Genomic DNA, 57,671 nt, shown 5'->3' on the forward strand with positions numbered 1-57,671 from the left:
TCACACAAAAGCGTCCCGTCTGGTGCTTTCTTTTCGTTACGTTGTTTAATTTACAAGGTACACGCCGCTTCCGGCGGAACATTGCTATTATACAGAACTTCATCCCGCTTGTCAAGAACTTTTTTCAAAAGTTTTTTGACGTTTATTGGTCCGCACTGTATTCGCAACGTTTTTAAAATATCATATTTATCCTTGCCTGTCAACCATTTTTTTGATTTTTTCAAAATTGATCTTTGCCGCAGCACTCGCCGCAGCGACAGCTTTGATAGAATACCAAATCATGTCTGATTTGTCAACACCTAATTTCGACTTTTTTCAAAAAATCAGCCGCATTCCAAACATGCGGCTGATTTGATGATTTTTTGATGATTTATTGATTTATCATGAAGGTATCACATCGACTTCACTTCGTCAAAGACCTTTTCGATCTCTGCATCAGGCTTACCGGTAGCCAGGCTCACCACTACGATGGCGACAGAGGCCACAATGAATGCAGGCAGCAGTTCGTAGATCGCCCAGGCACCGCCCATAGGGGCGACTTGATACTTCCAAACAAAGACCATGACGCCGCCTGCTACCATACCGGCCAGTGCGCCCCACTTATTGGACCGCTTCCAAAACAGGGCAAACAGCACCACCGGGCCAAAGGCCGCGCCGAAGCCGGCCCACGCAAAGGACACCACCCGGAATACAGAGCTGCTGGGGTCCCAGGCCAGGAACACGCCCACCAGCGCGATAGCGATAACCGTGCCGCGGGCGGCCAGCATGGCCGTCTTTGTGCTCATCTTGATGTGGAAAAAGTCCTGCATCAGATCCTGAGACACGCTGGAAGCCGCGGCCAGGAGCTGAGAATCCGCGGTGGACATGGTGGCCGCCAGAATACCTGCCAGGATAATGCCCGCCATCAGCGCCAGAAACACACCATGCTGGCTCATCAGGTCTGCCATTTGGATAATGATCGTCTCGGAGTCGGAGCTGGTGGTCAGGAAGGGCACCTTTCCCGCAACGGAGACACTGTACCCGATGACGCCAATAAACACCGCCACGCCCATGGCGATCACCACCCAGACTGTGGCGATACGACGGGACAAATTCAGCTTCTTTTCATCCTCAACAGCCATGAACCGCAGCAGGATATGGGGCATTCCAAAATAGCCGAGACCCCAGGCCAGTGTGGAAACAATGCTCAAAAAGCCATAGGAGGAGGCGGAACCGGAAACCGCGTCATATCCCTGTGTCAGGTTCAGATAACCGGGCAGGGCGCGGGCATTTTCCACCACCGCATCCAGACCGCCAGCCTGGCTGATGCCGAAGAAAACGATCACGACCAGCGCGATGCTCATAAAGACGCTTTGAATCAGGTCCGTGGTGGAGACCGCCATGAAGCCGCCCAGCACCGTATAGCCGATAATGACGATAGCGCCAAGGATCATTGCCACATGGTAATCCACGCCAAACAGACTGTTGAACAACGTCCCCACCGCTTTGAAGCCGGAAGCCGTGTAAGGAATGAAAAATACCAGGATCACCACTGCCGCGATGCAGGAGAGGATGTGCCGGTCATCCCGGTAGCGGCGGGAAAAGAAGTCCGGAATGGTGATGGCGCCCAGCCTCGCGGAGTACTGCCGAATGCGCTTCGCCACAATCAGCCAGTTCAGATAGGTGCCAATCGCCAAACCGATGGCCGTCCAGCCGACCTCGGCCACACCGCACAGGTAAGCCAGTCCCGGCAGGCCCATCAGCAGATAGCTGCTCATGTCCGAGGCCTCCGCGCTCATAGCGGTGACGATCGGGCCAAGCTTGCGGCCGCCCAGATAGAATTCGCTGGAGTTGTCGCCGCTTCCCTTGCGGCTGAAGTAAACGCCCACCAGGACCATGGCGATCAGGTAGACCGCGATGGTAAGAATGATCAAAATCGTCGCACTTGTCATATGTTCTCTCTCCTTAAGTATTCAATGACAGTCATCATACCACACCAGAAGCAAGAATGAAATACAGAACAGTGTATAGAATTTATTCTATACACTGTTCTGCGAAATTGTAATAATCCCCTTTAAAATCAATCGATTTAAATTAGACTTTTTTTAGAAATACACTTCATCTAAAAAGCAAAATAAATCCTTGTATTCACTCCCGTTTCGCCCGGTAGCTCTCCAAAAACATCGGCGTCACACTGTCGGTATACGCCACCAGGGAATAGTCCCCATTGGAAAGGCACCAGTCATACAGCAGCGCCCGCTCCCACAGGGCATAGGCCTTCACGATCTCATTGACCGTCCGGTCCGTCCGCAGCTGTCCTTTCTTCTGTCCCTCGCCGATGATCTGCCGCAGCAGCTTGAAATAGGTGCGGTTCCGGTCCAGCAGGTGTTTTTCCCCCCGGGCCAGCAGCTGGGTGGAGAGCAACCGCGTGAGAAGGTCGATGGACACACCGCCGTCGATCATGGCGAACAGCTCATGATTCAGGTAGATCAGCTTCTCCATGGCGTCCGCCGCCGGGTCCATGACCTCCATCAGCTGTTCATATTTTTCATCAAACACGTTTGCCAGCGTTCCCATCAGCGCGTCCTTGCCGTCAAAATAGTGGTAGAAGGAGCCCTTGGATGTCTCGGATTCAAATACGATATCCTCCACCGTCGTGTCCTCATAGCCCTGTTCGTAAAACAGCTTCCAGGCCGCGGAGATGATGCGCCCCTTGGTATTCCTGGTGTTTTTTCTCGGCATATGCGCGGCACCTCCCTTTCTGTCTCTTAGCATACCATATCCCCGCAGAATCTGCAAATCAAACGAATATTCCAGTCTCATTCGCAGGATTTGCATGATTTTCAGCACATTCTCCAATGTCCACCGCCGGTCCATGCTGTTATAATACAACTATTATAATAGAAAGGGGAATGGTCTTGAAATTCTGGAAAATGAACGGCGCCGGAAACGATTTCGTGGTGCTGAACAATCTGGAAGAGCGCCTGCCTGTCGAGTTCCTTCCGCAGGTCGCACGCACGCTGTGCGAACGCCACCTCTCCATCGGCGCCGACGGCCTGATGGTGGTGGACGCTCCCACCCAGGGCGGCGACTATAAAATGCTGTTCTTCAACTCCGACGGCAGCGTGGGCGAGATGTGCGGCAACGGCGCCCGCTGCATCTGCCGCTACGGCTATGAAAATGGACTCGCCGGAGACACCCAGACCGTGGAGACCACCGCGGGCATCGTGACGGGCCGCCGTATCGACAGCCGCCTGTACCGCATCCGCCTGAACGATCCCACCACCGTAAAGCTGGACGCTCCCATTGAGGTGGACGGCGTCCGGTATGCCTGCTCCTATGTGGAACTGGGCGATCCCGGTATCCCCCACGCGGTGGTGCCCTATCATGACCTGAAAAACGCCTGTGAGAATGAACTCCGGGAGCTGGGCCGGAAGATCCGCTGGCACAGCGCCTTCCCCAAGGGCGCCAATGTGAACTTTTACGAGATCATTGGCGAGGACCGCGTTTTTGAGCGGACCTTTGAGCGGGGCGTGGAGGATTTCACCTATGCCTGCGGCACCGGCACCGGCTCTCTGGTGACGGTCCTGACCCTCCAGGGCAAAGTCAGCGGCCAGGGCGTCCAGGTGGACATGACCGGCGGCACGCTGGTCATCGACACGGAGCGCCGGGGCTCCCGCATCACGGACCTGTATCTCACAGGCCCCACCAACATCGTTGCAAAGGGCGAGGTTACGGACGAGGACCTCTGTCTTGCAAAATAGTGTGTAGATTTTATAGGAGGAAACAAATATGGAAAAGAGATCCGTAGCCAAGAATTATGCGTTCCTGGCCATCATGCTGGGTTCCATGATCCTGGGCGCCATCGTGGGCTGGATCTTCCCAGTCACCGAGGAGAGCGCCGGCGCCACCGTGCTGAAACCCTTGGGCACGGTGTTCATCAACATGATGTTCTGCATCGTGGTCCCCATGGTGTTCGCGTCTATCGCCGGTGCCGTGGCCAATATGGAGAGCCGCAAGCGCGCCGGTAAGATCATGGGCACCACCGTGGCCACCTTCGTGATCACCGGCGCCATTGCCGCCGTCATCATGTTTGTGCTGATGAAGGTGTTCCCCCCCGTTCTGACGGCCTGGAATGAGATCCCCGCTGAAGAGATGGGCGAATATGCCTCCATGAGCGACATGATCGTCAACTTCTTCACCGCCTCTGACTTTGTGGGCCTGCTGACCCGCAGGGCCATGCTGCCCCTGATCGTCTTCTCCCTGCTGTTTGGCTTTGCTGTGAACCTGAACGGCGGCAAGGAGACTCTGGTGGGCAAATTTCTGGATGACCTGACCAATGTGATGATGAAATTCGTCCAGATCATCACCTACTACGCGCCCATCGCCTTTTTCGGCTTCTTTGCCGATCTGGTTGCCACCTATGGGCCCCAGATCACCGAGAGCTATGGCCGCGCCCTGATCGTATACTATCCCCTGTGCTTCATCTACATCTTCACCGCCTTCCCCCTGTTCGCCTGGTTCGGCGGCGGCAAGGGCGCTGTGAAGGTCATGTTCCAGCACATTGTCAAGCCCGCCGTGGTGTCTCTGGGCACCTGTTCCTCTGTTGCCACCATCCCCACCAATATGGAAGAAGCCCAGGCCACCGGCATCTCCAAGGACGTCTCTGATATGGTGCTGCCTCTGGGCGCCACCATGCATATGGATGGCTCCTGCTTCTCCTGCGTGCTGAAGATCGCCTTTGTGTTTGGTGTCTTCGGCCAGAAACTCAGCTTCTCCCAGTTGATCCCCATCGTCCTGGTGGCCGTGCTGTCCTCCGTGGGCATGAGCGGTGTCCCCGGCGGCGGCTATATCGGTGAGTATATCATCTGCTCCATCTTCTTCCCTGAGCAAATGGAGCTGGCCTTCCCCATTCTGGTGACCATCGGCAATCTGGTGGACCCCCCCGCCACTATGATCAACTCCGCCGGCGACTATGTGGTCTCCTACATCGTCTCCCGCTTTGTGGACGGCAAGGACTGGCTGCAGAAGGCCTTGGCTGCCAAAAACTGATTTTCACAAAAGAAAGCAATGCCTGGAATCTCGGATTCCAGGCATTGCTTTTTCTGCGCAAAGGACCATGGCGGAAGGCCCTGTTCGCTGTGCGATTTGACTCTGTGTAAATCAGCTCCGCTGGTTCATCTGCTCCTTGACGCTCTGTCCAAAGGGCGTCACAGCCAGGCCGCCCAGAGCGGTCTCCCGGAACTCCACCGGCATCCGGCGGCCCACATCGCCCATACAGTCGATGACCTGGTCCACCGGCACCCGGCTGGTGATGCCCGCCAGGGCCATGTCCGCGCAGCTGATGGCGTTCACCGCGCCCACGACGTTGCGCTTGACGCAGGGGACCTCCACCAGGCCCGCGATGGGATCACAGACCAGGCCCATCAGGTTTTTCAGGGCCATTGCCACCGCGTTGCCGATCTGTGCGGCGTCGCCGCCCCGCAGGGCGGTCAGGGCCCCCGCCGCCATGGCGGAGGCGGAGCCGATCTCCGCCTGGCAGCCGCCGGCTGCGCCCGCGATGCAGGCCCGGAAGGCGATGACCGCGCCGATGCCGGAGGCCACATACAGCGCCCGGAGGATCTCCTCCTCCGCTGCGCCGCCGTTCTTATAGAGGGGCACCATCACTGCGGGCAGAACGCCGCAGGCGCCTGCCGTGGGGGCCGCCACGATCTTGCACATGCAGGCGTTGGACTCCCCCACGCTCAGCGCCGTGGCGATGACCTCCTGCAGATACGGGCCGCAAAGGCTCTCCGTTCCGGCGGCGTAGTCCCGCATCTTCCTGCCGTCTCCGCCCACCAGACCGCTGACGGACCGGCGCTCGCTCTGATAGCTGTCCACGGATTCCAGCATGGCCTTCCAGGTATAGCGCATCCGCTCCATGGATTCCTCCGCGGTCACCTCCCGCTCGTCCATATCCGTGTCCAGGATCACCTGCCAAAAGGGCTTTTGGGTCTTTTCGATTTTGTCAAAAATCTCCTGCATAGATTCCAGTGCCATCTTATACGTCCTCCTTTTCGTAATAGGTGACGTCATGTACCGCGTAGAGCGTGCCGATCCGCTGCACCAAATCGGGCTGCAGCTTCTGGTCCGTCTCAATGATGGTCAGCACATCGCCGCCCCGCCGGCTCCGGCACAGACTCATGTTGGCGATATTCACGCCGCCCACCGCCAGCTCATTGGTGATGCGGGACAACTCTCCGGCCACGTCCTGGTGCCGGACCACCAATGTGTTGTATGTCCCCGTGAAATTCACGTCCACGCCGTTGATCTTGTCCACCCGGATGCGGCCGCCGCCGATAGAGGTCCCCTGCACCGTCAGCTGCTTGCCCGCGGCATCCTCCACCTTCAAAACAGCGGTATTGGGGTGGGCGTCCCGCAGCTGGACCGGATAGATCTTAAATTCCATTCCCCTCTCCGCCGCAATCTCAAAGCTGCGGGGAATGTCCAGATCGTCCGGGCGCATCCCCAGCAGGCCCGCCACCAGCGCCCGGTCCGTGCCGTGGCCCTGGCCGGTCTCCGCAAAGGAGCCGTGGAGCGCGATGTCCGCCTTCACCGGCTGTCCGCCCAAAAGCGCTCTGGCCATCGCGCCCAGGCGCACCGCGCCAGCCGTGTGGGAGCTGGAAGGTCCCACCATGACCGGTCCCAGGATATCAAAAATGTCCAGCATATTTTGTCTCCTCCTTATTCTGTCCACCTCATACAGACAATTCCATCCCTTCTTGTTAACCATATCACAGGACAACCTCTTCCGCAAGGGATTTTTGGCAAAAGTTGACCTTCCCTCCACTTTTTTATATACTGTATGGGAAAGGAGCGTGTTTTTCATGTCCACTCTGCTGCTGAAGAACATCCAGACCCTGGTCACCTGCGACGATGACGACCGGATCTTACAGGCTGTGGACCTCTTCTGTGAGGACGGCTTCATCCGCGCCATCGGCCCCCGGCTGCCCCAGTCCGCCGACACGGTCATCGACTGCGGTCATTACTGGTGCTATCCGGGCCTTATCAATACGCACCACCATCTGTATCAGGTATTCTCCCGGAATCTGCCCCAGGTGCAGAACATGGAGCTGTTCGACTGGCTCACCACCCTGTATGAGATCTGGAAGGGGCTGGACCGGAATGTCATCCGCCTCTCCTCCCTCACGGGCATGGGCGAGCTGATGAAGCATGGCTGCACCACCTGCTTTGACCACCACTATGTATTCCCCGCCGGGACCGGCGACCTGATCGGCGCCCAGTTCGCCGCCGCGGAGGAGCTTGGCATCCGCATGTTCGCCTCCCGGGGCAGCATGGATCTCAGCAAGAAAGACGGCGGCCTGCCGCCGGACAGTGTGGTCCAGACCGTGGATGAGATTATGGAGGACTCCGCCCGCGTCATCGAGGCCTACCACGATCCCCGTCCCGGCTCCATGCGGCAGGTGGCCCTGGCCCCCTGCTCCCCCTTCTCCGTGTCCGCGGAGCTGCTGCGGCAGAGCGCCGTCCTGGCCCGGCAGTACGGCGTCCGGCTCCACACCCACCTGTGCGAGACCAGGGACGAGGAGTACTACATGCTCGCCCATCACGGCGTCCGCCCCCTGGAATTCATGGCCTCCCTGGGCTGGACCGGCCCGGACGTTTGGTACGCCCACGGCATCCACTTCAACGACGAGGAGCTGCGGGAGCTGGCCCGCACCGGGACCGGCGTGGCCCACTGCCCCATCAGCAACATGAAGCTGTCCTCCGGCGTAGCCCGGGTCCCGGAGATGCTGGAGCTGGGCGTCCCCGTGGGCCTGGCGGTGGACGGCTCCGCCTCCAACGACGGCTCCTCCCTCATGGAGGAGCTGCGGGTGGCATACCTGCTCCACCGCCTGCACGCCAGCGCCAAGGCCCCCTCCGGCTATCAGGTGCTGAAAATGGCCACCCGGGGCAGCGCCCGCCTGCTGGGCCGGGACGATATCGGTTCCCTGGAAGCGGGGAAATGCGCCGACCTGTTCCTGGTGGATTCCCGCCGCCTGGAGCTGGTGGGCGGTGAGTACAGCCCCGCCGACGTGCTGGCCACCGTGGGCCTCCGGGGTCCGGTGGATTACACCGTGGTCCATGGCAAAGTGGTGGTGAAAGAGGGCCGTCTCACCACCATCGACGAGGAGCAGGCTGCCGCCCACGCGCGGCAGTGCTGCCGGGACTACCTGGCGAAAGCCTGAAAGGAGCTGCCATGAAAAAAGCTCTGCTTCCCCACCTGCTGCTGTGCCTGCTTTTGACCGGATGCCAGAACACCGCGCCATAAAAAACACACGCCTGTATCCCATGGGATACAGGCGTGTGTTTTTTTCTTCAATCCAGTACCTGGACCGCCGCGCCCAGCACGCCGTCGCCGATGTACACGCTGAGGGTGCCGTCGATCTCGCCCTCCCAGATGTGGTCGTAGTTGGGCAGAGCCTCCGTCAGCTTCCGGCGGACGGTCTCCATCTCCGCCGGCGCGCCGCCGTTGGCCACCGCCAGATTGTAGCGCTTGTGGTCTCCGCAGCTCTTCACTGTCAGCGCCACCAGTTTGTCGATGACTTGGTTGCGTCCCCGAACCTTGGCAACGGACTGAAGCTGTCCGTCCGGTGCGAAGGTGATGATGGGCTTGATCTGCAGCAGCGTCCCCGCCGTGGCCGTCACCTTGCCGATGCGGCCGCCCTTTTGCAGATACTCCAGCGTATCCACGGAGAAATAGGGGTGGCTGCCCGCGATCAGCTGGGGCAGACGGCGCTCCGTCAGCTCCTTCCAGCCCATGCCGCCGCGGATGTCCTCCGCGGCCTGCAGCAGGGTCATGCCCATGCCCAGAGAGCCGCTGACCGAGTCAAAGACCTTGATCGGCAGCATTCCCCGGCACTCCTCCGCAAGGAGCCGCACCAGGTTATAGGTGCCGGACAGCCCGCTGGACAGCATCACGGCGATCACGCCGTCGTAGCCGTCCATCACGATCTGCCGCAGGATCTTCTCGATCGTCTCCCCCGCCGGCAGAGAGGTCTGGGGCAGCTCTCCGGACCGGAGGCGTTTGTAAATATCCACGTTGCGAATATCCACGCCGTCGGAATACTCCCCATCCGCGCACAGGATGCGCAGAGGGACGACATAGATCTGATTTTCCGCCGCCAGAGCAGGCGTCAGGTCCGCGCAGGAATCTGTCAGCAACGCGATCTTTTGTGGGCACATAAATCTATCTGACTCCTTTACGAGTTTTTAACACACCGGAATGATTATCCCACAAAACCGCAAAAATCGCAAGAGCTGCCTGCCCACTTTCTGAAAAAAGCTGAAAGAGCCGCGTCCGCGGCTCTTTCCTCATCCCTTCTTCCAGCGGTCCAGCGTGGGCAGCAGCCCCCGCATGTAGGCCCGGCAGGACTCCGGCTCCGTCTGCCCCAGCGGCATGAACTGGATACAGTGCTCGACCATCTCCTCCATGGTGCACATCTGCACAAAATGTCCGTCCTCCCAGCACCATTTGCAGTACTGCTCGTTGAAGGTTCCATCCGGCTCTCTTGCCAGCAGCTCGTCGCTCAAAGGCATCCCGCAGCTCTGACAGACCAGTGTCCGGGGGCTTCCCAGCAGGGTGTTGATGGACACGCCGAACAGTTTGGACATCGCCAGCAGCGTCTCCGTCTCCGGCACTGTCTCTCCCCGCTCCCAGCGGCTCACGGCCTGCCGGGTGACAAACAGCTTGTCCGCCACGTCATTTTGGGAAAGCCCCGCTTTTTTCCGCAGGTCTGTGAATACATCCCTGAATTCCACAACGCTCACCTCCTGTCTCCAGCCTACCACACCGCCTCTCCCTTGTAAAGCAACCGTCTGTTTCCCCCATTTTCCAGACTTGCTTTTTTCCGTATTCACGGTATACTGGAGAAAAAAGACACAGAGGTGCAATATGGGAAGATTTTCGATCATCACCGGTGATATCACCCTTTCGGACGCGGAGGCCATTGTCAACGCCGCCAACACCACCCTTCTGGGCGGCAGCGGTGTGGACGGTGCCATCCATGCCGCCGCGGGACCGGAGCTGCTGGCGGAGTGCCGGACGCTGAACGGCTGTGAGACCGGCCAGGCCAAGCTGACCGGCGGCTACCGCCTGCCCGCAAAATATGTGATCCACACCCCCGGCCCCATCTGGCGGGGCGGAAACAGCGGCGAGGCGGAGCTTCTGGCCTCCTGCTACCGCTCCTGCCTGGCTCTGGCGGAGCAGCACGGTATCCGCACCCTGGACTTTCCCTCCATTTCCACCGGGGTCTACGGCTATCCCCTTTCCCAGGCGGCAGGCATTGCCCTGAAAGCCATCATGGACTTTCTGGCAGCCCACGACCTGCCGGAGCAGGTGCGGATGGTCTGCCATACAGAGGAGACCGCCAAGGTCTACCGCCAGACCTGGAACATCTGGTACGCCACGGACAAAGCCTCCCGCATGTGAGAAAATGCAGCCCTTTCGGGCTGCATTTTTATTGCGCGTCGATCTTTTCCTTCAGCTCATTGAGGTAGACCCACCGCTCCGTTTTCTCCTCCAGCCGGGCCTCCAGGTCCTCCTGCTGGGCCTGCAATTCCTGGAGCCTCACGTAGTCGCTGCTGCACTGCCCCTGGGCCTCCTGACACGCGGCCAGCTGGGCTTCCAGGTCCGCCAGCTCGTCATCGATCGTCTGGAACTCCATCTGCTCCTTGAAGGTGAATTTCAGCTTCCGCTCCCGTGTCCGTTCTGCCGCCGCCTTGGGCTTTTCCGCCTTAGCCGGAGCTTCCTCCTCCCGGCGCTTCTCCGCCCAGTCGGACCAGTTGCCGGTATACCGCAGGATCTCTCCCCCGCCCCGGACTTCGATGATGGATTCCGCCAGCTTGTCCAGAAAGAACCGGTCGTGGGACACCGTGAGGATGGGACCGGGGAACCCCTGCAGATAGTCCTCCAGGATGGACAGAGTCATGACGTCCAGATCGTTGGTCGGCTCGTCCAGCAGCAGCACGTTGGGGGCCTCCATCAGCACCGACAGCAGATACAGCCGCCGGCGCTCGCCGCCGGACAGCCGCCCGATGGGCACGGACTGCAAATCGCTGGGGAATAAAAACCGCTCCATCATCTGGTTGGCGGAGAAGGTCCCCTCGTCGGTCCGCACCTCGTCGGCGATGTCGTGAATGAAGTCATACACCCGCTGGCCCAGGTCCAGCTCCCGGCCCTCCTGGGAGAAGTGGCCGATCTTCACCGTGGTCCCGATCTCCACGCTGCCGCGGTCCGGCTCCAGCTCCCCGGCGATCAGGTGCAGCAGCGTGGACTTGCCCGCGCCGTTGCGGCCCACAATGCCGATGCGGTCGTTCCGCAGAAGGTTATAGGAGAAATGGTCCACGATGGTCCGGCCGTCGAACGCCTTGCTCACATCCCGCAGCTCAATGATCTTCCTGCCCAGGCGGCTGGACGCCGCCGCCATCTGAACGGTGTCGTCCGTCTCCGGCGCGGCCTTGTCCAGCAGGGCCTCATACCGCTGGATGCGCTCCTTGCTTTTGGTGGTCCGGGCCTTGCAGCCTCGCATGATCCACTCCCGCTCCACCCGCAGGATGGACTGGCGCTTCCGCTCGCTGGCCTCCGCCATCTCCGCCCGCTGGGCTTTCAGCTCCAGATACCTGGAGTAGTTGGCCTCGTAATGGTACAGCTTGCCCCGGCTCAGCTCCGTGATGTGGTTCACCACCCGTTCCAGGAAATAGCGGTCGTGGGTCACCATGACAAGCCCGCCCTTGAAGCGGCGGAGCCAGTCCTCCAGCCAGGCCACCATCTCGCTGTCCAGGTGGTTGGTGGGCTCGTCCAGAAACAGCACGTCCGCCGGGTGGATGAGGGCCGCCGCCAGGGCCGCCCGTTTCCGCTGGCCGCCGGAGAGGGTCCCCACCTTCTGGTCAACATCCGGCAGGCCCAGCTTGTTCAGCATGGCCTTGGCCTCATACTCGTTCAGCGCCCGGAACTCCGGCGGGAAGTGGAGAAAGACCTGCTCCAGCACCGTGGCGTCGTCCTGCATCACCGGATTTTGGGGCAGAAAGCTGACCTGCACGTTGGGATTCCGGGAGATGCGCCCGGCGTCCGCCTCCGTAACTCCCGCCAGGACCTTTAAAAAGGTGGACTTGCCGGTGCCGTTGATGCCGATAACGCCGGTCTTGTCCCCCTCATTCAGATAAAAATTCACATCGTCCAGCAGTTGGCGGCTGCCGAAATTGATGGAGAGATGTTCTGCGGATAAAAGCATGAGATGCCTCCTGTTGTGGAATTGAGCTATTTGATAAACTGGAATCTATATATTCTGTTCCATTTCATCTGTCGGCTCGTAATTGATCTTCCAGTCCAAGTACGAGCCTAAAGTTCCGCAGTTTGTACAGCGGTTGCCAATATAGACCCACTTTACACTCCCGTTCTCCCTGCGGATAAAGCCGACTCTTACATGGAAAGATTTGCAGGTCTTGCATACCGGACACGTTCTTAATCTTGGCTTGGCGTCTTTCCATACCTCATCGCAATCCAAAAGGATCTTTTTCGTTCCGCATTTGGTGCATACCACTTGAACAGCGCCTTCCCTTTGGTCGACCCGCATGTTAAAACTGTCATTTCCGCACGAATGGCACAAAACGGGTTTTATATCCATGCTCTCATCCCCGGAATACAAACGGAGCCATTCGGAGATATCGTCTCCATTGTCTCCCGTCCAATATTTCTTTGTTCGATCGATCATAACTGTTCCCTCTGTTAAACCGCAGTCTCAAATTTTTATAGTGCTTTTATGGTATCCGAAATTTCTGCGGCCGTTTTTCCATCTGTGTCGATCTTGATCGTGTCAAGAGCTTGGTACATCGGGAGCCTTGCAATGCTTCTCCCGATGACATCTGCTGTGCGGATCCCCCTCCTGATGTCCGCGGCAAGTCTGCTCCGAAGCGTTGTTTCGTCTGCGATGAGCGAAATGCACTTTATGGCGCAATTTTCCGTGTCTAACCGCTCTAAAATGGAGTCCATGATGGATTGCTCGTGCATGACCCAGCAGAAAATGATATTCTCATACGCAGAGCAATGCAGAAAGCGATTGAGGAGATAGCAGATATTGTCCATTACCATTGCCTTGGTCTCATCAGTCACCTGAAAGGGACTCGCATCCCAGCACCAGTCGCCGTCAAGAAATACGCTGTTGGGCAGCTCCTTTTTCAGCCGCCGGCATACGGTCGACTTTCCAACGCCCATCGTGCCGCCGATCAAAAACAGGTTTTTCATATCGTCCATTTCCTCAAAAAATGCCGGTCTATCGATTTGAACTGATTATACCGTATCCGCACGGTCCTTTCAAGTCCGGCCGCCGTATGTTCCCCCCTGTTCAAACGCCGCTTTTTATGCTATTCTGAATTCTGAAAGGGGGCGCGCTTTTGGAGACCATCACGAAAACCATCACGTCTGAGGAGGACGGCTCCACCGTCCGACATATCCTGAAAGCCGGGCTGCACTTCTCCTCCCATGCCGTCTCCCGGCTGACCCGGGCGGAAAACGGCATCCTGGTCAACGGGCGGCACGCCCGCACCGTGGATGTTCTCCGCGCCGGAGACGTTCTGACCGTGGAGACCGGGGACCACCGTCCCCCAAAAGTCGAAGTCGTCCCCGGCGACTGGCCCCTGCCCATCGTCTGGGAGGACGGCCACCTGCTGGTGGTGAACAAGCCCGCGGGCATGACCGCCCACGCCTCCAATTTCCTGCCGGACACCCCTACAGTGGCGGGGGCCCTGGCCTGGAAGCGGGGCACGGACTCCATCTTCCACTCCGTCAACCGGCTGGACAAGGGCACCACCGGCCTCATGGTGGTGGCAAAAAGCGGCTATGTCCACGACCGTCTCCGCCGCAGCCTCCACACCCCCGGGTTCATCCGGGAGTACCGGGCCGTCTGCGTCGGCTGTCCGGAGCCGAGGAGCGGCGTCATCCGCGCGCCCATCGGCCGGGATGAGACCTCCGCCATCCGCCGGTGCGTGCGCCCGGACGGGCTTCCCGCCGTCTCCCACTACGACGTGCTGGCGCGGCAAGGCCCCCTGTCCCTGCTGCGGCTGATCCCGGAGACCGGCCGCACCCACCAGCTGCGGGTGCACATGGCCTCCATTGGCTGCCCTCTGGCGGGGGACTGGCTGTACGGCACGGAGGACCTGTCCCTCATCGCCCGCCCCGCCCTGCACTCCTATGCCCTGACCCTGACCCACCCTGTCACTGGGGAGGTCCTGCGCCTCACCGCTCCCATCCCCGGGGATATGGCGCGGCTGGTGCCCACACTGTGATCTTTGAAAGGAGCTTTGATCTGATGTTGACCTGGAATGTCACCTATCACTGCCGTCCCGGCCAGCGGGACGCCTTTTACCAAGCCCTGTGCGAGCTGGGCGTCCGCGAGAATTCCCTCCGGGAGGAGGGAAACGTGAAGTACGACTACTTCTTCTCCGCCGCAGACGGCGACGCCCTCCTGCTGGTGGAGACCTGGACCACCCCCGCCCTGCAGGAGGCCCACTGTCAGACCGCGGTCTTTGCCCGGCTCCAGGCGCTGAAAGCCCAGTACTGCGACCATGTGTCCATCGACAAATTCAGCCATTGAACAACGCCCCGGCCCGCATGGGCCGGGGCGTCTATGTACGTTCAGGGGATCTGGATCTGCACGCCGTTGACCTCCACGCCCTCCTCGGCCCGGATCAGGATATACCGGGCGCCGTCGATCACGCGGGTCTCCACCAGGTCGCCCCGGTCCGGGTTCACCCGGATGGTCACATCCGGGGTCCGCACCTCCAGCTGTTTGGTGTCCACCAAATTGCGGGGGCTGAGGTCCGTCTCCGGGCCGAAGGCGCTGTCATAGCGCTCCTCGAACTCCGCCACATGCGCCTCCGCCACGCCGCAGGATTCCAGCACCCGCTTCACCGTCCCCTTGGAGACCACCAGCGGCTCCTCAATCTTATTGGCCTTGTGCTCCTCGATCATGCCGCACAGCCGGCCCTGGACCGCCTGGACCACCTCGTATTTACAGTCGCCGGAGAGAGTGTCCCCCAGGATGGTCTGGAAGGTCTCCATCTGCACCGCCGCCGGCATGGGGGCCGGAGTGCGGAAGATGGCGCCCACGAAATCCGGGTGGTTCTCCCCAATGTCCTTTGTGTAGTAGAGGGCGTTGTACAGGTTGGTGCTGCGGTCGTCAAAGGCCGGAAACAGGAATCCCGCCTCCGGCGGCGCCACCACCCAGTCCGCCTCCAGATTGCGGAACTTGTTCTCATAGACGAAGTAGCTCAGGGCCGCCTTGGTCAGCTTCACCGGGCAGATGCTGCACAGAATGTAGGAGAACACCTCCGAGGAAGCGTCGTCCTGCCGCTCTCCGTCCTTGGAGCGGTAGGGCACGTCGTAGGCGTCATAGGCCAACAGGATCAGATAATTCCCCTCCAGATCCAGGGACTGGATGGTCCGCTGGAAAAACGCCTGCACCGCCTCCCGGTCCCCCAGCTGGGAGCTGCGCAGGGCCATCAGCAGCTTGTGCGCGTCGCCCTCCACCACCTGGCGGGTGTCAAAGGCGATGTCCAGCAGGTTCTTCCCCACCGTGCCGGACAGCGTTTTCCGCAATACGCCCAGCAGCTGTTCGCTCTCCTCCTGATTCATCAGCGCCAGGGACTGGTCGAATTCCGAGATGATTTCCCGCTTTTCGTTGACATAACATCCCCGCACATGGCTGATGTTGCTCTTGTCCGCCCGAAAACGCCGGCGAAGCTCCGCGATCTCCTTTTCTGTCATAGCCTGCCTCTTTCACAAGAATTCCCGCTGTCCGGCAGACCGGACGGCGGGAATCTATCATAGCACAAATCGTCCCGGAAGGGAACAGGTTTTTTGCGCCTCACTCCCCCATCCCCTGCAATTCCAAAAGCTCCACGGCTCGCTGTCCCGCCGCCGTCAGGGCCATGCTGCCCTGGACCGGGTATGCGGCATAGGCGGCATAGTCAAAATTGGACAACGGCAGGTCATAGTCCAAGCTGATCAATCCTTTCAGCGACAACCAAAACAGGATCTCACTGTATTCCTCCGCAGGCCGCTCCCACTCCTCCAGATAGACCGGCTCCTCGCCATCCCTGCGGCGGGCCACCGGCAAAAACGGGATCTCCGCGAAGCGCCGCAGCATGGCGGCCTCGCCGGGCGTCAGCACCAGTTCCCGGCCGCAGCCGCCGCAGCAGCCCCCACAGCGATTTCCGCATCCCTCTCCACAGCCCATAGCCTGCCTCCTCAAAATTCTGTTTGTCCGCGCATAGTTTGCTTGTTCCGCGGGAAATGATTCATCCTGTCCAGCGTAACACACCCGGCGGGCAAATGCAACCGCCGTTCTCTTGCGTCCCGCCTCACGCCGTGGTATAGTCAATTCACTTGAAAAATCGCGGGCGATTTTTCAAGCGGGCGATGCCCGCTGTGCAGAAAGCACACAGGGATTGCCGATGAAATTCCAATCAAGGCCGCGGTCCGCGGCCTGTCACAGCGCATGTGCGCTGTGACGCTTGAAAAGTGGATCTGCGCTTTTCAAGTTATTTCATGATACCATGGGGACGATGCAAAAATGATGGAAGCAGGATGCACACTGTCTTCAAGAGGTGAGCGCTATGAATAAAATTCTCATTGCGGAGGACGAAGCCCCCATTGCCAATCTGCTCCGCACCGCGCTGGAGGGGGCGGACTACCGCTGCGTCTGGGCGGCGGATGGAGCCGCCGCCGCGGACAGGCTGGAGGCGGAGCCCTTCGACCTGGTGCTTTTGGACATCATGCTGCCCAAGGCCGACGGCTACGAGGTGCTGGAATACTGCAAATCCCTGGATGTGCCGGTGATCTTCCTCACCGCCAAGGGCGCGCTTCAGGACCGGGTGAAAGGTCTGCGGCTGGGGGCGGAGGACTATATCACCAAGCCCTTCGAGCTGATGGAGCTGCTGGCCCGGGTGGAGACGGTGCTCCGCCGCTGCGGCAAGACGGGCCGGGTGCTGTCCCTGCCGCCGGACATCGAGGTGGACACCGCCAGCCATGTGGTGAAAAGGGGCGGCGTCCCTGTGGCGCTGACAGCGAAGGAATACGACCTGCTGCTGTTGTTCATGCAAAACAAAAACATCGCCCTGTACCGGGACCGCATCTATGAGCGCGTCTGGGGCGAGGAATACCTGGGCGACAGCCGCACCGTGGACCTCCACATCCAGCGGATGCGGAAAAAGCTGGGGCTGGAGAAAAAGCTGGTGGCGGTCTATAAAGTGGGCTATCGATTGGAGGTGTGACGGCGGTGCGGCTGTTCTGGAAGCTGTTTTGCAGCATGGTCATCATCACGGCCATGGCCTGTTCTCTGGGCGGCTATTTTCTGATCGACCAGCAGTTCCGCACCTCTTTGGACCGGGAGGTCTCCGCGCTCTATGAGGAGAACGACCTCCTGCGGTACACCCTGGCTCGGGAACTGGTTCTCCAGCCCGCCGTCGGAGAGGAGGAGCTGGCCCGGCTGATCGGTCAGATCAGCATCACCACCGGACGGGGCACCGTGGCCTTCCGCATCAGCGACGAGACTGGAAAGACCGTTGTCACCAGCGGGACCGTTCCCGTGGAGGCCGCTCCCCTCACCGCCCAGCTGGAGGAGGGACAGCGGGGCTGGGAGCTGGCCCGCGCCAGGACGGACCGGGCCTATCTCCACGCCGCCAGCCCTTTGACGCTGGACGGCGGCATGCTGTATCTGGAAAACTGCCGGGAGGTGACCTCCCTGTTCTCCACCCGGCAGGAGCAGTATCAGAGCTTCTTCTATCTGATGCTGGGCCTCACCGCCGTGGTGGGCGTGCTGTCTCTGGCCGTGGCGGCGGTGATCCTGCGTCCCCTGTCGCGTCTCTCCGCCGCCACCAAGCGGATGGCCGCCGGGGAACTGGACCAGCGCGTCCGGGTGGACAGCAATGACGAACTGGGCCGCCTCTCCGCGGATTTCAACGCCATGGCCGCCCAGCTGGAGGAGCAGGTCCAGGCGCTGAAGGACGCGGCCCAGCGACAGGAGGACTTTCTCAACAGCTTCGCCCATGAGATCAAAACGCCCCTGACCTCCATCATCGGCTACGCGGACCTGCTGCGCTCCCGTCCCGCCACGGCTGCCCAGGTGCGGGACAGCGCCGGCTACATCTTCAGCGAGGGGCGGCGGCTGGAGGCGCTGAGTCAAAAGCTGATGGACCTGATCGTGCTGGACAAGCAGGACTTTCCCCTGCGGCCGGTGGCGATGGACGCCTTTTTGCAGCGGGTGGGCGGCGCGCTGCTGCCCGCGCTGGAAAAGAGGGGCATCCGCCTGCGGATCCGGGCCCAGCAGGCCGAGATCCCCCTGGAGCCGGACCTGATGGAGACCGTCTGCCTGAACCTGCTGGACAACGCCCGAAAGGCCATGGACGGCAGGGGCGTCATCATTCTGGAGGGCCTGGCGGAGGAGGGCGGCTACTGCATTCGGGTGACGGACAGCGGCAAGGGCATTCCCGCCCAGGAGCTGAGCCGCATCACCGAGGCCTTTTACATGGTGGACAAGTCCCGTGCCCGCGCCCAGGGCGGCGCCGGACTGGGGCTGGCCGTGTGCCGGCGGATCGTGTCGCTCCACGGCGGCTCCATGGAATTTCAAAGTGTGGAGGGCACCGGCACCCAAGTCCGCGTTCATTTGAAAGGAGGCGGTCCCGCATGAGAAAACGGAAACCCCGGCTGCTGCCGGTCCTGACCTGTGCTGTGATGCTGGCCGCCGTCATCCTGCCCCAGCAGCTGTCCCGGTGGCGGGATAAGGCCCTGCTGAATACCCCCCACACCGAGGCCCTGCACGGAGAAAACGAGCTGCCCACCCGTCCCCTGTCCCTACCGGAGCAGATGTCCCTGATCGCCCTATTTAATATGGACAATGAGGCGCTGACCTCCGTCATCCAGGAGCTGGGGCAGGACAGTGAGACCGCGGCCATGGTGCGGACCGAACTGGAGCGGCTCTGCGACAGCGGCGTGCTCCCGCCGGAGGTGCCGCTGGAAGATCTGTCGGCGTTTTCCAGCAGGCGCTTATACCTGCGAATGCCCGGGACCCTGACCGGCGCCAGCTTTCTGGTCATGGAGGGATATTCCAAGCAGGAGGAGTTCTATCTCTCCCTGGTCCTGAGCGAGACGGACGGCTATGCGCTGTGGCTGGAGCTGGATCACCCGGCCATGAAAAAATTTGCCGGCCAGCCTGTGGACATCGGCAGAGCCTTTTTAGACCGCCTGGGCGTGGAAAATTCCTGTACCGGATACGGCCGGTATGATGCGGTCTTCACCACGCCGGATGGAGGACTTCAGTACGCGGTCTATCTGGACAGCACGCTTCTGCTCATCCAGGCTTCTTCCAGCGATGAGACAGCCGTATCACCCATTCATGGCAGCAGCGATGCGACAGCGGCATCATCCATTCATGTCAGCAGCTAGTTTCCCGCCGTTCCCAACGGTGCGGCACATCCCGGTGTGCGGAAGCATCAAACACAAAGGAGGCGCCCAGCAGATGGCCGAATGGTACTATGGCAGTCTGGGTCTGTGGACGGAGCCGGCCTGGTCCGTCCAGGAGAGTTCCCAGTACCGGCTCGCTGAAACGGAGAGCTTCCTTCAGGCGTTCCAGCTGGACAGCAGCGTGGGCGCACAGTCCATTCTCCTTGAGCCTGGGCGGTGAAGCAACCTCTGATGCGGGATAAACGATGGCGTTTTGATGCAAAAACGAGGGGAGTTTGACGGAACAGGGCGTTAAATTGGAGACACAGAACCGATACAAAGGAGTGTCTCAACATGGCTGTTGTCCTGCAATATCCAAGAATCGAAGCGCCGGAACGGGAATATTATGTGGCCCGCCGCCCCGCTCCCTCCGCCCGCCGCGCCCAGCGGCACCGGCGGCATTTCCTCCTGTTTCCCGCCCTGCTGGCCCTGCTTCTGTTCGGCGGCGGTTTTCTGCTGGGAAAGGCCAGCGCCGCGCCGGAACCACCATCGGGCGGCGCCGGCGGCATCCCCGCAGCAAGCCTCTCCCCTGCTGAACCAGACAGCATCACCCCGGAGAAGCCCACGGCAAAAGGCTCGGCCAGTGCAGCGCCGGGCTCCTCATCGGCCGGTGCCGACGGCATCCCCGCGGCAAGTCTCTCCCCTGCTGAACCAGACAGCATCGTCCCGGAGAAGCCCACGGCAAAAGGCACAGCCAGTGCCGCTCCGGGATCCTCATCGGACGGCACCGGCGGCATCCCCGCGGCAAGTCTCTCCCCCGCTGAGCCAGACAGCATCGTCCCGGAGAAGCCCACGGCAGCAGACGTAGCCAGCACAGCAAGCAGCACGGATTGGGCGCTGCTCCTGGTCAACGGAGAGCACCCTCTGCCGGAGGATTTCACGATCCCTGAGCTGACACAGCTGAAAAACGGCCACGCCATCGACAGCCGCGCCTATCCGTCCCTGCAGGCCATGATGGACGCGGCGCGAGCGGAGGGCCTTCAGCCGCTGATCTGCTCCTCCTACCGCACCTGGGACAAGCAGACGAAGCTGTTTGAAGCCAAAACGCAGTTTTATATGAATCAGGGATACGTTCGGACAGAGGCAGAGGAACGGGCCGCCCAGTGGGTGGCCCGCCCCGGCACCAGCGAGCATCAGATGTGTCTGGCGGTGGATATCGTGGACATGTCCTATCAGCTGCTGGACGAGGCGCAGGAGGAGACTGCCGTGCAGAAGTGGCTCATGGCCCACTGCGCGGAATACGGCTTTATCCTCCGCTATCCCACGGAGAAAAGCACCCTGACCGGCGTGAACTACGAGCCGTGGCACTACCGCTATGTGGGGCAGGAAGCTGCCCAGGAGATCATGGAGCAGGGCATCTGTCTGGAAGAGTATCTGGCTGCTTCCCGCTGACTGTCAAAAATCATCTCCGTGCCTCAGCGAACAGCCCCCGCCGCGGATCGCGATCCGCGGCGGGGGCTGTTGTGTCATATGATGTAAACGCGGGTCCGCCGTTCCCGGTGGAACATACCGGTCCGTCTCCGTTTTATTGGACTATATAATGGGCGCCCAGGCTCTCAGGGCGCTGTAACGCCGCCTCGGTCACAGCCTTGGAGACCGCGGTCATGTTCCGCAGTTCCAGCCACTGGCGCAGAGGCTGGGGCGCGGCCCTGTCCAGCTGCGCCTCCATCTCCTCCAAAAAGGCGTGCAGGCGCCGCAGGTCCTCCATATTTCGCTCCACAGAGGCTGCGGCCCACATATTCTCCCGGAGAGTCTGCCTCTCCGGCAGCTCCCCTGTGCGGTCCACCCCGCCCACAAGTGCCAACAGCTTCTCCAATTCCGCCCGTTCCGCTCCGGCGTCTCTGAGGCAGGGTCCACCCGCCGCGGCCTCCCGTCCGGCGATCCGGCCAAACAGCGCCGCTTCCGTCAGCGCGCTGCCGGAGAGCCGGTTGGCGCCATGCAGCCCGCCGGTCACCTCGCCGCAGGCGAACAGGCCCTTGATCGCCGTGGAGCAGTCCGGCTCCAGTGGGATGCCGCCCATGAAGAAATGCGCCATGGGCCGCACTTCCAGCGGCTGGTCCAGGAATTTTCGGGCCATGTCCGCGATATTGGGGCACTCCCGCTCCAAATAGGCCCAGTCACAGGCCGTCAGGTCCAAATATACCCGCTTCTGGCGGTAGAGCGCCCGGGCCAGCACATCCCGGTTCTCCAGTTCCTTCATGGGATAGGACTCCATGAACCGCTCCCCTTTTTCGTTGCGGAACACCGCGCCATGGGAGAAAACATCCGGGAAGATATCCGCCCGCCTGGGGGTGCAGATGCGGTACGGATAAAACTGCACGAACTCCATTCCAACCAGCCTCAGTCCCGCCCGGAGCGCCATGGCATAGCCGTCGCCGGTCAAGTCGGTGGTATTGCTGGTGTAGCGGTAGATATTCCCCGCGCCTCCGGCCGCCAGGACCACGGCGTCTGCCGGATAATAAACCACTCGCCCGTCCCGCTCCGCCAGAACGCCCAAAATGCTGCCGCTGGCCTTCACCAGATCAAAGGCCATCACGTCCTCATCCAGCACAGCGTCTGTGTTCGCCAACAGATAGTCTCGAAGCTCCCTGGTCAAAAGCCGCCCTCTTTTGGGCTTGCAGCAGGCCAGATAGTGATACGTGCCGGAGGGGGTCTCAATGCCCCGGTATTCCAGCGGCAGCCCGAATTCCCGCAGGGCCTCCACCGTGTCGGCCCCCTGCTGTATCAGCATCTCCGCGACGCGCAGGTCCTGCTCTCCCTCCCCGGACGCCAGGAAACGCCGCCGGTAGTCCTCCTGAAGCCCCGGTTCCTTCGGCGCAAAGCGGTGTACGGACATGGAGACCAGAGACGAACCGGAACCGCCCACCTTTCCCTTGCTCAGGATCCGGACCTTCCTGCCCGCCCGGTGGGCCTCTATAGCGGCATACATGCCGGCCAGTCCGCCGCCGATCACAAGAACCTCACTCTTTTCCGCCCATACCATCTGCGTTATATCCATCGATGCCACCATTCCTTTCCATCCGCTCAGGAGGCCGCTCACATTTGATATGGTATTATACCACACCGCGTTCAGGCGCCGCAATGCCAGTGCCATCTCCCCCCACAGCGCAAGTCTTCCCTTAGGGCAACGCTGTGGGAACCAGTCTCCCTGCGGACGCTTACAGATTGAGAGATGCAAAACGGAAATCCCATCATTTTACAATTCTAAATCGACGGATTCAGAAAAGAAACATAAATACGCAGTGGGTTTTATCAGCAATTTCGTTAGCATTTTCAAATAGGAGGCTTATTTCTTTGAAACATTATTGTCAAAAATCCTTGAACCCATTGCAGGCAGAGGAAAGCCCTCGAAGCTGTTGAAACTTCGAGGGCTTTCCTGTTGGAGCAGAGCAATAAAAATCCTTTTTTGGTATCGGGTTTCAGAGGGAAAGGGTGTGTGCGGGACTGCTCCGCAGAGCGTGCCGACGCGCAGCCGGGCGAAGTCCGGCCCTTAGCGTGTGGTAAACTGTCAGGGTTTTCCCGTGCGATTTTAATCAGCCCAACCCAGCAGCGCGGAAGGAGGGATTTGAACTGGTAGGAATTAGCGTTTAGCGTATGCCGATTCCCACCATTCGACTCGGAAGGCAAACGGAAATGTTTCACCGGCATCAGCGAAAAGGAGCATTCAACATTGCGGCTGTCTTTGCAAGAACGGAGGGGTACGTCCCCAAACCACCTGCGGATGTCCGACATAGACCGCGCAGCACAGTTTACACCGTTTGCCACACTAACGGGCTATGAGGGGGCCGTCAAAGAAGCCGCCGGGCTGACGGATGCCCAAGTGGAACTGGATGAAGATGCCGTGACAGTGCTGAATATAAAGTTACAACTGTTGGAAAAATACGGAGCATCCAATAGTGTCCGACTCCTATCGTTCAGACAACCGTTGAGACCAAGAGCGGATACCGCATGAAAGGCTTGAATTTTTATGATTTAGTGCTATGATAACTACTTGTAAATAATTGCTTGAACCACAAACCCCTCTCGATCATACAAAGGAGATTATGAAAAGATACATTGAAACACTTGGCGGCATCATCGAAAAACAGACTGCCGCATCCCCGGAACATACCCGGGAGCTGCTGGAAGCGGCCTATTCCTGGGTGCGCTTTTCCGGAAAACACAGTCATGGCAAAGATGTGCGTTCCGCTTATAAGTACATCAACGGAGCAGTTGCCGGTACCATCGTGGATTCCTTCCGCCATCCGAAGGAGTCTGTGATGGTCAATATCTTTTTCCCCTGCGAGCTGCTCCACGCCATGAAGATCCAGCCCATGTTCCCGGAGGGAATCTCTGCCTATGTGGCCTGCACGGCCTGCCAGCGGGTCTTCGCAGAGGCCGCGGAGGCGGCCGACGTGCCGGAGAGCTTTTGCTCCTATCACAAGACCATGCTGGGTGTCGCGGAGGCTGGCGTCATGCCCGCCCCGCTGATGATTGCCAACACCACGCTGGCCTGTGACGCAAACCAGCTGTCCTTCCGCCGCCTGGCGGAGTTTTACCAGGTGCCCCACACGGTCATCGATATCCCCCATGCCAACGACGAGGAGGCCGTTCACTACGTGGCGGACCAGCTCCGGGCGCTGACGCCCCAGTTGGAGGAGCTCTGCCGGCGGAGGCTGGACCCCCAGGTCCTGCGGGAGACGGTGGCCTGTTCCAAGCGCACCATCGAGTTCTGCCGGGAGTATCTGAAAAAGCGGGGAGGGGTCTCTCTGCCCGCCACCATGACCGGAGAGCTGTGCACCTTGATCTCCAACCATGTTATGCTGGGCCGTCCGGAGAGCGAGCGGTATATGCAGCGCATGCTGCGCGCAGTGGAGGCCGCGCCCGCGGCGCTGCCCGGCAAAAAACGGATTTTCTGGATGCACATCCTTCCCAACTGGCAGGACTCCATGAAGGACATTTTGGAGGCCAGTGGGCGCTGTGAGCTGGTGGGCACCGATATCGCGGCGGACTCCCTGCCGGACATGGACCCGGACCATCCCTATGAGAGCATGGCCCGCCGGGTGGTGGAGAGCATGTGCAACGGCCCGGCCGGCCGCCGCATCGACATGGTCCTCCACTATGCCAAGGCGGCGGGAGCGGACGGCGTCATCGTCTTCTGCCACTGGGGCTGCAAGCAGACGCTGGGTCTCTCTCAGCTGGCCAAGCAGCGGCTGGAAGCGGAGGGGCTGCCCACTCTGGTGCTGGATGGAGACGGCTGCGACGCCCGCAATGTGGCCGACGGCCAGATGGTCACTCGGGTCAACGCATTTCTGGAACAGTTGGAGGGCCTGCACGCATGATCGGATATACCTGTAAATATACCCCCGCCGAATTGCTCCGGGCCTTTGGCGGAGACCCCGTCCTGCTGGACGGTGAGGAGGCGGATTTCGAGCTGGCGGAGAGCCTGACCCATGCCAACCTCTGCTGTCATGCCAAGGCGCTGATCCAGCAGGGGAGCCGGACGGATGCGCTGATCATGATGGACTGCTGCGACTCTCTGCGGCGCTCCTATGATGTACTGAGTCTGGACAGCAGACATACCTTTTTGAAGCTGATGGACCTGCCCCACGAAAACGGCCAGTGTGCCCGGGAACGCTTCAAGCAGGAGCTCCTCCGGCTGGCGGCAGCCTATGGCGGGAGCCGTGGAACCGATTTTTCCAGGGACGCCTTTTTGGTCGCCTGCCGGGAGAGCAGCCAGCCCCTGCCCAACGAGCCGTTTTTGGCGGTCCTGGGCGCCCGGGTCAGTCCGCCGCTGCTGGACCTGATCCAAAAGCAGCTGGCGCTGCCGGTGGTGAACCTGACCTGCAGCGGCAACCGCAATTTGGAGGCCCCGCCCCAAGACGCGGAAAATATGGACTTCGATCAGCTGATGGATTGGTATTCCGGGGCGCTTTTGCGGATGATCCCCTGTATGCGGATGACCAGCGTGGCTGGGCGAAAGGAACTGACCAACCACCCGCAGCTCAAGGGCATCGTCTATAACACCGTCAAATTCTGCGATTTTTACAGTTTTGATTACGCCGCGCTGAAACGCGAAACGGCCATTCCGATTTTGAAGATCGAATCGGACTATATGCCCCAGCCCTCGGGCCAGCTCTCCACCCGCTTGGAAGCTTTTTCGGAGAGCTTGTTGCCCGAGCGATCCCACAGGAGGACACCTATGAACAAGACAACAGAAAGAGCCGCCAGCCTGTACGCGGGAATCGACAGCGGCTCCACCACCACCAACATGGTGGTCATCAACGAGAAAAAGGAGATCTTGGCCTCCGCCATCGTGCGCACCGGCGCCAAGGCGCAGAACGGGGCCAAAGCAGCCTTGGAGGAAGTCTGCAGGCAGCTGTCGGTCCAGCCGGAGGCCTTCGCCGCGATCATGGCCACCGGCTATGGGCGGAGCAACATCCCCTTTGCCACCGACACCAAGACGGAGATCACCTGCCATGCCCGGGGCGCTTTTTTCCTGAATCCCGCTATCCGCACCATCGTGGACATCGGCGGGCAGGACAGCAAGGTGATCTGCCTGGATGAGAACGGCGCTGTGACGAACTTCATTATGAATGACAAGTGCGCCGCCGGCACGGGCCGTTTCCTGGAAATGATGGCCCGGACATTGGAGCTGGATATGGACCAGATGAGCCGGCAGGGCCTGACCTGGAAGAAGGATCTGACGATCTCCAGCATGTGCACCGTCTTTGCGGAGTCGGAAGTCATTTCCCTGATCGCGGACAACCACACGGACAGCGACATTATCCACGGACTGAACAAGTCCATTGCGGCCAAGACCGCCTCCATGGTCAGCCGCGCCAAGGGAACTGGCCCCTACATGATGACCGGCGGCGTGGCCCGGAACAAGGGCGTGGTCCAGGCATTGGAGGCCCGGCTGGGCGAAAATCTGTATATCACGGACGCCCCGGACCTGTGCGGCGCGATCGGCGCCGCGCTGTTTGCCCTGGAGGAGTCCTGATGTAATCAACGCAGTTGAAACGGAGCTTGTGCTCCTTTTCAACTGCGTTGACTATATCAATACAGCAATCCTCATAGCAATCCTCGCAATCCTCATCAGAAGTGGATGCCGCAAAATAATTATCCGTTTCTATGGGACGAACAGCAGTCACTTCTTCATCGCTTCCATTTCCGCAATTGTCAGATTGCTGCGTTCAATATAGAAAGAACCGATCTCGTTTCCCTGAAAATCATACAGGGGGACATAGTAAGAATCGGGCTGAGAAAGCTGCCAGGCAAGGGCCTCTTCCGGTGTCTGACAGACCGCCGAAGAATCAAGCTCACTGGTTCGAACATATCCCTTCTGTCCATCTGTTCCGATTGCTGCCATCAGATCCGGTTCCTGCCCCACTTCAATTGCCATCAGCCCATTTCCATAGGTCTCTCCATGAATGTTTTTAGGGAAATTCCCATTGACAAGAGCGGTTTGTTCAATTAATACAGAATATGCAGTATACGAGTGGTTCCCAGTTCCATAGAATTTCATTGTATCGGAATTGTACTCATCATCCATGCGCGAGAGGGGACTTTCCCCAGCAGCAAACGCGGTAACGCCAAGACACATGCACATTACCAGCACCAACGCCAAACTCAGCAGTTTCTTTTTCATATATGTTCCTTTCTATGGCACATTTTTGAGACGTCTATACAGGCCCCGCTGCCTGCTTTTTTACCTACGGGCAAGTCGCTGTGGTGGAAACGGACGGTTTCGCAGTTCCGTTGATGGAGTAGGTCAGCGTAAGCGTATAGCTTTTACCGCTCTTAACCGTGCATTCTCCGGAAATAAAGACACTGTCTTTCCCGGAATCGCTCCAGGAATCCACATAAGTTGATCCTTGGTAAAGTGTCAGCGTTGCCTCCACCTTATCACTAGGATTTCCGCATTTACAGTCTGCATAGCAAAAAGCGGTTGTTCCGTTGAAGGACAGAACAGGTTTAAAAGCAGCTCCCCGCGATTCTATTGCCTGGGCGCTCATAGTGAGTGCCAGAACAAGCAGAACAGTCAGTGCTAAAACACGTCTTTTCATAAATGTCACCTCCTTCCACATTTTATAACAGGATTTATGTTCCTATTATGCAAATGCAGAAGGAGGCGTAATTCTCACATCATTTTTGTATAATATTTTATTTCTTCGTTTTTACCAAAGAAACGCTCTCAGCTATATGCAAAATGGTATCTTTATCGAATGCGGCATGCACATCGAATTGGAGATTCTTATCCGGGTCAATCCAGGTAACTGTGCTATCAGACAGTTCTGGATTTCTTGCCAAATATAATTGTCCCTTCATACCGTTTACTGTAACAGGGAAGACTTCCGCGTCCTCTATGGCATAATCGCTGGCAGAGCCCTGCTGCATATAAATATAGGCCAGATATATGAATTGTGCATTTTCATCATTTTCATTTCGATACCCAATCCTGACGTAGGATGGACACTCCACCCGCCGCGCCTCGTCTTCAACATATCCCTCCGGCAGCTCAGTAATCTCATATCGCGGCATTTCTCCGGCAATCGGTTCTCCCGAATACCTGTATGTGATATGTGTCGCGTACCACTCCGTGACCCAGCGCACCACAGCGGCCCGCACCGTTGGACTGACCGCCATAAGGCTGCCAAAGCTCAGGGAGAACACCAGCAGAACCACGGCGATACGCTGGAGCGCTTTCTTCCATACCGGCCGCGCCCTTTTGCGTGCCCATCCCAGGGGATCTGTCAGCATGGCCGTCACCTGGCGCTGATACCGGGCGGACGCTTCAAAGGCTGGTTTGGCCCCTGATTCCTCATCCTCCCATTTGAGTTTAACAGCGTCCAGCAAAACACGCCGCATCATACGATCCAGTTCTATATCCGTCATATGCAAAACCCTTCTCTCTTCGCGATTTCCCGCAGCAGCGCCCGCCCCCGGCTGGCCCGTGTACTAACTGCCGATCTTGAGATGCCGAGTTTCCTGGCGGCCTCCTGATCTCCATAGCCCAAAAGGAGCTTCAACTCCAGCACGGCGCGGTATGTCTCCGGCAGCTTGGAAAACAGTCTTACCAGTTCCTGGTAGTCCGTTACGTTCTCCGCTTCCGCGGCAAAGCTATCCCAGTCCTCCAGCGGAACGGTCCGCTTGTTCCGCCGCAGGATCATGATCGCTTCGTTCTTCACTATAGAAATGATCCAAAAGAGCAAATTCTCACAAGGAATTTCAGGAATTTTTTCAAAATGCCGGATTATTTGCACGAATGCATTCTGAACCGCATCTTCGGCATCACATTGCTCTTTCAGGATGCGCATAGCTGTCCGCTCCATTTGGGCATGATACTGCTCATAGATCTCTACAAATTTCTGTCTGTCCTCGCCGCTCTCTAACGCAGCCAACAGAACCGCCAGCATAATACCACCTCCCTTGTCCCTATAAATTTTGATAATCACCCAGTATATAAATGCGTCAGAAGCCCGATCTCTCACAGAGTTTTGAAAAAAATTTTATGCCGGAAACAGTTTAAAACCGCGCAGTTTCCGTCTGCAAAATGTGCCGCATAAACAGAAAAGACAGATTGGAGATTATACACTTCCGACCTGTCTCTTCTTTTAAAGCTCCTCAAACCGTTTCCGCAGCTCTTCGCCATTAAGCTCTCCCTGCTCCAATATCCTCATTGCTTCCGCGACAGCGGCCGGCCCTCTGGATGCGCTGCTTTCATCGTACCAGATGAAAAAACATAAATCAATCACAGAAGGGCAACGTTGAAAATCGGGAACCGCATCGTGGTGCCAAAGGAAAACTCATTTTATAGCGTCTTTGGCCTCACGTTTGATTCTGGGAAACCGCCCGCACTGCAGGCGGTTGTGTCTGACATGGCGGCGTTTATTTCCCACCGGGTCAGAGCATCCAGACGCAGTGGAAAACAGCTCTCACCCTTTTGCTTCAATGATATTGCATCAGCGCCTTGATACAGGCAGGTTTGCTCTGTGTGTGACCTCATTTTGCCTCTTCTTCCCTGAGGCCGGTGAATTTCTATGCAGACTGCCTGACTGGACAGGAGACCGGCATCCTTCCCACGGTTTACTATCCGGCAATATGTTCAAACAAACTAGCCACACTAATAGCATCTATATACTGGAGAGGAGCCTTTTATGGCAGTATCCTACAGAGGCGCTGCCGCGTTCGGCATGGTGCATATACCGGTGGGCCGCTACACGGCCACCCAGGATAACGGTATCCACTTCAATCAGCTCATATCCGATAAAGAATCGGCGTTTGCCCAATCACGTTCAGTTTGGCAAACACTTCTGATGTGGGCTGTGGTATCCTTACCATTGCCAGGAATACGGTCAGTAAATGTTTTCTTTCTCTCTTTACCAGGGGTGGCCCGCTGGGAAACAGGCCGCCCCTGGTAAAGCATTCGGAGCCTGTTTCAGCAGACTTCGTTAGGGCTGCCCATATGGGCGGCTTTTTTGTTTAGCAGAGCGAATTTCAGTACCACTTATCTTGAAGCTGAGAAAGAGACTGCCTTAAACATATTCTCCGGTCAAGGATTTCCCATGATTCTGATCCACCCGGATAGCGCTGTAATCAGCAGCGGGTTTGCTGCTGGAAAGAGGATATAATCCGTCATTTTATTTGTGAAATTTCAGAAACATTTCAGCGCAGCTTGCTATAATCTGCTCAAAAGGCGGCAAACAGAAGATTTAACAGTTTTCATAAAATTTATGATAAAATTTGCAGTGGGTTTCAAGCAGAGAGATGATTGTATCACTGCCAAAACGAAGCGACCGCACTTCGTTTTTTTATATAAATTCTTCTTCATCTTTCCTCTCTTTTCTTTTTTAGGTAATATGCCAACCTTCGGTGCAGCGGACACCGTAAAAGGCGGCGGCCCTCACCACCACGGTGAGGGCCTTTTCCATTGTCAGGCGGACAATAAAGGAGATGGATTGTCCGTCTTTCTTGTTTTTCACAGCGGCCAACGCTTGAAGGGTACGGCAGCATAGAATGCAACCAACGAATTTATAAAAACGAGGGAAATCGCACAGCAACTCCCTCGTTTTGACTTAACGCTGCCGATCGAGCGGCAGAGAGATATGAAAGGTCGTTCCGACTTGCTCTGCACTCTCCACCGTGATCTGCCCCCCGCATAAGTGGACGATGCGCTGAACCAGCGGAGGCCTCAATCCGTTTCCGGCCGATTTGTGCGCCGGATCACCTTGAAAGAACTTATCAAAAATATGCTCCAGTGTATGCTGGCTCATACCGATACCCTTATCGGAGATCGAAACTTCGATCCAACTTGCCCGCTGTGAGGCGGAGACCCTGATCGTACCGCCAGGCTCACTGAACTTGATGGCGTTTCCTATCAGATTCAGCCAGACATGGGACATCATCTCTTCATTTCCGTTGTATTGCAAGGGTGCCAGATCTATATCAAATGAAAGGTTCTTTGCCTCCCATTGGTTTTCCAGCAGAAGGATACAGCGTCTGATCTGTTCATCCAACTCATATTGCCGGCTGTCCCAGACAATCTCTTGATTTTCATATTTGCTCAACAGAAGAATGTTGGAGGATAGGTCAGCCAGCCGTTCCGACTCACTGATAATGTAGTCCAAATAATCCTGGCGCTGTGCTTCTCTCAAATCGTTTTGACGCAGCCGTTTGGCAAATCCCCGATACGATCGGCGTCTTGAATTCATGGGAGAAGTTGTTGATGAAATCGTTTCGCATCAACTCGGTACCTTCCAGCTCTGCTGTCACTTGATTAAAGCTATGAAGCAGTTCGAGGATCTCCCCCTCTCCCTCCTCTACCACGCGGATGCTGTAATCCCCTTTTGAAATAGACTTGGTCGCTGCGATCATGTCCGGAAAAGGCTTTGCTGTCGGCTTGCTGATAAGACCGGATAGGGGGATCGCAATGAGGGTTGTCAGGGTCAGAGGAATCAAGGGGCTGAAAGCGGATGTTGCCGCGGGAATCCCTTGAAAAAATAGAAACCTAGGAGAACAGCTTATACAGCAGTAAAAACTCTTTCTGCGGCAGCTCCATGCTTTGGCCGTTATGGACCACTGACATGGAATCATACAGCAGCTCCGTCTGCCCCATTGCCAGCTTGCGCTCCGCCGATATTTTGGAACGCCTGAGAAGCGCCGCTATCCGAAGAAGCATCTCTTCCTCATCCGCCGGTTTTGTCATATAGTCATCCACGCCCAGACGAAATCCGTGTTTTTTATCCTCCTGTGCCACCTTTGCGGTGATCATCAGGATGGGCAGGATGTAATCGGCATCCCGGAGCTGTTTGGTAAGGGTATACCCATCCATATTCGGTATCATAACATCCATGATGATCAGATCGATATGCTTGTGATCCAGGATCTCCAAAGCCTCCAGACCGTCTTTGGCTGAAGCAGGGTCGTACCCGCTGTCTGCTAAGACATCCTCATAAGACGGCGTATCCCCTTGTCGTCCTCCACAATCAAGATCCGAACCATAGACATTCCCTCCCCAAAACAGGTTTTTCAACATCTGCCACAGGACAGGCCCGGGTCTTACGAAGCGCCCGGTCTTCCCCGACATGACAGCTTAACAAACAAAATAATTTTACCATGTTCACATCAACTCTTCATCAACTTTTCGTAAATCAGTCCATGGGGCGGTTGATATTCCGTTTATCTTTCGTGACGGTGAGTTGATATTTCCCTGCTATCATACGCACGATTTCAGAAAAGGAGGGGATCTATTGCTCAAACTCCAAAATATCAGCAAGACTGTTTCAATAGGCGGCAGACGTGTCATTGCCGCGCAGAATATTGACCTTGCTTTTTCTAAAAAAGGCTTTGTGATCATGTACGGAGATATGACCTGCTGTGCTGCCTTGATGCATATCATCGGCGGCGCGGAGCCTGAATTTCGGGGTGAGGTCCAATATAACGATATTGTGGCCTTAGACGGATGCAGCGAAGATTGGCAGGCATACTGCCGAAGATCGGCAGCGTTGATTGACCGGGATATCACACTGCTTTCCCGACTGACCGTATCTGAAAATCTGAAGCTGGCCTTACGTGCCTCCGCGTATGCAAAAAGTGGTTGGCCAGGACGGCTGGAGGAGTTGATTCAACGGTTTCATCTGGAGGCATGGAGGCAAAGCCTGCCCCATGAACTGCCGATCTCCGTACATCGCTTTGCCACGATCGCGTGTGCGCTGGCAAAGGACCCTGACATCCTTTTGCTTAACCAGATCCAGGATGAAATTGGAACGGTGGGGCAGAGCGCGCTCTACGCTTTGCTCAAGGAGCTGGCCAAAGACCGGCTCATTATCCTGTCTACCCCGTATTCTTCGCTGTCGGATACAGCGGCGGACCGCTTTATAGAATTTGACCATGCCCGGCTCTCCAGCGACACCGGGCCGCGATATCTATACACGATCTCAGAAATAAGCACGGGAAAGACGCGGAAACGCCGTCCTGGCTCTGCGGCGCTTCTGCTTCGTTTGGCTGCTGTTTTAGTGCGGGAGAAGGACCGGGGGGCCGCCTATCAGACTCTGCGGATGATGGGATTTTCGGAAAGCGTCTTACACAGGGCGGCGCTTCTGTATAAAAGCGTCACGCTGCTGATATGCGGGCTGATCGCCGCGCTGTGTTTGTTCATTTGGCAAGGAGGAAACTGATATGATCAGACGATTGATCCAGAGCATCAAGGAATATAAAAGGGAAACCATCAAAACACCGGTCTTTGTGGCGTTAGAGGCCGTGATGGAGATCATCATCCCCTTGCTGATGGCCGACCTGATCGACTACGGGATCGACGCAGGGGAGATCCATGTGGTGGTGAAGTACGGCGCTGCGCTTTTGATCGCTACCCTGATGGAGCTTTTCGTGGGTTCGCTGGCAGGAAGAAGCGCGGCCATTGCCTCCAGCGGCTTTGCCCGCAATTTGCGCCGGGATATGTATTACAATGTACAGGAATTTTCGTTTTCAAACATCGATAAATTTTCCACATCCAGCATTGTCACCCGGCTGACAACGGACGTGACCAATGTGCAGCAGGCATTCCAGATGATCATACGCATGGCCTTCCGCGCGCCGCTGATGATCGTATTTGCGTTGATTGTCTCATTCCGAATCCACGCCGGTATCTCACTGGTGTTTCTGGCCTGCATCCCGGTTCTCGGCACTGGGCTTTTCCTCATCATGCGAAAAGCCCATCCGATCTTCGAGCGGGTGTTCCGGACTTATGACCGGCTGAACAATGTGGTGCAGGAAAACCTCCGCGGCATCCGTGTGGTAAAAAGCTTTATCCGGGAAGATCACGAGAAAAAGAAGTTCTCCGATATCTCAGGGGATATTTGCACCGACTTTATATCGGCGGAAAAAACGCTGGCCTTCAATATGCCCTTGATGCAGCTTTGCATGTATAGCTGTATGCTGCTGATCTCCTGGTTTGGGGCCAGAGTTCTCGTTTCCAGCGGAGGTACTGAACTGACGACCGGTCAGCTGATGAGCCTGCTCACCTATGCGACCCAGATCCTGATGAGTCTGATGCTGCTGTCTATGGTCTTTGTCATGATCACGATGTCCCGGGCCTCCGCCCAGAGGATCGCGGAGATCCTGGAGGAGAAAAGCGACCTGAGCAGTCCGGCAGGACCTGTGGTGCTGTACCAAGTCCCCAATGGGGAGATCCGCTTCGACCATGTGGACTTCAGCTACTCTCAAAACATGGACCGTCTCTGTCTGAAGGACATATCCCTGACCATCCGCTCCGGGGAAACCATCGGTATCATCGGGGGGACCGGCTCCTCAAAATCCAGTCTGGTCCAGCTCATCCCCCGTCTGTATGATGCCACCAGAGGAACCGTATCGGTTGGCGGCGCCGATGTCCGACAATATGATTTGGACACGTTGCGAAATGCGGTCGCCATGGTCTTGCAGAAAAACGTGCTGTTCTCCGGCACGATCAAAGAGAACCTCCGCTGGGGCAGCGAACATGCCACAGATGAGGAATTGATCCATGCCTGCCAGCTGGCCCAGGCGGACGGATTTATCCAAAGTTTTCCCGACGGATATGACACCTATATTGAACAAGGCGGAACGAATGTGTCCGGCGGGCAAAAGCAGCGACTGTGCATCGCCCGCGCGCTGCTGAAAAAGCCGAAAATACTGATCCTGGATGACTCCACCAGCGCGGTGGACACCAAAACCGACGCGATGATCCGAAAAGCGATGGCTGAGGAGATCCCTGACACCACAAAGATCATCATTGCCCAGCGCGTGGCCTCCGTACAGGACGCGGATCAGATCATTGTGATGGAACATGGCTGTATCTCCGCCATTGGCAAGCACGAGGAATTGCTGCAAAGCAGTTCCATTTATCGCGAGGTCTACGAATCCCAAAGCAAAGGAAGTGATTCTGATGAATAAGATGGCGATGGAGAAGGAAAAAACCGGCCGGGGCATGGAGAAGGCCAATCGGCAGACGGTAAAGCGCCTGCTGCGCTATCTGAAGGCATACCGCCTGCGGTTTGCACTGGTCCTGCTTTGTATCCTGATCAGCGCCATGGCCAGCGTATGCGCTTCCCTCTTTATCCAAACACTGATCGACGACTATATCGCGCCGCTGCTGTTGGAGTCTGTACCGGATTACAGCGGCCTGCTGCGGGCAATCGGAACGATGGCGGCGGTGTATCTTACCGGTGTTTGCGCCACATTGCTTTACAACCGCCTGATGGTCACCATCGCCCAGGGCATTTTGAAACAGATCCGTGATCAGATGTTTGAGCGGATGCAGGCGCTTCCGATTCGGTATTTTGATACCCACTCTCACGGCGATGTCATGAGCCATTATACCAATGACACGGATACGCTTCGCCAGATGCTGGCTCAAAGCATTCCGCAGGTGTTTTCTTCCATTGTCACCATCATCACGGTTTTCCTTTCTATGCTCTATCTAAGTGCCTACCTGACCGGGATCGTGGTGCTGTTTGTGATATTGATGATGCAGCTGGTCAAAAAGATTGCTGGGTCCAGCGGGAAGTTCTTTGTCCGGCAGCAGGCCGCACTGGGTGATGTGAATGGCTATATTGAGGAAATGATCCATGGTCAGAAGGTGGTAAAAGTATTCTGCCACGAGGAAAAGGCCAAAGCGCAGTTTGATGTCAAGAATGATCTGCTGTGCGATGATGCTTCCTCCGCGAATGCTTACGCAAATGTTCTTCTTCCGGTGACATATTCTCTGGGATACACCTTGTATGTTCTGGTCGCCCTGGTGGGCGCGTTTATGGCCATCGCCGGAACAAGGAACCTGAGCCTGGCCGGTATGAGCGTGGTGACACTGGGGATGATCTCCTCTTTCCTTCAGCTGACACGCAGCTTTGTCAATCCCATCGGGCAGGTGTCGCAGCAATTCAACTCCATCGTCATGGCGCTGGCCGGTGCCTCCCGAATCTTTGAACTGATGGACGAGGAGCCGGAGACAGACGAGGGTTATGTGACGCTGGTACGTGCGAAATTGGAAGATGGCACCTGGAAAGAAACAGGCGGCAAAGACGGTGCCTGGGTCTGGAAGCATCCCCATGGCGACGGCTCTCTGACCTATACCCAGATGCGGGGCGAAGTCCGCTTCTACGATGTTGATTTTGCCTATGAGGAGGGAAAACCAGTCCTCCACAATATCACTTTGTATGCCGAGCCGGGGCAAAAAGTCGCGTTTGTGGGGGCCACAGGCGCGGGAAAGACCACCATAACCAATCTGATCAACCGTTTTTACGACATTGCCGATGGAAAGGTGCGGTATGACGGCATCAATATCAACAAGATCAAGAAAGCCGACCTGCGGCGCAGCCTTGGCGTCGTTCTTCAGGATGTGAACTTGTTTACCGGAACCGTTATGGAGAACATCCGCTATGGCAGACTGGACGCTACGGACGAGGAATGTGTTGCTGCCGCAAAGCTGGCCAATGCCCATGATTTTATTGAGATGCTTCCCCAGGGCTACCAGACGGTTTTATCCGGTGACGGCGGCGGACTGTCTCAGGGACAGCGGCAGCTTCTGTCGATTGCCCGCGCGGCAGTCGCTGATCCCCCGGTGATGATCCTGGATGAAGCCACATCCTCGATTGACACCCGGACCGAGGCCATCGTGCAGCGGGGCATGGACGCTTTGATGGAGGGCCGGACGGTTTTTGTCATTGCCCATCGGCTGTCCACGGTGAAGAACTCCGATGTGATCATGGTACTGGATCACGGCCGCATCATTGAGCGCGGGACTCACGATAAACTGATTGGCGAGAAGGGGACCTACTACCAGCTGTACACTGGTGCGTTTGAATTGGAGTAATGCGATGGAATTCAGTGATGCCGCGGCTTTGGGACTAGCGATTGCCGCACTGATTATTTTTGAGATCTGGCTGTACTTTTATAAAAAGAAGCACCGGTGATAGAGGGGAGAAACTGTTTGAGGAAACGGATGCGGTTTCCCAGACCGCAAAAAAGCAAGCGGTTGCGGCAAATGAGCCGCAACTGCTTGCTTCAAGCTCCTATGTGCAGGGTTATATTGCTCCGTGATCTTCATGGAAATCACGACAAGGTGGCCCTTCAGAGCGATGGACCATGGCTGCCAGTCAGCTCCATTTCAGCGCAGAGTTACCCTGTATCCATGCTGTCTTCCTAATACCCGAACCCCCAGGGGAGCTTTTGCGTGCTCTGCTGCTGCGCTGAGGAACCGGAAGTATTCTGTTCTCCCAACGCAGACTGTTCTTTCTCTATCACGGTAACAGTCAGGTCCAGTGTAGTTCCCTGGCGGTAGACGGTTAAATTCAGCTTACTGCCTGCCGAGCATTTTTGAACGATGTGGGCGAATTCGCCGGTCTGGGTGACAGCGGTGCCGTTTACCCTGGTGATAATGTCATTCTCTTTTATACCGGCCTTTTGGGCAGGACTGCCGTCTGCAACACGGTTTACCACGATGCCTTTGGGAAGCCCATACCGCATCATTTCGCCGCTGACAGCGCTGACAGAGATGCCAATATAGGGCTTCACGATATATCCATGATCGATGATGCTCCGCACGATCTCCAGAATGCTGTTGATGGGGATGGCGAATCCGATGTTGTCAACGGATGCTTCTCCGGAAGAATTGCTGGAATACTTGGCGTTGGTGATGCCGATGACCTCGCCATACAAGTTGTAGAGAGGCCCGCCGGAGTTGCCCGAATTGATGGCGCAGTCTGTCTGGATCAGATCCATGGTGGTTTTGCTGGAGAGCGTGACCTTTCGATCCAAAGCGCTGATGACACCATGGGTCAGGGAGAACGTCAGTTCGCCCAGTAGGTTGCCGATCGCCACCACACTGCTTCCGACCTTTAAGTCGTCGGAATCGCCGATGGTCACAGCCGCTAAACCGGACGCATTTACTTTTAAGACAGCGACATCGTTGCTCTCGTCAAATCCGATCAGTTCCGCAGTATAGGATGTACCGTCGTACATGGTCGCTGTGATGCTGGCGGCACTCTCGATCACATGGTGGTTTGTCAGGATATAGCCGTCCTCTGTCAAAATGAAGCCGGAGCCGGAGGCGGCGGCTTGGGTACGAACGCCAAAAGAATTGGTGGTTGTAATGGATGTGGTGATGCCTACCACGGAATTGACATTGGTTTCATATACCTCTGAGCAGCTCATCTCCCGCCTCGAACCCGTCATGGCAACGGTGGTAACATCGTAAGGATGCTCCTCCGCACTTGCCGAAATAGCGATTTGCCCGCCAGAATCCTGCCGGCGGCCCAGATACGCCATACCGCCGGCGCCTGCCGCTCCGCCCAGCAGAGAGCAGCACAGCGCCAAAGCGATCATCCGCATACCGGAATATCTGCTTGGGCGCTTGGCTGAAGGGGCTGTATCATTTACAGACTCTTGAAAATGATCAAGGTACCGATCATTGGATTCGTTTCTCATCGCAGGCCATGCTCCTTCTCAATTAAAATGCCGCCGTTCATTTTCCTTGACAATAACAGCCGGCGCTGAATACATGCTGAAAAATCATGTAACATTTACTTGTGAATATAAGGAACTCCGCAAACGGCTGTGATCTGTTAAAGCAATCGGGATACACAGTCATTCCCGGATGGTAACAGAGGTGATGACAGGCTGCTTTGCCTTGGCAATGGTCCCGTTGCCGTCCAGGGACTCGGCGTCGGCGCAGATTTGATCCACCACGTCCATTCCATCGATCACATACCCAAAAACCGCGTAACTCCCATCCAGGTACGTGCTGTCCTGCTGCACGATGAAAAACTGTGAGCTGGCACTGTCATATGCCTCTGAGCGGGCCATGGAGATGGCCCCTCTTGTATGGGACAGGTGGTTTTGCACCCCGTTTTTCTCGAATTCTCCTGCGATGCACTGTTCGGAACCGCCGGTCCCGTCACCGTTTGGATCACCGCCCTGGATCATATAACCATCAATGATGCGGTGAAATGTCAGCCCATCATAAAAACCGCATTGGGCCAGCGACACAAAGTTTTCAACGGTTTGAGGCGCGGCGTTTTGATCCAGGGCCACCGTGATGGTCCCATAGTCCGCCACGACGATATCTGCGTATCGGTGATCGGCCCCCAGAAGCCTCATTTTGAAAGCACAGAGCACCGCTGTGACGGCAATGAGCACGGTCATGGCCACAGGCACCCAGGGCCTTTCTGCCGCTTGCGTGGATGCATATTTCTGAAATTTCATTTAGATCCGACCTTTCAAGTCAACGGCATCGTCGTCTTGCGCGCAGTCCAACGAATGAACTGCGCGCAAGTGAAAGTGCCAAGGAATGTATTGCATACGGCATTTTTGCAAAGCCCGCCGTCGCCTCATCCGTGACGGCTGCCACGGCATCGGCGGGAAAGTGCCCTATGCGCGGTGCAGTACGCGGCGTGTACTGACAATTGCTCCTGACGAGATCAGCATAGCGCTATTTACTGAACCGGTGCTGAAACCAGAGGAAAAAACAATCCCATTATTTTTCAGCCGCCTTTCAGCACAGCATGGTAGGATCGAAAAAACTCAATATGACAGATCAGGTGAATGCTATGAAAATTTTGGTGGTGGAAGACGAAAGGATGCTGGCGGACTCCATTAAAAATTTACTGGAGTCCAAGGGCTTTATCGTGGAAGCCGTATATGACGGAGAGGATGGGGCGGAGTATGCGCTTCTCGGCATCTACGATCTGCTGATTTTGGATGTTATGATGCCCAAGATGAATGGATATCAGGTGGCGAAGGAGGTGCGTGCGAAGCGCTGTGCCACGCCGATCCTGATGCTGACGGCGAAATCGGAGCTGGAGGATCGTATTGAGGGCCTCAATGCCGGCGCGGACTATTACCTGACCAAGCCCTTCAATACCCGGGAGCTGCTGGCCTGCATCAACGCCCTGCTCCGCCGCCAGGGAGACCAGGTGGATGAGATGACATTTGGAAATACATCTTTGGATCTGGGGACTTCCCTGCTGATATGCGGTGAAAACAAAGTGCGGCTGTCCGCAAAAGAATTTGACGTTATGCGGTGCCTGCTTCAAGCAAAGGGAAGGAACCTGCCCAAGGAGACGATCCTCGCCAGAGTGTGGGGCTATGATTCCAACGCGACGGAAAACCATGTGGAGGTCTATGTGGGCTTCCTGCGGAAGAAGCTCACCAGCATCGGCTCCAATATAAGGATCGAGTCCATCCGGAGATTAGGCTATCACCTGGAGGTAGACACGGGATGCTGAGGCGGCTGCGTATCAAATTCATCTGTATCAATATGGCGATCGTGACCATCATGCTGGCGGTTATTTTGGGCCTGGTTTTGCATTTTGCAAGCCAGAATATGGAGCAGCAAAGCATACGGATGATGCAGGCCATCGCCATGAATCCGTTTCAGCTGGGGCGGCCCAACGAGCTGCCAGATGAAGTACGGCTGCCCTATTTCATCCTTCAGATCGGTCCCAACGGCGAACTGGAGACGGTTGGCGGCGGATATTATGATCTCTCTGATGGAGCATTTCTGAGGAGCCTGATCGACACCGTCGTCTCTTCCGGAAAGCAGACAGGGCTGATAAAGGAGTATCAGCTGCGGTTTTGCCGGATCGTGACTCCCGTGAGTCAACGGTTGGTCTTTACCGATATTTCCAGCGAACAGAGCACCATGGACAGCCTGCTGAAAACCTGTGTCCTGATCGGCGGCGTCAGTTTTCTGGTGTTCCTGCTGATCAGCCTGTTTCTTGCCCGCTGGGCCGTAGGGCCGGTGGCGAAGGCATGGGCCCAGCAGCGGCAGTTTGTAGCCGACGCTTCCCACGAGCTGAAAACGCCTTTGACCGTGATCCTCACCAACGCCGAGCTGCTGAATGACCGGAGCTGCGGCGAGACAGCCAGGCAGCGGTCCGCCCAGAGCATCCTCACCATGTCCGTTCGGATGCGGGAATTGGTGGAGCAGCTGTTGTGTTTGGCCCGGCTCGACAGCGGCGCGGCGCAGGTCGCTTTTTCCAGGGTAGATATCAGCAAAGTGGCGTCAGACGTCCTCCTTCCCTTCGAACCGCTGTTTTTTGAAAAGGGCTTGGAGTTGAGCAGCCAGGTGGAAGACGGCCTGACTGTGGAGGGCAGCGAAGCACATCTGCGCCAGGTAATGGAGATCCTGCTGGATAACGCGCAGAAATACGCTGTCGGACCAAGCTGTGTGTCCATGACCCTGTGCCGGAAGGGCAGAAACCATTGTTTGTTCAGCGTTTCCAATCATGGAGAGGCGATTTCCAGAGAGGATCTTCAAAATATTTTCAAGCGGTTTTATCGGGCGGATAAGGTTCGCACCGCAGGCCACAGCTACGGGCTGGGATTGGCGATCGCCTCCGGTATTGTGGAGGCGCATCACGGAAAGATTTGGGCAGAGAGTGCGGATGGGGTCAATACGTTCTATGTGAGGCTGCCATCGGCGGCGTTATGAAGTGCGGAGAAACAGCCGGAGGCGTGCTGCCTCTGGCTGTTTTGATATAGTCGGCACAGTTGAAAAGACTCCAAAAGAGTCTTTTCAATGCAATGCTGCTGTGCAACATTGCGGGCCGCATATGCGGCCCTCTGTGCCTGACTTCATAGGAAACGCACACGCGCTTTGCGCGTCGGCGGACCATCGGTCCGCCAGTTGAAAAGGAGCTTATACTCCTTTTCAACTGCGTTGACTATATGAGAAAGCCTGGATTTTTCAGCACTGCTTCAGCGTCCGGTGTTATGGTTGGTTCCGGTAGGAAACGGGATCTGCCTATTGCAAGATCCCGATTGAAACAAGGAGGCCAAGCTATGATATCAGTTGAACACCTGACCAAGTGCTATGGTGATTTCACGGCGGTGGAGGACCTGTCCTTTGAGATCGGAGAGGGCCATGTATATGGCTTTCTGGGTCCCAATGGCGCCGGCAAATCCACTACCATGAACATCATGACCGGGTGCCTGTCGGCAACCGCGGGCCATGTGCGGATCGATGGGTACGACATCTTTGACGAGCCGGACAAGGCGAAAAAACTCATCGGGTATCTACCCGAGCATCCTCCGCTGTACATGAACGAGACCCCTGTGGAATATCTGACATTTGTGGGAGAGGCCAAGGGCCTGCGCGGGGAGGAGCTCAGGCAGCAGATCGAGAAGGTCATTGCGATGGCCGGGATCGAACACATGAAGCACCGCCGCATCTCCGCACTGTCAAAGGGCTATAAACAGCGGGTGGGCATTGCCCAGGCGCTGCTGGGCAGCCCCAGGGTCATCATTTTGGATGAACCGACCGTTGGCCTCGATCCCATTCAGATCATCGAGATCCGAGACCTGATCAAAGAACTGGGACAGAGCCATACCGTCATTTTCAGCTCTCATATCCTCTCTGAGGTACAGGCGATCTGCGACCAGATCCTGATGATCGCCCATGGGAAGCTGGTGGCCTTTGACGAACCGAAAAATCTGGAGAAGCAGCTCCTTTCATCCAATGAGATCGTTCTGGTCACAGACGCGGCGGGAGACCAGCTGGACCAGATCCTCTCGCAGGTCGGGCAGATCACAGCGGTGTCTGTTGGAGCCGCGGAGGAGCGGCGGACCACCGCCCATATCAAAACAGACTGCCGGGATATATACGACCTGTCCCGTGCGATTTTCCTTGCTTTCGCAAAGAGCGATCATGTGATCCTGGAGATGAGCCTGAAAAAAGGAAACCTGGAGGACGTCTTTATCGAGCTGACAGAGGCCGCTTCCGATGGGATCGCCCCGGGTGAAAGTGATGATGCCGGCGAAGCCGGAGAAAGCGAGGTGGGGAAAGCATGATCGCGGTATTGAAGCATGAATTGAGAAGCTATTTTCATTCCCTGACCGCCTATGTATTCGGGGCGTTTCTGCTTGCGTTTATTGGGATCGGCTCCCTGATCTACAACCTCCAGGCGGCAGTCAGCAATTTTGAGTTCGTCCTCAGCTTCGGCTGTCTGGTCTTTGTGGTCATCGTGCCCATCCTGACCATGCGCGTCATCGCCGAGGAGCGCAGGCAGAAGACCGACCAGCTCCTGTATTCCCTTCCCATCACCACCACGCAGGTGATTTTGGGAAAATATTTCGCGCTGCTGGCCGTCTATCTGGTTCCGCTGGCCATCATTAGCCTGTATCCGCTGCTGTTCTCCCAGTACGGCGAAGTGTACCTGCTGACCTCTTACGGCTCTATCCTGGCCTTTTTCATCATGGGTGCGGCGCTGATCGCCCTGGGCGTGTTCATTTCCTCTCTGACGGACAACCAGGGCTTTGCCGCGGGCATCGGGATCGCGGTGATCCTGCTTAACTATTACAGCGTCAGTCTTTCCGAGAGCGTCTCCTCCACCGCCTTTGGCAGCTTAGCGGCGCTGGCAGTGCTCATCATTGTTTTGTGGTTCGTGATCCGTTATCTGACGAAAAATGAGCCTCTGGCCTGGGGCATCTGTCTGGTGTTGTATGCGCTCATAATGATCACCGCCTGGCTGGATGATACAAGGTTTGAAGGACTGCTGCCGGCCATTATGACAAAGCTCTCGCTGTTTGAACGGTTCTATGTGTTTGTGAACGGCGTTTTTGATATGACGGGCATCGTTTACTATGCTTCCGTCATCATCTTCTTCCTGTTTTTGTCGATCCAGTCCCTTGAGAAACGGAGGTATAACTGATGAAAAAAATAGCAGCCCTTTTCTCTTCCGGGAATGGTCCGGTGAACCGTCAGGCCTTGCGCGGCGGCTCCTATTCTCTGGCTATGAGCGCCGTGGTGCTTGCCATTTTGGTCGTTGTGAATATCTTTGCCTCCGCGCTGCCTGCGGCGGCGACAAAATACGACATCAGTTCCTCCAAGCTCTATTCCATCACCAGCAATACCAAGGTAGTGGTCAATGCCCTGGAGCAGGATGTGACCATCTACTGGATCGTTCAGTCCGGCCAGGAGGATGATGTGATCGAAAACCTCCTGAGCAAATATGAAAGCCTCTCCGACCACATTGAGGTGGTCAAGAAAAACCCCGATGTATATCCCACCTTTGCGGAGCAGTATACCAGTGAAACTGTGCAGAACAACAGTCTGGTCGTGGAGTGTGGGGACAAGAGCCGGTATATCAGCATACAGGACGTCTATTTGGGCGAGGCAAATATGTATACCGGGACTTATAATACGACTGATTTTGACGGCGAGGGCGCCATCACCTCCGCCATCGACTATGTGGTCAGCGAGGAGTATCCCCGCCTGTACCTCTTGGAAGGCCATGGAGAGAGTGAGCTGCCCGGCACCTTCCGGGATCAGGTGGAGAAGGAGAATATCGAAATTGCGGCCCTGTCCCTTCAGACTGCGGGCAGCATTCCGGAGGACGCGGACTGCGTGATGATCTACGCCCCTTCCAGCGATATCTCTGAGGAGGAGGCACAGCTTTTGGCGGACTATGTTTCCGGCGGCGGAAAGCTGCTGGCCTGCGCCGGTCCTACGCAGGAGCAAAATGTGCTGGAAAATCTGTACAGCCTGCTGTCTGCCTATGGCGTAGAGGCGGAGGATGGCGTTGTGGTGGAGGGCAGCCAGGACCATTATTCCGCCTTCTATGGCCCCGCCCTGCTGCTGCCGGAGATGAACAGCAGCGACATCACCGATTCCCTGATCGACGCCAATTACATCGCGGTCATGCCCGTTGCGCTGGGCCTTCAGGTGACGGGTGACACCAGCGCGGGCACTGTCACGGAGCTGCTCACCACCTCTTACCTTGCCTTCAGCAAAGCGTCAGGCTACGCCATGACCTCTTATGAGTACGAGGAGGGAGACACCGAGGGACCCTTTGCCCTGGCGGTTTCCATCGAAGATTACAGCGGCGGCCAGATCGTCTGGTTTACCTCCTCTTCTTTCCTGGAGGACAGCTACAACGCTCTGTCCTCCGGAGCCAACGGAGACCTGACCATGAACGCCCTGGCCTCCCTGATCGGTGAGTCGGAGGCCATGGCGATCCGCAGCAAGTCCTTGAATTACAATTATCTGACCATCAGTGATTCGGTCTCCTCTCTGCTGAAAGTGCTGATGATCGGCGTGTTCCCGCTGGCCTATCTGGGGATCGGGATCGGTGTGATCATGAAACGGAAGAAGGTGCAAAATGAAGCGGTCTAAACGGCTTTCCGTACTGCTGGGTATTCTGGTCGTCGCCTGTATCGCGACCTTTGCGGTAATGCAGATGGAAGAGAAGAAAGAACAAATCAAAAACAGCGGGGAAATCGTGCTGGAAGTGCCCAGCGGCGATGTGCAGTCCCTAAACTGGGAATACGGAGGCGCAAGCCTCGCATTCCACAAGGACGGGACGTGGCTCTACGACGATGACGAGGCATTTCCCGTGGATGAGGATAAGATCCACGATCTGCTGGAGCAGTTCGAGTCCTTTGGCGTTTCCTTCATCATTGAAGAGGTCACGGATCTCGGCCTGTATGGCCTGGATGATCCGATCTGTACCATTCAGTTTGCCACGGAAGAACGATCCTATGAGATCACGCTGGGCGATTACAGCCATATGGACTCGGAACGCTATGTCTCTATTGGGGATGGCAATGTGTATCTGGCAAAGGTCGATCCGCTGGAGACCTTCGATGTTGTCCTGCGGGATATGATCCGCCATGACAGAGGCCTTTCTTACGACAGGGTCTCCCAAATCAGGTTTGCGGGCGCGGAGAATTACAGCATTTTCTATGAGGAGGATAACGCCGCCGCGTATAGCGCCGAGGATGTCTATTTTACCACGCAGTCAGGCAATCCGGTGCCTCTGGACAGCGGCAGAGTGGACACCTATCTGGAAAACCTCGCCCTGCTGGATCTCAGCAGCTATGTGACCTACAACGCCACGGAGGAAGACCTCTCCGCATTTGGCCTGGATTCGCCGGAGCTGACCATCACAGTGGACTGCACCACCCAGGATGCAGACGGCAAAGAGGTCTCCGATTCCTTTACCCTGTCCGTCAGCCGTGACCCGGAGGAACTGGCCGCCCTTGCAGAGGCTGATGAGGCCGACGAAACCGATGAAGAAGACGAGGAGGCGTTCACCGCCTATGCCCAGGTCGGGGAATCCCAGATCGTCTACCAGATCTCGGAATATGATTATAACAATCTCATGGCGGCTTCCTTCAACCAGCTGCGCCACCGGGAGGTGCTGCCCGCTGACTTTACGGATGTCTATCAAGTGGATATCTCTCTGGAGGGGGCGGCGTATACCATGACCGCCGATGGTGAGGATGATGACCGTGTCTGGAAATACGAAGAGGAAGAAATCGAAATAGCCGGATTCCAGGATGCCCTGGAACATATCAGCGCGGAATATTCGGATAGCTTTACGACGGAAAGACCGTCCGGCAGAAAAGAGATCAGCCTGACGCTCCATCTGGATCATGAGACCTATCCGACTTTGGAGATCGCACTCTATCGTTATGACGGCAGTGATTGTCTCGCCACGGTGGATGGCAAGCCCTTCGCCCTGATCAGCCGCTCGGATGTGGTGGAACTGATCGAGTCGGTGAACGCGATCGTTTTGAATTGACCTGAACAAGCAAAAGCCGGTACACAAGAACGTGTACCGGCTTTTGCTTTTTATCCGAGGGACTGAACAGGCAGCGGGATGCACATTCCATTTCTCAGTCCCGCCAACTATAAATGATAACGTTGACTTGACGCATCTGATCCTGGATTGATATGTTGTTCGCTCGGAGGGAAGGACGATCGGTTGGGACTGACTGACAGACATGAACGCCCGGGAGCGGGTGGACTCAACTTTCACAGAGGAGGATTTCGATGGAACGATCGATCTCTGAAAACCACATACAGGAATATGCGCATTTTTTGACCTGTGAGGAAAAATGCCAAAGTACAGTGGAGAAATATCTGCGTGATATCCATGCCTTTCGCCGCTGGCTGGGGGAGCGGCCGGCCGCGAAAGAGGCTGTGATCGCGTGGAAGGCGTATTTGCTGGAAAAGCACTACGCACCGGCTACGATCAATTCCATGCTGGCGGCACTGAATGCCTTTTTCCATTTTATGAATTGGGAGGACTGCCGTGTAAAGAGCCTGCGCTTCCAAAGAAAGGTGTTTCGGGAGCAGGCGCTGGAACTCAGCCGGGAGGACTATGAACGGCTGGTGAACACGGCGTATGCCCTGGGAAAAGAGCGTCTGGGGCTTCTGATGGAGACGATCTGCGCCACAGGCATACGGGTCAGCGAGCTGCGCTACATCACGGCGGAGGCAGTCCGGCAGGGGCGCGCGGAGATTTCCCTCAAGGGAAAGATCCGGGTCATCCTGCTGCCTGGGAAGCTGTGCCGGAAATTGTGGAAATATGCGCGGCAGCAAAAAAACACCTCCGGGGAGGTGTTTGTCACAAAACGAGGTGGAAGCCTTTCGAGAAAACAGATCTGGTCCGAGATGAAATGGCTGTGCCAAAAAGCGGATGTGGATGCGAAAAAGGTGTTTCCCCATAATCTGCGGCACCTGTTCGCAAGGACATTTTACCGGACGTATAAGGATATTGCGAAGTTGGCGGACGTGCTGGGACACAGCAGCATTGAGACGACACGGATCTATCTGCGGACCTCCGGGCAGGAACACCGCAGGCAGATCAACCGCCTGCGCCTGGTGCTTTAGACAAAATAATTGTTTCGTCAAGGAGGGCTGATATTACATAGTTTAGAATCGATGCGCTGTTATTTTAGCATGATTCAGGCGTTTTTGCAAGTCATGATCCCGGCTTTGCAGGATCGGGCGCTGAAGTATGACCGGCCGGTTGAACTCTGAGCAGGCGGCCTTTTTTGTTATGCGCGCTAAGCCCCGTGTTTTTTTGAAACACGGGGCTTAGCGCGTTGACTGGCATTTTTGTGGGAGCGGAAGGACGTCTGTTGAGGACCAAACAATTATTTTGTCATGAGTATGGGCCGATGGATGGAGGTCTTCATGACACAGACGATCAACCGGCCTGATGAAACCGCAATGAGACGCCTACTGACTGAAAATCCGGACAACACCATTGGGATCATTCTGAGATTGGCATGGCTCCAGGGCATGGCCCGGGAGGAGATCTGCAATTTGACCTGGGCGGATATCTCCATGGAAAAGAACCTGATCCTATTGGGCGACCGCAGTATCCCTTTGGCGGAGGAGACGCGGGAATGCATCCTTCGGCGTATCCGCAGATACGGGAGACTGTCTCCGTATGTGGTGATTTCTGAGAAATACCAGGACCAGATGGCCCCCGGGTCTGTCTCGCGGGTGGTCCGCAAGGCTCTGGACAAGGAGGGGCTGCGGACCGTGCGTCTGCTGGATCTGCGGCACGACTATATCATCCGCCAGATGGCGACGCATAGCTGGGCGTATGTGATCCGGGTCTCCGGCCTGTCGGTAGGAACTTTTCAGGCCACCTACGCAAAGCTGAATATCCATAAGCGGATGAAAACAGAGAAGCTGACCAAAGAAAACGGAGAATACGATATGTGGAAGATTTTGCAGGAAAACAGGAGCTCCATGGAGGGGATCGCCCTGTGGCTTCGGTGGCAGATGGATCTTCAGCTGACCGAGCTGGCAGAGCTCACCTGGGACCAGGTGGATTTCCAGGCAAACGTCCTGCGCTTGAAAAACAGGACCTTGCCGCTTGCCGTCGCCGTGCGGGACATTCTGGAAAAGGAACAGGCGCGCCGCGGGCCAAAGGATGATCCGCATGTGCTGCTTACGCCGAATACAAGAAGGCCTGTGGATGTTGCCCGTTTATCGAAAGCCATGCGGACAGTTCTGATCTGCGGCAACATAGAAACGGTGTCCATCCGGAATCTGCACGGCACGATGCAGAAGGACCTGGATAAAGAGCGGATCATGCAGCTGGCGCGGGCCAAGGGGAGCCTGGTGCGGGGAGAGGTGATGGAGACCCTTCAGATCTCCTCCTCCATGGCGCATGACCGCTTAAGGGAACTGGTGGAAGCGGGAAAACTGGTAAAGGTCCTGTCCACATATTATCTGCCGGGGACAACCGTGCCGGAGGAGCGGCAGGAAGCTGTGATCGTTCAATACCTGCGGGAGAATAAAACCGGCTATCTGGTGGAATTTGCAAAGCTGCTGGGGCTGAAAGAGCGGCAGTGCGGACGTATTTTGAAAAAGCTGGCGCTTGACGGAAAAGTGGTAAAAAAGGGAGCGGCCTACACGCTGCCGAATCGTGTTTACAGGATGAAAGCGGCCAAGCCTGTTGTTCAGCAGCCAGACTATTCCCTGCCGCCAAAGTGACGATTTTATACTGGTAAATGGAGCGTTTGCCGCCAGTGTGACACTTGCGTTAAAAGGCCCCCCAAAACGTGGACAATGCCGGATTTTGCAGCTAAATTAGCCTTGCAGGAGCGCCAAAGCCCTTGATGCTCCGCTGCCGTACACAGGTGGCTAGCGGTGGCGGCAGCGGAAGCGCCAAAGAGCGGGCGGCGTGCGTGCAAAATTCAAAAGGAGGAAAAACCCATATGAAAAAGTTCCTTTCGCTGGTCCTTTCGCTGGTGATGGTCATGTCCCTGATCACCGTCAGCGCCGGGGCCAAGGAGTTCACGGACGACGAGAACATCACTTATGATGAAGCCGTTGCCGTGGTCTCCGAACTGGGGATCGTGGACGGCTATGAAGACGGCTCCTTCGGTCCCACCAACACCCTGACCCGCGGCGCGGCCGCCAAGATCATCTGCAACCTGATCCTCGGTCCCACCACCGCCGAGGCGCTGACCGCGGATACCGCGCCATTCGTCGATGTGCCCACCAGCAACACGTTTTCCGGGTACATTGCCTACTGCTCTCAGCAGGGCATCATCTCCGGCTACGCCGACGGCACGTTCCGTCCCTCCGCTTCCCTGACCGGCTATGCCTTTATGAAGATGCTGCTGGGTGCGTTGGGCTATGACGCGGCCATTGAGGGCTATACCGGCTCCAACTGGTCTATCGCCGTTGCGAAGCAGGCCAAGAGCATTGAACTGGATGACGGGAATGAAGACTTTCTCGGCACCACTGCGGTCACCCGCCAGGAGGCCTGCCTGTATGCCTTCAACACCTTGAAAGCCACCATGGTGGAGTATGACAGCAAGACCACGGTCGAGATCAACGGCGCCACGGTCAACGTCGGCGGCGGCGACGCGAAGGAAGTCGCCAACACGACTTCCAGCGACGGCAATATCAATAAGGATAAGCTGATGCAGTTCGCTGAGAAGTACTTCACCAATCTGAAGAAGTCCAACACCTCCAATGACGATCTGGGCCGTCCCGCCGTGGAGTGGAAGAACAAGTCCACCACCATCGGCACCTATGCGGACTCCGCCAACCTGAAGGCCACCTATACCGCAGGCGTTGACAGGGACGATCTGTACTCCCTGCTGGGCAAGACCCTGGTGGAGGACATTGAAGATGGGGACGCCTATCTGGAGGTCTACACAGACGGCGTTGAGACGGATGATGAGATCGATGATCTGGCCGTCAAGAGCAGCTCTGCCGACGCCGGCGATTCCGGCAACGGCGTTCTGACAGAAGTCTATGTGGACGATGCTTACGGCGATGACGAGGACGAGACCATGGTCACTGTGGTGTTCATCAATACCTACCTGGTCCAGGCATCCTCGGATTACAACTCCAGCAAGGAGAGCCTGTCCATCTCCTTCATCGATGAAAATGGCTCTTCACAGCCCAGCGGCTTCCCCTCCACCATCGACCAGGACGATTTTGACGTCTCCGGCTTTGAGGAGGACGACTACATCCTGGTGACCTGGTCCAAGGATGCCAGAGAGATCCAGTCCGTGGCGGCTGCCGAGACGCTGACCGGCGAGGTTACCACCTATAAGGAGAGCAGCAACGTCTCCATCGACGATACCAAGTACAGCTACAATAAGATCGTGACCGGCGACGGCAAGGCCTCGGAATTCACCGTCGGCGAGGAGGCCACGCTGATTCTGGACTCCTATGGCTATATCCTCTATGTGGATGAGGCCGTCACCTCCGGCAACTATGTCTACATCCAGGACTTCGCCACCACCAGCGGCCTAAACAAGAAGGCCATCGCCGCCGCCTACTTCACCGACGGCACCTATGACGAGATCACCGTTAAAAAGGTCGTAACTGAGGATGAGGATCTGACCAGTGCCTCTGAGATCAACAATAATGCTGAGATCGGCTGGTACACCTACTCCTCCAACAGCTCTGACGAGTACACGCTGAAGTATGTGGGCAAGAACAGCAGCAAGTATTCCAGCGACATTGAGAAATATACTGCCGAAAATGGCGCTACTACTATGGACGGCGTCATCACCAACGGCAAGGTCAAGTTCCTGACGGACGCCGAAGGCACGGCTGTGGACATCAGAGCCAACAGCTCCACTGTGTTCCTGGTGCTGGATGAGGATGACGATGTGAACGTGTATGAGGGTATCTCCGACGTGCCCGACATCGACATCATCCTGGAAGAGGACGAGAACGCCTACGTGGGCTATATTGAAAAGGGTGGTTACGCCATCTATGTCTTTGTCGATCTGAGCGAGGCTGATATCAGCGGCATCGACGAGGTGGGCGGCAGCAGCACCGACTATATGTTTGTCCTGGGCAGCCTGGGCAAGCTCATCAAGAACAAGGACGACAGCAACTACTATGAGGTGGATGTGATCCGCGAGGACGCTGTGACCACTGTCAAGATCGACGAGGATGCTGGCGATGATATCGAAGAGGGCGTCCTGTACAACAAGGTCAAGACCAACTCCGAGGACCATGTCACCTCCGCTAAGGAGATCGATGACGACAAGGGCGACCAGGTTGTTCAAACTAGCATCAAAGCTGATGGCGAGAACGAGGAGAATCGCATCGATTACAGCAGCGGCACGCTGGAACTGGCCGGCGAGTCCTATGTCCTGGGCAGCGACTGTGTGATCCACCTGATCGTGGATGACGGTGCCGCCGATCTGCTGGATGATGAAGATGCCGATTATGAGACCTATCTGAACATCTCCGGCCGCTCCCTGGAGGGCTATCTGAACGGCTATGATTATGAGTATGACTTCTATGCTGTTCTGGATGACGACGACAGCGACACCATCGACTACCTGTGCGTCTGGATCACCGACGCCACCGCCACGGATACCAGTGATACCTTCAAGGTCACCTATGACTATCAAGAAAATGATGTCACGGTCGAAGGCGATGCCAGCGTCAAGGACGGCGACAGCCTGACCTTTACCGTGACACCCAATGATGGCGTGGAAGTGACTTCCGTCACCATCGACGGCGAGGAGCAGACCCTCACCAGCACTGGTAAGTATACCATCAAAAAGGTGACCGACGATGTGGAGATCGTGATCACCACCGAGGTGTCCGAGATGGATCTGTTCATCACCTTCAAGAATGAGAGCGATGAAAAGGTTGGTGAAGAACAGACGGCCACTGTCAGGGGCACTGGCAAAAATTATGTCACGGTAACGGCTAGTACGTATGAGGATTTACTTTCCAATCTTTCCGAGAATACGGAATATGAGTTCGTAGATAGCAATGAAAACCACAAGGTGGACTTCAAAGCTGGCGGATACGCCGAGGTCACTTTCACTGTGAAGGAAAAGGTTACCGGAAATTGATCCTGAGAAGCAGAATCCCCAAAAACACAGGCGTACTGATCAATGCGCCTGCCCCTTGATGCATCCATTTTCCGGGTGTTTGAAAGACCCCAGCCCGGTCGGTGTGTCAACGCTGAAACGCCTGGAATGGATAGGTCCCCGCTCCTTTTGGGAGCGGGGACCTTGTTCGGTTTCACACGTTGTGAACAATCTGTAAATCACTGGCTGGATCCCCCAAAAGTACAGATTTCGCGGCGGATTTTTAGCGTTATTTCAGCTTTCTCTGCTATCCTGATAGCAATCGGGCTGGCATTCAAAGAAAGGAACAACGATTATGGAAGAGACATTGCGTGAAGACAAACAAAGTCCCCCTGCGGCATGGAAAAACCGGCTGGCCGCATGGAAACCAAAGCTGAAGGGCAAGAAAAAGTGGCTGGTACTGGTACTGCTGCTGGCGTGCGGCGGGGGCTTTGCTCTAAAGTATATGGGCGGCCAGCAGGCGGAGACTGCATCAGTTTATCAGGAAAGCGCGGCGGAGGTACGGGACATCACCAGGTCCTTGACCTCCAGCGGTACGCTTCAGCCGGCGGATTCCTATACTGTTTCCACGCTGCTCTCCTCTGAGATCCTCAGCGACACCTTTGAAGAGGGCGATCTGGTGGAGAAGGACCAGCTGCTATACACCCTGGATTCCTCTGACGCCAACAGCAGCCAGACCCAGGCCCAGAACAGCTATTCCCAGGCCCAGAGCAATTACTCCCAGGCTGTGAAGGCTAAATATCCCACCGCGGATATGAGCGGCACCATCGGGGAGGTCTATGTGCAGAACGGAGATTCCGTCACCGCCGGGACCCAGATCTGCAAGATCGTGGGAGACAACAATATCTACATCGACTTCCTCTTCTCCTATGCGGACAATTCTGATTTTTATGTCGGTCAGAGCGCCACCATCTTTATCGACGGTTTTGCGGGAACGCTCACCGGGACCGTTCAACAGGTGTCCCAGTCCACTGTGGCCTCCGGAAATGCCGCGGGCAGCGGACGGCAGATGACTACCGTTCGGGTGAAAGCGGTCAACCCGGGGCTGGTGACCGAGGACTACACCGCCAGCGCGGTCATCGGCAATTACTCCAGCTATGGGCAGGCCTCCATCAAAGTGAGCGCATCCAGCATCGTGACGGCGGAGGCCTCCGGCAAGATCAGCGGACTGAGCCTGCTGGCGGGCGACACCGTGTCCAATGGCCAGCGGCTCTGCACCCTCACCGGCGACAGCGTGGATAATGCCATTGAAAATGCCAGGATCAGCCTCAGCAACGCCTCAACGTCTCTGGAGAATACCCGAGACCGTCTGGACGATTATCAGATCACTGCGCCGATCTCCGGCACTGTGGTCACCAAGATGGCGAAGGCCGGGGACAATGTGGACGGCGGCTCTCTCTGCGTCATCTATGACCTGAGCTATCTGGAGATGACCATGAATATCGATGAGCTGGACATCGGCGATGTGGCGGTTGGGCAGACCGTCCAGGTCACAGCCGACGCTGTGGAGGATCAGACTTATACAGGCGTGGTGACCAATGTCTCCGTGGCGGGTACGACCACAGGCGGCATCACCACCTATCCTGTCACCGTGCGTATTGAGGACATTGATGGGCTGCTGCCCGGCATGAACGTGGACGCGGAGATCATCATTGATCAGCGTCTGGATGTTCTGGCAATCCCCAGTTCCGCGGTGAACCGGGGCAACACGGTGCTGGTCACGGCCGACTCCCCAAGCGCTGTCAACGCGCTGGAGCAGGAGGCGCCCGAGGGCTATGTCTATGTCCAGGTGGAGACCGGCTCCAGTGACGACAGCTATATCGAGATCACCTCCGGTTTGCAGGAGGGAGATGTAGTAGCCTATATCCAAACCAGCTCCGGCGGCGGAATGGACTTCATGATGGGTGGAATGCCCGGCGGCGGGATGCCAAGCGGCGGCGCCCCCGGCGGAGGAATGCCCAGCGGAGGCGGCCCCGGCGGCGGAGGTCCGGGAGGTGGCTTCTGATGGGCGCGTTGATCGAATTTCAAGATGTATGCAAGACCTATCATATGGGAGATACCATTGTCCGGGCGGCCGACCACATCTCCATGTCTGTCCAACAGGGCGAGTTTGTGGCCATTGTGGGCCAATCCGGCTCCGGCAAATCGACCTGTATGAATATCATCGGCTGTTTGGATGTCCCCACCTCCGGCACGTATCTGCTGGGGGGACGGGATGTGGGCCAGATGGATAAGAACGAGTTGGCGGCCATCCGCAATCAGATGCTGGGCTTCATTTTTCAGCAGTACAATCTGCTGCCGAAGCTGACGCTGCTGGAAAACGTGGAGGTCCCGCTGATGTATGCCGGAGTTCCCCGGGCGGAGCGGCGTGAGCGGGCGAAAATAGCTCTGGAGCTGGTGGGCCTGGGCGGCAAGCTCAAGCACAAGCCGCAGCAGCTCTCCGGCGGCCAGCAGCAGCGGGTGTCCATTGCCCGTGCGCTGGTGGGGGAACCGGCGGTGATCCTGGCCGACGAACCTACCGGTGCCCTGGATTCCCACACCGGCCGCGAGGTGCTGACCATGCTGCAAAAGCTCCACGACACGGGCAACACCGTGGTCCTCATCACCCACGACAACTCCATTGCCGTCCAGGCCCAGCGGATCATCCGCCTGGAGGATGGCCGGGTGGTCTATGACGGCGACGCCCATGCCCCCGAGGCGGTCGTGACGCCTGGCGCGGCGGGAAAGGGGGCGGGACAATGAACCTGGCGGAAACCTTTCAGCTGGCGCTGAAAAACATCCTGGCCAGCAAGGTGCGGACACTTCTGACGATGCTGGGCATCATTATCGGCGTCTGTGCCGTTATCGTGATCGTGGGCCTGGGCAACGGAATGCAGGGCTACATTGAGGACAGCTTTGCTGACATGGGTACGGATTCCCTGACTGTGATGATCATGGGGCGCGGCTCATCCCGCAGCGTCTCCGAGGAGGAGATGTACCAGATGGTGGAAGATAACAGCGATGTTCTCAAGCAGATCTCTCCCCTGGTGAACATGATGGGTGTGGTGAAGATCGGCAGTGACAGCCACAGCTCCACTTCCATCACAGGCGTCAGCGAGGACTATTTTTCCATGAAGGGCTATGAGGTGGCCCAGGGCCGTGGGATTCAATATGCGGATGTGGCAAACCGGAAGAAGGTCTGCGTCGTGGGCCAGTATTTGAATATGGCTTATTTCGGCGGCAGCGCCGTGGGCCAGACATTGAAAGTGGGAGGAACGACCTTCACCATCGTAGGAGTCATGGCGGCGGAGACAGATGATCTGGAAGAGGGCGGCACAGACGACTGCGTGTTCATTCCCTATTCCACAGCGGCCCGGCTCAGCTTTACAGGCACCATCTCCAGCTACATCATGACCGTCCAGGATACGGATCATATTTCAGAGGCCAAAGCGCTTGTGGAATCGAAGCTGTACCGCATTTTCTCGGATGATGACGCCTATACCGTCTCCAGCATGGCGGAGATGGTGGATCAGATGAACTCCATGGTAAACATGATCATTTATATTCTGGCGGGGATCGCTGCCATCTCTCTGGTGGTGGGAGGCATCGGCATTATGAATATCATGCTGGTTTCTGTTACCGAACGGACGCGGGAGATCGGTGTTCGCAAGGCATTAGGGGCGCGGGAGGGCGCGATCATGCGGCAGTTCGTGATTGAAGCGGCAACGACCTCCGCCCTGGGCGGCGTATTGGGAATCCTGTTGGGTTACGGGCTCTCAAAAGCGGCGACCACTGTGATCGCCGCGCTTATGCCGGATACGCCCATTACTGTCAGCCCCTCTGTGATGGCAGTCGTGCTGGCCTTTGGCGTCTCCTCGGCAATCGGCGTGGTATTTGGTTATTTGCCCGCAAAAAAGGCCGCAAATCTCAATCCCATCGACGCACTGCGGTACGATTGAGCCCCCAGGCGCTCAATGCACATATATCCGTGGCATCACTGATCATGCTGGTCAGAGAGGCAGTGGTCAACGGGATGTTCGATGAGGACATCTGCCAGGACCTTTGTGAAACACTACTGGCCTGCATCTGCAAATTCCAGATATGAACACCTGCCGGGCCTCGTCTCTTGAGGCCCGGCAGTAATACGCTGTTTATATGTCCAAAATTCTTTGTACGTCAGTAATACGGCCCTAATACGTATGGACCATTTTCTAATACGTCTGCGATGCACCGTTTATACGCACGAGTCAAAGGCAATATCTTGTAGTCAGGCAATATAATCCTAGCAAAAACACAATATATAGAAAAACTTTGTTAACAAGTACATGATGCTCTCCTGCTGGCCCTCCGGGTGGAGGATCTGATGCCCATTCTCGGCATCGGCAGGAATACAGCATATAAGCTGGTGCGAAGTGGGCAGATACGCAGCATTCGCATTGGCCGTCAATTGCGGATACCGAAAGACGGACTGATCGAATACCTTTCTGAGCATGCCTGATCATTTCATAGAATATTAAATTGGCCCCATCCCGTGGCTGGGGTTGTGTGGACTTTGCACACAATGCGCTGTATGTCAGCAAGCAGCTCCAAAAGACGCAGAAGGCGGGCGGACAGTATGTGCTGGCCCCTGCCTAAAGCGGCCGCAGCCGCGTGATCACAGTGGCTCCCTCTGTGATGACCCTGTTGAAAAAGCAGAAAAGCCAGCAGGCGCAGATACGGCGGCTGGCGGGGCAGGATTGGAGAAATCCCTGGGACCTGGTGTTTACCAATGAAACCGGCGGGAACCTCTCTCATTTCACGGTATACAAAAGTTTTAAGGAGATCGTGCGGTCCATTGGATTGGAGCAGGAACGCTTCCATACCCTTCGTCACAGTTACGCAGTGGTGTCCATTGAAAACAGCGACGACATCAAGACGGTGCAGACCGATCTGGGTCATGCCACGGCCAGCTTCATACTGGATGTTTATGGGCATGTCTCACAGAAAATGCGCCAGCAGTCCGCGGATCGAATGGAGCACTTTATCCGGAAAGTATCCTGGTAAACCACCCTCGAGA

At 56.8% G+C, this 57,671-nt stretch carries 53 protein-coding genes; 32 read left to right on the top strand and 21 right to left on the bottom strand.

The genetic code is table 11. The features are described 5' to 3' along the window. Positions 1-288 (top strand): hypothetical protein (locus tag Q0Z71_RS09450; protein WP_298021456.1); only part of this gene is annotated, 288 nt, incomplete at its 5' end. A 104-nt stretch (positions 289-392) separates the two neighbouring features. Here Q0Z71_RS09450 and Q0Z71_RS09455 read toward each other — a convergent pair. After that, a complete protein-coding gene (locus Q0Z71_RS09455) occupies positions 393-1,931 on the bottom strand; it encodes a sodium/proline symporter (RefSeq protein ID WP_298021459.1) in 1,539 nt (512 codons plus the stop codon). 196 nt (positions 1,932-2,127) lie between these two features. After that, complete coding sequence (locus tag Q0Z71_RS09460; protein ID WP_298021463.1) at positions 2,128-2,721, bottom strand: TetR/AcrR family transcriptional regulator; 594 nt, start codon at positions 2,719-2,721, stop codon at positions 2,128-2,130. A 170-nt stretch (positions 2,722-2,891) separates the two neighbouring features. Here Q0Z71_RS09460 and dapF point away from each other — a divergent pair, with 170 nt between their 5' ends. Both dapF and Q0Z71_RS09470 read left to right on the top strand, forming a co-directional pair. Beyond that, positions 2,892-3,743: a diaminopimelate epimerase gene (dapF, locus tag Q0Z71_RS09465; RefSeq protein ID WP_298021466.1), complete on the top strand. Its 852-nt coding sequence runs from the start codon at positions 2,892-2,894 to the stop codon at positions 3,741-3,743. Between the two features lie 28 nt (positions 3,744-3,771). Next, positions 3,772-5,031: a dicarboxylate/amino acid:cation symporter gene (locus tag Q0Z71_RS09470; protein WP_298021468.1), complete on the top strand. Its 1,260-nt coding sequence runs from the start codon at positions 3,772-3,774 to the stop codon at positions 5,029-5,031. 111 nt (positions 5,032-5,142) lie between these two features. Here Q0Z71_RS09470 and sdaAA read toward each other — a convergent pair whose 3' ends face one another. Both sdaAA and sdaAB read right to left on the bottom strand, forming a co-directional pair. Beyond that, entirely contained in the window at positions 5,143-6,018 is an 876-nt protein-coding gene (sdaAA, locus tag Q0Z71_RS09475) for an L-serine ammonia-lyase, iron-sulfur-dependent, subunit alpha (protein WP_298021471.1), read from the bottom strand. Between the two features lies 1 nt (position 6,019). Then, a complete protein-coding gene (gene sdaAB, locus Q0Z71_RS09480; protein ID WP_298021474.1) occupies positions 6,020-6,688 on the bottom strand; it encodes an L-serine ammonia-lyase, iron-sulfur-dependent subunit beta in 669 nt (222 codons plus the stop codon). Between the two features lie 157 nt (positions 6,689-6,845). Here sdaAB and Q0Z71_RS09485 point away from each other — a divergent pair, with 157 nt between their 5' ends. Continuing rightward, positions 6,846-8,204: an 8-oxoguanine deaminase gene (locus Q0Z71_RS09485; RefSeq protein WP_298021477.1), complete on the top strand. Its 1,359-nt coding sequence runs from the start codon at positions 6,846-6,848 to the stop codon at positions 8,202-8,204. 130 nt (positions 8,205-8,334) lie between these two features. On the opposite strand, the gene Q0Z71_RS09490 is transcribed toward Q0Z71_RS09485, so the two are convergent. Next, entirely contained in the window at positions 8,335-9,201 is an 867-nt protein-coding gene (locus tag Q0Z71_RS09490; RefSeq protein ID WP_298021480.1) for a DegV family protein, read from the bottom strand. Positions 9,202-9,330: 129 nt separating this feature from the next. Next, positions 9,331-9,777: a zinc ribbon domain-containing protein gene (locus Q0Z71_RS09495; RefSeq protein ID WP_298021483.1), complete on the bottom strand. Its 447-nt coding sequence runs from the start codon at positions 9,775-9,777 to the stop codon at positions 9,331-9,333. 133 nt (positions 9,778-9,910) lie between these two features. Here Q0Z71_RS09495 and Q0Z71_RS09500 point away from each other — a divergent pair, with 133 nt between their 5' ends. Next, complete coding sequence (locus Q0Z71_RS09500) at positions 9,911-10,447, top strand: O-acetyl-ADP-ribose deacetylase (RefSeq protein WP_298021486.1); 537 nt, start codon at positions 9,911-9,913, stop codon at positions 10,445-10,447. Positions 10,448-10,475: 28 nt separating this feature from the next. On the opposite strand, the gene Q0Z71_RS09505 is transcribed toward Q0Z71_RS09500, so the two are convergent. Beyond that, positions 10,476-12,248 (bottom strand): ABC-F family ATP-binding cassette domain-containing protein, encoded by a 1,773-nt coding sequence (locus tag Q0Z71_RS09505; protein WP_298021489.1) that lies wholly within the window; start codon positions 12,246-12,248, stop codon positions 10,476-10,478. 515 nt (positions 12,249-12,763) lie between these two features. After that, positions 12,764-13,258, bottom strand: a complete 495-nt coding sequence (locus Q0Z71_RS09510; RefSeq protein WP_298021493.1) for an AAA family ATPase — start codon at positions 13,256-13,258, stop codon at positions 12,764-12,766. Positions 13,259-13,407: 149 nt separating this feature from the next. Between Q0Z71_RS09510 and Q0Z71_RS09515 the strand changes: the two genes are divergently transcribed. Together Q0Z71_RS09515 and Q0Z71_RS09520 are read left to right on the top strand one after the other, a co-directional pair. Beyond that, complete coding sequence (locus Q0Z71_RS09515; protein WP_298021496.1) at positions 13,408-14,298, top strand: RluA family pseudouridine synthase; 891 nt, start codon at positions 13,408-13,410, stop codon at positions 14,296-14,298. A 23-nt stretch (positions 14,299-14,321) separates the two neighbouring features. Continuing rightward, positions 14,322-14,606 (top strand): putative quinol monooxygenase, encoded by a 285-nt coding sequence (locus tag Q0Z71_RS09520; protein WP_298021499.1) that lies wholly within the window; start codon positions 14,322-14,324, stop codon positions 14,604-14,606. 41 nt (positions 14,607-14,647) lie between these two features. Here Q0Z71_RS09520 and Q0Z71_RS09525 read toward each other — a convergent pair whose 3' ends face one another. After that, positions 14,648-15,778 carry a DUF4317 domain-containing protein gene (locus tag Q0Z71_RS09525; protein WP_298021502.1) on the bottom strand — a complete coding sequence of 377 codons (1,131 nt, stop codon included), beginning with the start codon at positions 15,776-15,778 and terminating at the stop codon, positions 14,648-14,650. A gap of 100 nt (positions 15,779-15,878) precedes the next feature. Then, positions 15,879-16,250 (bottom strand): hypothetical protein, encoded by a 372-nt coding sequence (locus Q0Z71_RS09530; protein ID WP_298021505.1) that lies wholly within the window; start codon positions 16,248-16,250, stop codon positions 15,879-15,881. Positions 16,251-16,629: 379 nt separating this feature from the next. Between Q0Z71_RS09530 and Q0Z71_RS09535 the strand changes: the two genes are divergently transcribed. The 5 genes from Q0Z71_RS09535 (at position 16,630) to Q0Z71_RS09555 (ending at position 20,905) form a co-directional block, all read left to right on the top strand. Continuing rightward, on the top strand, positions 16,630-17,286 hold the full coding sequence (locus Q0Z71_RS09535) for a response regulator transcription factor (protein ID WP_298021508.1): 657 nt from the start codon (positions 16,630-16,632) through the stop codon (positions 17,284-17,286). A gap of 5 nt (positions 17,287-17,291) precedes the next feature. Continuing rightward, a complete protein-coding gene (locus Q0Z71_RS09540; RefSeq protein WP_298021512.1) occupies positions 17,292-18,701 on the top strand; it encodes a cell wall metabolism sensor histidine kinase WalK in 1,410 nt (469 codons plus the stop codon). Beyond that, entirely contained in the window at positions 18,698-19,456 is a 759-nt protein-coding gene (locus tag Q0Z71_RS09545; protein WP_298021514.1) for a hypothetical protein, read from the top strand. Before Q0Z71_RS09540 ends, Q0Z71_RS09545 begins: the two co-directional genes overlap by 4 nt. A gap of 73 nt (positions 19,457-19,529) precedes the next feature. Continuing rightward, positions 19,530-19,694 (top strand): hypothetical protein, encoded by a 165-nt coding sequence (locus Q0Z71_RS09550; protein ID WP_298021517.1) that lies wholly within the window; start codon positions 19,530-19,532, stop codon positions 19,692-19,694. A 113-nt stretch (positions 19,695-19,807) separates the two neighbouring features. Continuing rightward, positions 19,808-20,905, top strand: coding sequence for a D-alanyl-D-alanine carboxypeptidase family protein (locus Q0Z71_RS09555; protein WP_298021520.1), 1,098 nt, complete (start codon positions 19,808-19,810; stop codon positions 20,903-20,905). 133 nt (positions 20,906-21,038) lie between these two features. Here the strand turns inward: Q0Z71_RS09555 and Q0Z71_RS09560 are convergent, their stop codons facing one another. Beyond that, positions 21,039-22,511, bottom strand: a complete 1,473-nt coding sequence (locus tag Q0Z71_RS09560) for an FAD-binding protein (RefSeq protein WP_298021523.1) — start codon at positions 22,509-22,511, stop codon at positions 21,039-21,041. Between the two features lie 1,045 nt (positions 22,512-23,556). On the opposite strand from Q0Z71_RS09560, the gene Q0Z71_RS09565 reads away from it, so the two are divergent. After that, entirely contained in the window at positions 23,557-24,834 is a 1,278-nt protein-coding gene (locus Q0Z71_RS09565; protein ID WP_298021526.1) for a 2-hydroxyacyl-CoA dehydratase subunit D, read from the top strand. After that, positions 24,831-26,495, top strand: coding sequence for an acyl-CoA dehydratase activase (locus tag Q0Z71_RS09570; protein WP_298021529.1), 1,665 nt, complete (start codon positions 24,831-24,833; stop codon positions 26,493-26,495). Before Q0Z71_RS09565 ends, Q0Z71_RS09570 begins: the two co-directional genes overlap by 4 nt. A 147-nt stretch (positions 26,496-26,642) precedes the next feature. Here Q0Z71_RS09570 and Q0Z71_RS09575 read toward each other — a convergent pair whose 3' ends face one another. From Q0Z71_RS09575 to Q0Z71_RS09590, 4 genes are all read right to left on the bottom strand, one after another. Further along, positions 26,643-27,143 (bottom strand): hypothetical protein, encoded by a 501-nt coding sequence (locus tag Q0Z71_RS09575; RefSeq protein WP_298021532.1) that lies wholly within the window; start codon positions 27,141-27,143, stop codon positions 26,643-26,645. 64 nt (positions 27,144-27,207) lie between these two features. Next, on the bottom strand, positions 27,208-27,561 hold the full coding sequence (locus tag Q0Z71_RS09580) for a hypothetical protein (RefSeq protein ID WP_298021535.1): 354 nt from the start codon (positions 27,559-27,561) through the stop codon (positions 27,208-27,210). Positions 27,562-27,658: 97 nt separating this feature from the next. Continuing rightward, positions 27,659-28,390: a DUF4367 domain-containing protein gene (locus Q0Z71_RS09585; protein ID WP_298021538.1), complete on the bottom strand. Its 732-nt coding sequence runs from the start codon at positions 28,388-28,390 to the stop codon at positions 27,659-27,661. After that, positions 28,387-28,911 carry an RNA polymerase sigma factor gene (locus Q0Z71_RS09590; RefSeq protein WP_298021540.1) on the bottom strand — a complete coding sequence of 175 codons (525 nt, stop codon included), beginning with the start codon at positions 28,909-28,911 and terminating at the stop codon, positions 28,387-28,389. Before Q0Z71_RS09590 ends, Q0Z71_RS09585 begins: the two co-directional genes overlap by 4 nt. A 741-nt stretch (positions 28,912-29,652) precedes the next feature. Here Q0Z71_RS09590 and Q0Z71_RS09595 point away from each other — a divergent pair. After that, on the top strand, positions 29,653-29,916 hold the full coding sequence (locus tag Q0Z71_RS09595; protein ID WP_298021541.1) for a hypothetical protein: 264 nt from the start codon (positions 29,653-29,655) through the stop codon (positions 29,914-29,916). Between the two features lie 429 nt (positions 29,917-30,345). Here the strand turns inward: Q0Z71_RS09595 and Q0Z71_RS09600 are convergent, their stop codons facing one another. From Q0Z71_RS09600 to Q0Z71_RS09615, 4 genes are all read right to left on the bottom strand, one after another. Continuing rightward, positions 30,346-30,477: a hypothetical protein gene (locus tag Q0Z71_RS09600; RefSeq protein WP_298021543.1), complete on the bottom strand. Its 132-nt coding sequence runs from the start codon at positions 30,475-30,477 to the stop codon at positions 30,346-30,348. Positions 30,478-30,570: 93 nt separating this feature from the next. Further along, on the bottom strand, positions 30,571-31,122 hold the full coding sequence (locus Q0Z71_RS09605; RefSeq protein WP_298021544.1) for a sensor histidine kinase KdpD: 552 nt from the start codon (positions 31,120-31,122) through the stop codon (positions 30,571-30,573). Then, positions 31,103-31,588, bottom strand: coding sequence for a HAMP domain-containing protein (locus Q0Z71_RS17120; RefSeq protein WP_363316700.1), 486 nt, complete (start codon positions 31,586-31,588; stop codon positions 31,103-31,105). The genes Q0Z71_RS09605 and Q0Z71_RS17120 overlap by 20 nt, the downstream gene beginning before the upstream one ends. Further along, the gene (locus Q0Z71_RS09615) at positions 31,503-31,886 is read right to left on the bottom strand and encodes a response regulator transcription factor (RefSeq protein ID WP_298021548.1); all 384 of its coding nucleotides are present in this window, start codon (positions 31,884-31,886) and stop codon (positions 31,503-31,505) included. Before Q0Z71_RS09615 ends, Q0Z71_RS17120 begins: the two co-directional genes overlap by 86 nt. Positions 31,887-32,244: 358 nt before the next feature. On the opposite strand from Q0Z71_RS09615, the gene Q0Z71_RS09620 reads away from it, so the two are divergent. Genes Q0Z71_RS09620 through Q0Z71_RS09630 form a run of 3 tightly spaced genes read left to right on the top strand, consistent with a single transcriptional unit; the run spans position 32,245 to position 36,836 of the window. Then, positions 32,245-33,171, top strand: coding sequence for a hypothetical protein (locus tag Q0Z71_RS09620; RefSeq protein ID WP_298021550.1), 927 nt, complete (start codon positions 32,245-32,247; stop codon positions 33,169-33,171). Position 33,172: 1 nt separating this feature from the next. Further along, the gene (locus tag Q0Z71_RS09625; RefSeq protein WP_298021552.1) at positions 33,173-34,921 is read left to right on the top strand and encodes an ABC transporter ATP-binding protein; all 1,749 of its coding nucleotides are present in this window, start codon (positions 33,173-33,175) and stop codon (positions 34,919-34,921) included. A 1-nt stretch (position 34,922) separates the two neighbouring features. Next, the gene (locus Q0Z71_RS09630; RefSeq protein WP_298021618.1) at positions 34,923-36,836 is read left to right on the top strand and encodes an ABC transporter ATP-binding protein; all 1,914 of its coding nucleotides are present in this window, start codon (positions 34,923-34,925) and stop codon (positions 36,834-36,836) included. A 329-nt stretch (positions 36,837-37,165) separates the two neighbouring features. On the opposite strand, the gene Q0Z71_RS09635 is transcribed toward Q0Z71_RS09630, so the two are convergent. Together Q0Z71_RS09635 and Q0Z71_RS09640 are read right to left on the bottom strand one after the other, a co-directional pair. Continuing rightward, positions 37,166-38,353 (bottom strand): S1C family serine protease, encoded by a 1,188-nt coding sequence (locus tag Q0Z71_RS09635; RefSeq protein ID WP_298021555.1) that lies wholly within the window; start codon positions 38,351-38,353, stop codon positions 37,166-37,168. Between the two features lie 255 nt (positions 38,354-38,608). Beyond that, the gene (locus tag Q0Z71_RS09640) at positions 38,609-39,226 is read right to left on the bottom strand and encodes a peptidylprolyl isomerase (protein WP_298021558.1); all 618 of its coding nucleotides are present in this window, start codon (positions 39,224-39,226) and stop codon (positions 38,609-38,611) included. Between the two features lie 344 nt (positions 39,227-39,570). On the opposite strand from Q0Z71_RS09640, the gene Q0Z71_RS09645 reads away from it, so the two are divergent. From Q0Z71_RS09645 to Q0Z71_RS09710, 14 genes are all read left to right on the top strand, one after another. Continuing rightward, positions 39,571-40,248: a response regulator transcription factor gene (locus tag Q0Z71_RS09645; protein WP_298021562.1), complete on the top strand. Its 678-nt coding sequence runs from the start codon at positions 39,571-39,573 to the stop codon at positions 40,246-40,248. Beyond that, positions 40,242-41,456, top strand: coding sequence for a cell wall metabolism sensor histidine kinase WalK (locus Q0Z71_RS09650; RefSeq protein WP_298021566.1), 1,215 nt, complete (start codon positions 40,242-40,244; stop codon positions 41,454-41,456). Before Q0Z71_RS09645 ends, Q0Z71_RS09650 begins: the two co-directional genes overlap by 7 nt. Positions 41,457-41,806: 350 nt before the next feature. Beyond that, on the top strand, positions 41,807-42,814 hold the full coding sequence (locus Q0Z71_RS09655) for an ABC transporter ATP-binding protein (protein WP_298021569.1): 1,008 nt from the start codon (positions 41,807-41,809) through the stop codon (positions 42,812-42,814). Further along, entirely contained in the window at positions 42,811-43,674 is an 864-nt protein-coding gene (locus Q0Z71_RS09660) for an ABC transporter permease (RefSeq protein ID WP_298021572.1), read from the top strand. Before Q0Z71_RS09655 ends, Q0Z71_RS09660 begins: the two co-directional genes overlap by 4 nt. Continuing rightward, complete coding sequence (locus Q0Z71_RS09665; RefSeq protein WP_298021576.1) at positions 43,674-45,137, top strand: GldG family protein; 1,464 nt, start codon at positions 43,674-43,676, stop codon at positions 45,135-45,137. Before Q0Z71_RS09660 ends, Q0Z71_RS09665 begins: the two co-directional genes overlap by 1 nt. Further along, positions 45,124-46,548 carry a DUF4340 domain-containing protein gene (locus Q0Z71_RS09670; RefSeq protein WP_298021579.1) on the top strand — a complete coding sequence of 475 codons (1,425 nt, stop codon included), beginning with the start codon at positions 45,124-45,126 and terminating at the stop codon, positions 46,546-46,548. The genes Q0Z71_RS09665 and Q0Z71_RS09670 overlap by 14 nt, the downstream gene beginning before the upstream one ends. A 251-nt stretch (positions 46,549-46,799) precedes the next feature. Continuing rightward, on the top strand, positions 46,800-47,642 hold the full coding sequence (locus Q0Z71_RS09675; protein ID WP_298021582.1) for a tyrosine-type recombinase/integrase: 843 nt from the start codon (positions 46,800-46,802) through the stop codon (positions 47,640-47,642). Positions 47,643-47,948: 306 nt separating this feature from the next. Further along, complete coding sequence (locus Q0Z71_RS09680; protein ID WP_298021586.1) at positions 47,949-49,265, top strand: tyrosine-type recombinase/integrase; 1,317 nt, start codon at positions 47,949-47,951, stop codon at positions 49,263-49,265. 224 nt (positions 49,266-49,489) lie between these two features. Beyond that, entirely contained in the window at positions 49,490-52,618 is a 3,129-nt protein-coding gene (locus Q0Z71_RS09685; protein WP_298021589.1) for an S-layer homology domain-containing protein, read from the top strand. 313 nt (positions 52,619-52,931) lie between these two features. Then, positions 52,932-54,641: an efflux RND transporter periplasmic adaptor subunit gene (locus Q0Z71_RS09690; protein WP_298021592.1), complete on the top strand. Its 1,710-nt coding sequence runs from the start codon at positions 52,932-52,934 to the stop codon at positions 54,639-54,641. Next, the gene (locus tag Q0Z71_RS09695) at positions 54,641-55,378 is read left to right on the top strand and encodes an ABC transporter ATP-binding protein (RefSeq protein WP_298021595.1); all 738 of its coding nucleotides are present in this window, start codon (positions 54,641-54,643) and stop codon (positions 55,376-55,378) included. Before Q0Z71_RS09690 ends, Q0Z71_RS09695 begins: the two co-directional genes overlap by 1 nt. After that, positions 55,375-56,574 (top strand): ABC transporter permease, encoded by a 1,200-nt coding sequence (locus tag Q0Z71_RS09700; protein ID WP_298021598.1) that lies wholly within the window; start codon positions 55,375-55,377, stop codon positions 56,572-56,574. Before Q0Z71_RS09695 ends, Q0Z71_RS09700 begins: the two co-directional genes overlap by 4 nt. Before the next feature lie 392 nt (positions 56,575-56,966). Further along, entirely contained in the window at positions 56,967-57,113 is a 147-nt protein-coding gene (locus Q0Z71_RS09705; protein WP_298021601.1) for a helix-turn-helix domain-containing protein, read from the top strand. A 152-nt stretch (positions 57,114-57,265) separates the two neighbouring features. Further along, entirely contained in the window at positions 57,266-57,658 is a 393-nt protein-coding gene (locus tag Q0Z71_RS09710; RefSeq protein WP_298021604.1) for a site-specific integrase, read from the top strand. Positions 57,659-57,671 lie beyond the last annotated feature (13 nt).

Source organism: uncultured Dysosmobacter sp. (assembly GCF_947631635.1).
In the GTDB taxonomy this organism is placed as follows: domain Bacteria; phylum Bacillota; class Clostridia; order Oscillospirales; family Oscillospiraceae; genus Oscillibacter.

Bases quoted from the DNA above. Each gene is read 5' to 3' on its own strand.
- Q0Z71_RS09585 (WP_298021538.1), bottom strand. From the start codon at position 28,390: ATGACGGATATAGAACTGGATCGTATGATGCGGCGTGTTTTGCTGGAC.
- Q0Z71_RS09640 (WP_298021558.1), bottom strand. From the start codon at position 39,226: ATGAAATTTCAGAAATATGCATCCACGCAAGCGGCAGAAAGGCCCTGG.
- Q0Z71_RS09635 (WP_298021555.1), bottom strand. From the start codon at position 38,353: ATGCGGATGATCGCTTTGGCGCTGTGCTGCTCTCTGCTGGGCGGAGCG.
- Q0Z71_RS09455 (WP_298021459.1), bottom strand. From the start codon at position 1,931: ATGACAAGTGCGACGATTTTGATCATTCTTACCATCGCGGTCTACCTG.
- Q0Z71_RS09655 (WP_298021569.1), top strand. From the start codon at position 41,807: ATGATATCAGTTGAACACCTGACCAAGTGCTATGGTGATTTCACGGCG.
- Q0Z71_RS09650 (WP_298021566.1), top strand. From the start codon at position 40,242: ATGCTGAGGCGGCTGCGTATCAAATTCATCTGTATCAATATGGCGATC.
- Q0Z71_RS09570 (WP_298021529.1), top strand. From the start codon at position 24,831: ATGATCGGATATACCTGTAAATATACCCCCGCCGAATTGCTCCGGGCC.
- Q0Z71_RS09560 (WP_298021523.1), bottom strand. From the start codon at position 22,511: ATGGATATAACGCAGATGGTATGGGCGGAAAAGAGTGAGGTTCTTGTG.
- Q0Z71_RS09470 (WP_298021468.1), top strand. From the start codon at position 3,772: ATGGAAAAGAGATCCGTAGCCAAGAATTATGCGTTCCTGGCCATCATG.
- Q0Z71_RS09545 (WP_298021514.1), top strand. From the start codon at position 18,698: ATGAGAAAACGGAAACCCCGGCTGCTGCCGGTCCTGACCTGTGCTGTG.
- Q0Z71_RS09530 (WP_298021505.1), bottom strand. From the start codon at position 16,250: ATGGGCTGTGGAGAGGGATGCGGAAATCGCTGTGGGGGCTGCTGCGGC.
- Q0Z71_RS09590 (WP_298021540.1), bottom strand. From the start codon at position 28,911: ATGCTGGCGGTTCTGTTGGCTGCGTTAGAGAGCGGCGAGGACAGACAG.
- Q0Z71_RS09670 (WP_298021579.1), top strand. From the start codon at position 45,124: ATGAAGCGGTCTAAACGGCTTTCCGTACTGCTGGGTATTCTGGTCGTC.
- Q0Z71_RS09700 (WP_298021598.1), top strand. From the start codon at position 55,375: ATGAACCTGGCGGAAACCTTTCAGCTGGCGCTGAAAAACATCCTGGCC.
- Q0Z71_RS09645 (WP_298021562.1), top strand. From the start codon at position 39,571: ATGAAAATTTTGGTGGTGGAAGACGAAAGGATGCTGGCGGACTCCATT.
- Q0Z71_RS09695 (WP_298021595.1), top strand. From the start codon at position 54,641: ATGGGCGCGTTGATCGAATTTCAAGATGTATGCAAGACCTATCATATG.
- Q0Z71_RS17120 (WP_363316700.1), bottom strand. From the start codon at position 31,588: ATGATTCCATGTCAGTGGTCCATAACGGCCAAAGCATGGAGCTGCCGC.
- Q0Z71_RS09500 (WP_298021486.1), top strand. From the start codon at position 9,911: ATGGGAAGATTTTCGATCATCACCGGTGATATCACCCTTTCGGACGCG.
- Q0Z71_RS09680 (WP_298021586.1), top strand. From the start codon at position 47,949: ATGACACAGACGATCAACCGGCCTGATGAAACCGCAATGAGACGCCTA.
- Q0Z71_RS09575 (WP_298021532.1), bottom strand. From the start codon at position 27,143: ATGAAAAAGAAACTGCTGAGTTTGGCGTTGGTGCTGGTAATGTGCATG.
- Q0Z71_RS09595 (WP_298021541.1), top strand. From the start codon at position 29,653: ATGGCAGTATCCTACAGAGGCGCTGCCGCGTTCGGCATGGTGCATATA.
- Q0Z71_RS09460 (WP_298021463.1), bottom strand. From the start codon at position 2,721: ATGCCGAGAAAAAACACCAGGAATACCAAGGGGCGCATCATCTCCGCG.
- Q0Z71_RS09665 (WP_298021576.1), top strand. From the start codon at position 43,674: ATGAAAAAAATAGCAGCCCTTTTCTCTTCCGGGAATGGTCCGGTGAAC.
- Q0Z71_RS09690 (WP_298021592.1), top strand. From the start codon at position 52,932: ATGGAAGAGACATTGCGTGAAGACAAACAAAGTCCCCCTGCGGCATGG.
- Q0Z71_RS09525 (WP_298021502.1), bottom strand. From the start codon at position 15,778: ATGACAGAAAAGGAGATCGCGGAGCTTCGCCGGCGTTTTCGGGCGGAC.
- Q0Z71_RS09550 (WP_298021517.1), top strand. From the start codon at position 19,530: ATGGCCGAATGGTACTATGGCAGTCTGGGTCTGTGGACGGAGCCGGCC.
- Q0Z71_RS09625 (WP_298021552.1), top strand. From the start codon at position 33,173: ATGATCAGACGATTGATCCAGAGCATCAAGGAATATAAAAGGGAAACC.
- Q0Z71_RS09675 (WP_298021582.1), top strand. From the start codon at position 46,800: ATGGAACGATCGATCTCTGAAAACCACATACAGGAATATGCGCATTTT.
- Q0Z71_RS09555 (WP_298021520.1), top strand. From the start codon at position 19,808: ATGGCTGTTGTCCTGCAATATCCAAGAATCGAAGCGCCGGAACGGGAA.
- Q0Z71_RS09510 (WP_298021493.1), bottom strand. From the start codon at position 13,258: ATGAAAAACCTGTTTTTGATCGGCGGCACGATGGGCGTTGGAAAGTCG.
- sdaAA (WP_298021471.1), bottom strand. From the start codon at position 6,018: ATGGCACTGGAATCTATGCAGGAGATTTTTGACAAAATCGAAAAGACC.
- Q0Z71_RS09660 (WP_298021572.1), top strand. From the start codon at position 42,811: ATGATCGCGGTATTGAAGCATGAATTGAGAAGCTATTTTCATTCCCTG.
- Q0Z71_RS09490 (WP_298021480.1), bottom strand. From the start codon at position 9,201: ATGTGCCCACAAAAGATCGCGTTGCTGACAGATTCCTGCGCGGACCTG.
- Q0Z71_RS09535 (WP_298021508.1), top strand. From the start codon at position 16,630: ATGAATAAAATTCTCATTGCGGAGGACGAAGCCCCCATTGCCAATCTG.
- Q0Z71_RS09505 (WP_298021489.1), bottom strand. From the start codon at position 12,248: ATGCTTTTATCCGCAGAACATCTCTCCATCAATTTCGGCAGCCGCCAA.
- Q0Z71_RS09630 (WP_298021618.1), top strand. From the start codon at position 34,923: ATGGCGATGGAGAAGGAAAAAACCGGCCGGGGCATGGAGAAGGCCAAT.
- Q0Z71_RS09565 (WP_298021526.1), top strand. From the start codon at position 23,557: ATGAAAAGATACATTGAAACACTTGGCGGCATCATCGAAAAACAGACT.
- Q0Z71_RS09580 (WP_298021535.1), bottom strand. From the start codon at position 27,561: ATGAAAAGACGTGTTTTAGCACTGACTGTTCTGCTTGTTCTGGCACTC.
- Q0Z71_RS09485 (WP_298021477.1), top strand. From the start codon at position 6,846: ATGTCCACTCTGCTGCTGAAGAACATCCAGACCCTGGTCACCTGCGAC.
- dapF (WP_298021466.1), top strand. From the start codon at position 2,892: ATGGTCTTGAAATTCTGGAAAATGAACGGCGCCGGAAACGATTTCGTG.
- Q0Z71_RS09685 (WP_298021589.1), top strand. From the start codon at position 49,490: ATGAAAAAGTTCCTTTCGCTGGTCCTTTCGCTGGTGATGGTCATGTCC.
- Q0Z71_RS09520 (WP_298021499.1), top strand. From the start codon at position 14,322: ATGTTGACCTGGAATGTCACCTATCACTGCCGTCCCGGCCAGCGGGAC.
- sdaAB (WP_298021474.1), bottom strand. From the start codon at position 6,688: ATGCTGGACATTTTTGATATCCTGGGACCGGTCATGGTGGGACCTTCC.